Source organism: Teichococcus rhizosphaerae, from assembly GCF_002631185.1.
Classification (GTDB): Bacteria; Pseudomonadota; Alphaproteobacteria; order Acetobacterales; family Acetobacteraceae; genus Pseudoroseomonas; species Pseudoroseomonas rhizosphaerae.
Map to the genome: position 1 here is coordinate 166,909 of NZ_PDNU01000001.1, position 55,167 is coordinate 222,075.

Annotated in this window: 53 protein-coding genes and 1 tRNA gene (1 of these 54 only partly in view); 21 read left to right on the plus strand and 33 right to left on the minus strand. The window is 72.3% G+C overall.

Going from position 1 to position 55,167, the window contains the following annotated elements:
- Positions 1-149: 149 nt before the first annotated feature.
- Entirely contained in the window at positions 150-1,394 is a 1,245-nt protein-coding gene (locus tag CR162_RS00745) for a Zn-dependent hydrolase (RefSeq protein WP_099093623.1), read from the minus strand.
- 93 nt (positions 1,395-1,487) lie between these two features.
- Here CR162_RS00745 and CR162_RS00750 point away from each other — a divergent pair, with 93 nt between their 5' ends.
- The gene (locus CR162_RS00750) at positions 1,488-2,276 is read left to right on the plus strand and encodes an aldolase (RefSeq protein WP_099093624.1); all 789 of its coding nucleotides are present in this window, start codon (positions 1,488-1,490) and stop codon (positions 2,274-2,276) included.
- Positions 2,179-3,165, plus strand: coding sequence for a DMT family transporter (locus CR162_RS00755; RefSeq protein ID WP_099093625.1), 987 nt, complete (start codon positions 2,179-2,181; stop codon positions 3,163-3,165). Before CR162_RS00750 ends, CR162_RS00755 begins: the two co-directional genes overlap by 98 nt.
- 51 nt (positions 3,166-3,216) lie before the next feature.
- Here CR162_RS00755 and CR162_RS00760 read toward each other — a convergent pair whose 3' ends face one another.
- The 4 genes from CR162_RS00760 to CR162_RS00775 all read right to left on the minus strand — a co-directional run bounded on the left by CR162_RS00760 (position 3,217) and on the right by CR162_RS00775 (position 6,569).
- A complete protein-coding gene (locus CR162_RS00760) occupies positions 3,217-3,990 on the minus strand; it encodes a methyltransferase domain-containing protein (protein WP_099093626.1) in 774 nt (257 codons plus the stop codon).
- A complete protein-coding gene (locus CR162_RS00765) occupies positions 3,987-4,169 on the minus strand; it encodes a hypothetical protein (RefSeq protein ID WP_099093627.1) in 183 nt (60 codons plus the stop codon). The genes CR162_RS00760 and CR162_RS00765 overlap by 4 nt, the downstream gene beginning before the upstream one ends.
- Before the next feature lie 106 nt (positions 4,170-4,275).
- Complete coding sequence (locus CR162_RS00770) at positions 4,276-5,070, minus strand: 3-hydroxybutyrate dehydrogenase (protein ID WP_099093628.1); 795 nt, start codon at positions 5,068-5,070, stop codon at positions 4,276-4,278.
- Between the two features lie 71 nt (positions 5,071-5,141).
- Complete coding sequence (locus tag CR162_RS00775) at positions 5,142-6,569, minus strand: dihydrolipoyl dehydrogenase family protein (RefSeq protein ID WP_099093629.1); 1,428 nt, start codon at positions 6,567-6,569, stop codon at positions 5,142-5,144.
- 421 nt (positions 6,570-6,990) lie between these two features.
- On the opposite strand from CR162_RS00775, the gene rpmH reads away from it, so the two are divergent.
- The 10 genes from rpmH (at position 6,991) to CR162_RS00825 (ending at position 15,587) form a co-directional block, all read left to right on the plus strand.
- Positions 6,991-7,125 carry a 50S ribosomal protein L34 gene (rpmH, locus tag CR162_RS00780; protein WP_099093630.1) on the plus strand — a complete coding sequence of 45 codons (135 nt, stop codon included), beginning with the start codon at positions 6,991-6,993 and terminating at the stop codon, positions 7,123-7,125.
- Positions 7,126-7,154: 29 nt separating this feature from the next.
- Positions 7,155-7,496, plus strand: coding sequence for a ribonuclease P protein component (rnpA, locus tag CR162_RS00785; protein WP_099093631.1), 342 nt, complete (start codon positions 7,155-7,157; stop codon positions 7,494-7,496).
- Positions 7,493-7,825, plus strand: a complete 333-nt coding sequence (yidD, locus tag CR162_RS00790; RefSeq protein ID WP_099093632.1) for a membrane protein insertion efficiency factor YidD — start codon at positions 7,493-7,495, stop codon at positions 7,823-7,825. The genes rnpA and yidD overlap by 4 nt, the downstream gene beginning before the upstream one ends.
- A 13-nt stretch (positions 7,826-7,838) precedes the next feature.
- Complete coding sequence (yidC, locus tag CR162_RS00795; RefSeq protein WP_099093633.1) at positions 7,839-9,599, plus strand: membrane protein insertase YidC; 1,761 nt, start codon at positions 7,839-7,841, stop codon at positions 9,597-9,599.
- Positions 9,596-10,261 carry a ribosome biogenesis GTP-binding protein YihA/YsxC gene (gene yihA / locus CR162_RS00800; protein WP_099093634.1) on the plus strand — a complete coding sequence of 222 codons (666 nt, stop codon included), beginning with the start codon at positions 9,596-9,598 and terminating at the stop codon, positions 10,259-10,261. The genes yidC and yihA overlap by 4 nt, the downstream gene beginning before the upstream one ends.
- Positions 10,262-10,353: 92 nt before the next feature.
- Complete coding sequence (gene argB, locus CR162_RS00805) at positions 10,354-11,238, plus strand: acetylglutamate kinase (RefSeq protein WP_099093635.1); 885 nt, start codon at positions 10,354-10,356, stop codon at positions 11,236-11,238.
- A gap of 129 nt (positions 11,239-11,367) precedes the next feature.
- The gene (gene dapD / locus CR162_RS00810; RefSeq protein ID WP_099093636.1) at positions 11,368-12,195 is read left to right on the plus strand and encodes a 2,3,4,5-tetrahydropyridine-2,6-dicarboxylate N-succinyltransferase; all 828 of its coding nucleotides are present in this window, start codon (positions 11,368-11,370) and stop codon (positions 12,193-12,195) included.
- 8 nt (positions 12,196-12,203) lie between these two features.
- A complete protein-coding gene (dapE, locus tag CR162_RS00815) occupies positions 12,204-13,355 on the plus strand; it encodes a succinyl-diaminopimelate desuccinylase (RefSeq protein ID WP_099093637.1) in 1,152 nt (383 codons plus the stop codon).
- 23 nt (positions 13,356-13,378) lie between these two features.
- Positions 13,379-13,921 carry a hypothetical protein gene (locus tag CR162_RS00820; protein WP_099093638.1) on the plus strand — a complete coding sequence of 181 codons (543 nt, stop codon included), beginning with the start codon at positions 13,379-13,381 and terminating at the stop codon, positions 13,919-13,921.
- Between the two features lie 283 nt (positions 13,922-14,204).
- A complete protein-coding gene (locus CR162_RS00825; RefSeq protein ID WP_099093639.1) occupies positions 14,205-15,587 on the plus strand; it encodes a PleD family two-component system response regulator in 1,383 nt (460 codons plus the stop codon).
- A gap of 135 nt (positions 15,588-15,722) precedes the next feature.
- Here CR162_RS00825 and rpmG read toward each other — a convergent pair whose 3' ends face one another.
- The 10 genes from rpmG to ruvX form a co-directional block, all read right to left on the minus strand.
- Positions 15,723-15,890, minus strand: coding sequence for a 50S ribosomal protein L33 (rpmG, locus tag CR162_RS00830; RefSeq protein WP_076955738.1), 168 nt, complete (start codon positions 15,888-15,890; stop codon positions 15,723-15,725).
- A 150-nt stretch (positions 15,891-16,040) separates the two neighbouring features.
- Positions 16,041-17,561, minus strand: a complete 1,521-nt coding sequence (locus CR162_RS00835) for a S41 family peptidase (RefSeq protein WP_099093640.1) — start codon at positions 17,559-17,561, stop codon at positions 16,041-16,043.
- Positions 17,562-17,647: 86 nt separating this feature from the next.
- Complete coding sequence (gene rnr, locus CR162_RS00840; protein ID WP_099093641.1) at positions 17,648-19,873, minus strand: ribonuclease R; 2,226 nt, start codon at positions 19,871-19,873, stop codon at positions 17,648-17,650.
- A gap of 3 nt (positions 19,874-19,876) precedes the next feature.
- Complete coding sequence (topA, locus tag CR162_RS00845; protein ID WP_099093642.1) at positions 19,877-22,606, minus strand: type I DNA topoisomerase; 2,730 nt, start codon at positions 22,604-22,606, stop codon at positions 19,877-19,879.
- A gap of 59 nt (positions 22,607-22,665) precedes the next feature.
- Positions 22,666-23,778: a DNA-processing protein DprA gene (dprA, locus tag CR162_RS00850; RefSeq protein WP_099093643.1), complete on the minus strand. Its 1,113-nt coding sequence runs from the start codon at positions 23,776-23,778 to the stop codon at positions 22,666-22,668.
- A gap of 7 nt (positions 23,779-23,785) precedes the next feature.
- Positions 23,786-24,376 (minus strand): glycerol-3-phosphate 1-O-acyltransferase PlsY, encoded by a 591-nt coding sequence (gene plsY, locus CR162_RS00855; protein WP_099093644.1) that lies wholly within the window; start codon positions 24,374-24,376, stop codon positions 23,786-23,788.
- Entirely contained in the window at positions 24,373-25,659 is a 1,287-nt protein-coding gene (gene pyrC / locus CR162_RS00860) for a dihydroorotase (RefSeq protein WP_099093718.1), read from the minus strand. The genes plsY and pyrC overlap by 4 nt, the downstream gene beginning before the upstream one ends.
- Before the next feature lie 8 nt (positions 25,660-25,667).
- Positions 25,668-26,612 carry an aspartate carbamoyltransferase catalytic subunit gene (locus tag CR162_RS00865; protein ID WP_099093645.1) on the minus strand — a complete coding sequence of 315 codons (945 nt, stop codon included), beginning with the start codon at positions 26,610-26,612 and terminating at the stop codon, positions 25,668-25,670.
- Positions 26,613-26,772: 160 nt separating this feature from the next.
- A complete protein-coding gene (locus CR162_RS00870; protein ID WP_099093646.1) occupies positions 26,773-27,918 on the minus strand; it encodes a helix-turn-helix transcriptional regulator in 1,146 nt (381 codons plus the stop codon).
- A gap of 87 nt (positions 27,919-28,005) precedes the next feature.
- Positions 28,006-28,485, minus strand: a complete 480-nt coding sequence (gene ruvX, locus CR162_RS00875; protein ID WP_099093647.1) for a Holliday junction resolvase RuvX — start codon at positions 28,483-28,485, stop codon at positions 28,006-28,008.
- Positions 28,486-28,553: 68 nt separating this feature from the next.
- Between ruvX and gatC the strand changes: the two genes are divergently transcribed.
- The 7 genes from gatC to CR162_RS23025 all read left to right on the plus strand — a co-directional run bounded on the left by gatC (position 28,554) and on the right by CR162_RS23025 (position 34,489).
- Positions 28,554-28,841 (plus strand): Asp-tRNA(Asn)/Glu-tRNA(Gln) amidotransferase subunit GatC, encoded by a 288-nt coding sequence (gatC, locus tag CR162_RS00880; RefSeq protein WP_099093648.1) that lies wholly within the window; start codon positions 28,554-28,556, stop codon positions 28,839-28,841.
- A gap of 5 nt (positions 28,842-28,846) precedes the next feature.
- A complete protein-coding gene (gene gatA, locus CR162_RS00885) occupies positions 28,847-30,331 on the plus strand; it encodes an Asp-tRNA(Asn)/Glu-tRNA(Gln) amidotransferase subunit GatA (RefSeq protein ID WP_176559664.1) in 1,485 nt (494 codons plus the stop codon).
- The gene (gene gatB / locus CR162_RS00890) at positions 30,328-31,779 is read left to right on the plus strand and encodes an Asp-tRNA(Asn)/Glu-tRNA(Gln) amidotransferase subunit GatB (protein WP_099093650.1); all 1,452 of its coding nucleotides are present in this window, start codon (positions 30,328-30,330) and stop codon (positions 31,777-31,779) included. Before gatA ends, gatB begins: the two co-directional genes overlap by 4 nt.
- Before the next feature lie 65 nt (positions 31,780-31,844).
- Complete coding sequence (locus CR162_RS00895) at positions 31,845-32,474, plus strand: glutathione S-transferase family protein (protein WP_099093651.1); 630 nt, start codon at positions 31,845-31,847, stop codon at positions 32,472-32,474.
- Positions 32,475-32,607: 133 nt separating this feature from the next.
- Positions 32,608-32,700: transfer RNA gene (locus tag CR162_RS00900), tRNA-Ser, on the plus strand.
- Positions 32,701-32,941: 241 nt separating this feature from the next.
- The gene (gene nhaA, locus CR162_RS00905) at positions 32,942-34,129 is read left to right on the plus strand and encodes a Na+/H+ antiporter NhaA (RefSeq protein ID WP_099093652.1); all 1,188 of its coding nucleotides are present in this window, start codon (positions 32,942-32,944) and stop codon (positions 34,127-34,129) included.
- Between the two features lie 231 nt (positions 34,130-34,360).
- Positions 34,361-34,489, plus strand: a complete 129-nt coding sequence (locus CR162_RS23025; RefSeq protein ID WP_281254936.1) for a hypothetical protein — start codon at positions 34,361-34,363, stop codon at positions 34,487-34,489.
- 89 nt (positions 34,490-34,578) lie between these two features.
- Here CR162_RS23025 and CR162_RS00915 read toward each other — a convergent pair whose 3' ends face one another.
- From CR162_RS00915 to CR162_RS00945, 7 genes are all read right to left on the minus strand, one after another.
- A complete protein-coding gene (locus CR162_RS00915; protein ID WP_099093654.1) occupies positions 34,579-35,784 on the minus strand; it encodes a molybdopterin molybdotransferase MoeA in 1,206 nt (401 codons plus the stop codon).
- A complete protein-coding gene (gene moaC, locus CR162_RS00920; RefSeq protein WP_099093655.1) occupies positions 35,781-36,272 on the minus strand; it encodes a cyclic pyranopterin monophosphate synthase MoaC in 492 nt (163 codons plus the stop codon). Before moaC ends, CR162_RS00915 begins: the two co-directional genes overlap by 4 nt.
- A complete protein-coding gene (gene trpC, locus CR162_RS00925) occupies positions 36,269-37,078 on the minus strand; it encodes an indole-3-glycerol phosphate synthase TrpC (RefSeq protein WP_099093656.1) in 810 nt (269 codons plus the stop codon). The genes moaC and trpC overlap by 4 nt, the downstream gene beginning before the upstream one ends.
- A gap of 89 nt (positions 37,079-37,167) precedes the next feature.
- Entirely contained in the window at positions 37,168-38,202 is a 1,035-nt protein-coding gene (gene trpD, locus CR162_RS00930; protein WP_099093657.1) for an anthranilate phosphoribosyltransferase, read from the minus strand.
- A complete protein-coding gene (locus CR162_RS00935) occupies positions 38,199-38,804 on the minus strand; it encodes an anthranilate synthase component II (RefSeq protein WP_099093658.1) in 606 nt (201 codons plus the stop codon). Before CR162_RS00935 ends, trpD begins: the two co-directional genes overlap by 4 nt.
- Positions 38,805-38,843: 39 nt before the next feature.
- Positions 38,844-40,364, minus strand: coding sequence for an anthranilate synthase component I (gene trpE, locus CR162_RS00940; RefSeq protein WP_099093659.1), 1,521 nt, complete (start codon positions 40,362-40,364; stop codon positions 38,844-38,846).
- Complete coding sequence (locus CR162_RS00945) at positions 40,361-42,256, minus strand: peptidylprolyl isomerase (RefSeq protein WP_099093660.1); 1,896 nt, start codon at positions 42,254-42,256, stop codon at positions 40,361-40,363. The genes trpE and CR162_RS00945 overlap by 4 nt, the downstream gene beginning before the upstream one ends.
- 160 nt (positions 42,257-42,416) lie before the next feature.
- Here CR162_RS00945 and tpiA point away from each other — a divergent pair, with 160 nt between their 5' ends.
- Both tpiA and CR162_RS00955 read left to right on the plus strand, forming a co-directional pair.
- On the plus strand, positions 42,417-43,151 hold the full coding sequence (gene tpiA, locus CR162_RS00950; RefSeq protein ID WP_176559668.1) for a triose-phosphate isomerase: 735 nt from the start codon (positions 42,417-42,419) through the stop codon (positions 43,149-43,151).
- A 103-nt stretch (positions 43,152-43,254) separates the two neighbouring features.
- The gene (locus CR162_RS00955) at positions 43,255-44,649 is read left to right on the plus strand and encodes a dipeptidase (protein ID WP_099093719.1); all 1,395 of its coding nucleotides are present in this window, start codon (positions 43,255-43,257) and stop codon (positions 44,647-44,649) included.
- A 48-nt stretch (positions 44,650-44,697) separates the two neighbouring features.
- On the opposite strand, the gene CR162_RS00960 is transcribed toward CR162_RS00955, so the two are convergent.
- From CR162_RS00960 to hutH, 11 genes are all read right to left on the minus strand, one after another.
- Entirely contained in the window at positions 44,698-45,762 is a 1,065-nt protein-coding gene (locus tag CR162_RS00960; protein WP_099093662.1) for a threonine aldolase family protein, read from the minus strand.
- A gap of 37 nt (positions 45,763-45,799) precedes the next feature.
- Complete coding sequence (locus CR162_RS00965) at positions 45,800-45,979, minus strand: hypothetical protein (protein ID WP_141563051.1); 180 nt, start codon at positions 45,977-45,979, stop codon at positions 45,800-45,802.
- Positions 45,980-46,070: 91 nt separating this feature from the next.
- Positions 46,071-46,556, minus strand: a complete 486-nt coding sequence (locus CR162_RS00970; RefSeq protein ID WP_099093664.1) for a type II toxin-antitoxin system RatA family toxin — start codon at positions 46,554-46,556, stop codon at positions 46,071-46,073.
- A complete protein-coding gene (gene lipA, locus CR162_RS00975; RefSeq protein ID WP_099093665.1) occupies positions 46,556-47,602 on the minus strand; it encodes a lipoyl synthase in 1,047 nt (348 codons plus the stop codon). The genes CR162_RS00970 and lipA overlap by 1 nt, the downstream gene beginning before the upstream one ends.
- Before the next feature lie 113 nt (positions 47,603-47,715).
- The gene (gene lpdA, locus CR162_RS00980) at positions 47,716-49,113 is read right to left on the minus strand and encodes a dihydrolipoyl dehydrogenase (protein ID WP_099093666.1); all 1,398 of its coding nucleotides are present in this window, start codon (positions 49,111-49,113) and stop codon (positions 47,716-47,718) included.
- Between the two features lie 28 nt (positions 49,114-49,141).
- Positions 49,142-49,624: a GNAT family N-acetyltransferase gene (locus CR162_RS00985; protein WP_245870051.1), complete on the minus strand. Its 483-nt coding sequence runs from the start codon at positions 49,622-49,624 to the stop codon at positions 49,142-49,144.
- The gene (locus CR162_RS00990) at positions 49,621-50,994 is read right to left on the minus strand and encodes a pyruvate dehydrogenase complex dihydrolipoamide acetyltransferase (protein WP_099093667.1); all 1,374 of its coding nucleotides are present in this window, start codon (positions 50,992-50,994) and stop codon (positions 49,621-49,623) included. The genes CR162_RS00985 and CR162_RS00990 overlap by 4 nt, the downstream gene beginning before the upstream one ends.
- 14 nt (positions 50,995-51,008) lie before the next feature.
- Entirely contained in the window at positions 51,009-52,430 is a 1,422-nt protein-coding gene (locus CR162_RS00995; protein WP_099093668.1) for a pyruvate dehydrogenase complex E1 component subunit beta, read from the minus strand.
- A gap of 2 nt (positions 52,431-52,432) precedes the next feature.
- On the minus strand, positions 52,433-53,470 hold the full coding sequence (pdhA, locus tag CR162_RS01000) for a pyruvate dehydrogenase (acetyl-transferring) E1 component subunit alpha (protein WP_281254937.1): 1,038 nt from the start codon (positions 53,468-53,470) through the stop codon (positions 52,433-52,435).
- Positions 53,471-53,790: 320 nt separating this feature from the next.
- Complete coding sequence (hutI, locus tag CR162_RS01005; protein ID WP_099093669.1) at positions 53,791-55,002, minus strand: imidazolonepropionase; 1,212 nt, start codon at positions 55,000-55,002, stop codon at positions 53,791-53,793.
- Between the two features lie 36 nt (positions 55,003-55,038).
- Positions 55,039-55,167: the end of a histidine ammonia-lyase gene (gene hutH / locus CR162_RS01010; RefSeq protein WP_099093670.1), read on the minus strand. Its footprint extends 1,380 nt past the window's final position; the window shows 129 of its 1,509 coding nt (coding positions 1,381-1,509); its start codon lies beyond the right edge, outside the window — the gene reads right to left on this strand; it ends in the stop codon at positions 55,039-55,041.

The following is a 55,167-nucleotide window of genomic DNA, read 5'->3' on the forward strand; positions in this document are numbered from 1 at the left end:
TCCGGCCATCAGGGCGCGGCGTTGGAAAAGGCTCCGTTCTCCTATCAATTTGCCGTCAGGGATGGCAAGAGAAGCTTTACCTTCGCCCTTGGCCAGGGCTGGGCGGCGGCGCGGCCGGCGGCCCGGCCCCGCCCCCTGCCGTGCCCTGCTCAGAGCGCCCGGTTGGCGCGCGCCACCACCGCCTCGAACAGCACCTGGCAGCCAGCCTCGGCCTCCTCCGGCAGGATGCTCTCCGCCTCGTTGTGCGAAAGGCCGTCCTTGCAGGGGGTGAAGATCATCGCCGTCGGCACGCTGCGCGCCACATAGACGGCATCGTGCCCGGCGCCCGAGACGATCTCGCGCGTACTGTAGCCGAGCCGCGCGGCGCCCTGGCGGACGAGGTCCACGCAGCCGGCGTCGAAGGGCTGCATGGGGATGCGGAACAGCTCCTTCAGCTCCAGCGCGCAGCCATTGGCCTCGGCCAGCGCCTTCGCCTCGGCGGGGAAGCTCGCCGCCAGCCCCTCGATCTGCGCGTCATCGGGGTGGCGGAACTCGATGGAGAAGCGCACCTCGCCCGGCACCACGTTGCGGCTGTTGGGCAGGACGTGGAGCTGGCCCACCGTGCCGCGCCCGTCCTCGCCGCGCTCGCGCATCAGCGCGTCCACCCGCTCGATCACCCGCGCCGCCGCCACCAGCGCGTCGCGCCGGGCGGAGGGGGGCGTGGTGCCGGCATGGGCGTCCTGGCCGGTGATCACCGCGTCGTACCAGACCTGCGCCTGGGCGCCGGTGACGACGCCGATCTGCCTGCCTTCCCGCTCCAGGATGGGGCCCTGCTCGATGTGCAGCTCGAAATAGGCATCGGCCGGGAAGGGGCGGGCCGGGTGCTCGCCCTTGTAGCCGATGGAGTCGAGCGCCTCGCTCACCGAGACGCCGTCCACGTCCTGCAGCCCGTACACCTTCTCCAGCGAGTAGATGCCGGCCCAGGCGCCGCTGCCCATCAGCGAATGGCCGAAGCGGCTGCCTTCCTCGTCGGTCCAGTTGACCAGCTCGATCGGCGCCTCGGTGGTGATGTTGAGGTCGTGCAGGGTGCGCATCACCTCGAGGCCCGCGATGACGCCGAGCGCGCCGTCGAACTTGCCGCCCGAGGGCTGGCTGTCGAGGTGGCTGCCCATCAGCACCGGCTTGCGGGAAGGGTCGCGCCCCTCGCGGCGGGCGAACATGTTGCCGATGGCATCCACCCGCACCGTCAGGCCCAGCGCCTCGCACCATTCGGTGAAGCGCTGGCGGCCGGCCTTGTCCACCTCGGTCAGCGTGAGGCGCTTCACGCCCCCCTTCGGCGTGGCGCCGATCTCGGCCATGCCCATCAGGCTGTCCCAAAGGCGCCTGGCATCGATCCGCTGGTTGGTGCCCGACATCGGCTGATTCCCATCTGACAAACGGGGCGCATCTTGCCGCCTGCCGGGCACTCTGCAAGCCTGCGCAGCCGGCACCGGACAGAGAGACACCCCATGGCCCACGCCCTTGGCGCCCCAGGCGCCCCCGCCATCCTGCGCAATTCCGATCTCGACGCCGATGCGGTGCGCCAGGCGCGGGTCGATCTCGCCGCCTGCTTCCGCATGGCGGCGCGGCTCGGCCTGCACGAGGGGATCTGCAACCACCTCTCGGCCATGGTGCCGGGGCGGGAGGACCTGTTCCTGGTCAACCCCTATGGTCACGCCTTCTCGGAGATCACCGCCTCCGGCCTGCTGGTCTGCGACTTCCACGGCAACGTCGTGGCCGGGGAGGGCACGCCGGAGGCGACGGCCTTCTTCATCCACGCGCGGCTGCACATGAAGCACCCGCGTGCCCGCGCGGCCTTCCACACCCACATGCCCAACGCCACCGCCCTTTCCATGCTGGAAGGGCCGCCGCTGGTCTGGGCGGGGCAGACGGCGCTGAAGTTCTACGGCCGCACCGCCATCGACGAGGACTATAACGGCCTGGCGCTGGACGAGGCGGAAGGGGACCGCATCGCCGCCGCCATGGGCGAGGCCGACATCGTCTTCATGAAGAACCACGGCGTGATGGTGGTGGGCCCCTCCATCGCCGAGGCGTGGGACGACCTCTACTACCTGGAGCGCGCCTGCGAGGTGCAGCGCCTCGCGCTCTCCACGGGCCGCGTGCTGAAGCCGGTGCCGCACGAGCTGGCGCAGCGCACCTATGAGCAGATGCGCGAGGGCGACCGCGAAAGCGCCCGGCTGCATCTGGAGAGCGTCAAGCGCATCCTGGCGCGGGAGGAACCGGGCTATCTCGCCTGACAACAGCGGGGAGGCGGCCCGGCAGCGCCGCGCCGGCTTCCTCTGCCTCGGCGTCACGGCGCTGGGCTGGGGCTTGACCTGGCCGATCCTGAAGGCCGTCATCGAGGAACTGCCGCCGCTCGCCGCGCGCGGCCTGGGCGGCGCGCTGGCGGCGCTGGGGCTTGGCCTGCTGGCGCTGGCCCTGCGCTGGCCCCTGGCGGTGCCCCGCGGCGAGCGCTGGCCACTGATGGGCTTCGCGCTGCTCAATGTCGGTGCCTGGATGGGCTTCTCCACCCTGGGCCTGCTCTGGCTCGGCGCCGGCGAGGCGGCGCTGGTCGCCTACACCATGCCGGTCTGGGCGGCGATGCTGGCCTGGCCGCTGCTGGGCGAGCGGCCGACCGCGCGCCGTGTCCTGGCGCTGGTGCTGGGCCTGGCCGGCGTGGCGGTGCTGATGGGGGCCGGGGCGGGGCAGGCGGCGGCCGCGGACAAGACGCCCGGCCTGCTGCTGCTGCTGGCCGCGGCGCTGAGCTTCGCGCTGGGCGCCGTGATGAGCAAGAAGCGGCCGCTGGCCATGCACCCCGTGGCCGCCGTGGTCTGGCAGGTGGCGCTGGGCACGGTGCCGATCCTCGGCCTCTCCCTCCTGCTGGAAACGCCGGAATGGGGGCGGGTCGGGGTGCTGGGCTGGGGCGGCGTGCTCTACATGGCGGCGGTGCCGCTCTCGCTCTGCTACCTCACCTGGTTCGGCGCGCTGCGGCGGCTGCCCGCCAACACGGCGGCCATGGGCACGCTGGCGACGCCACTGATCGGGATGCTGGCCAGCACCGCCCTGCTGGGCGAGCCGCTGGGCTGGCGCCAGGCCGTGGCCGTGGCGCTGACCCTGGCGGGGGTGGTGCTGGCGCTGCGCGGATAGCTCGGAAAACCCTTCAGGAACGGCACGCATGTTGCTGTTCCTGAAGCTTTGTCAGAGAGAGGCGAGCAGAAAGAAGCGGCGGAAGGGCAGCAGCACGGTGCCATCCGCCTGGGTCGGGTGGTGGGGCCGCAGCGCCTCGCCATAGGCGGCCAGGAAACCCGGCCTCTCGGCTTCCTCCAGCGCATCCAGATAGGGGCGCAGGCTGCTGCCCATGGCCCACTGCACCACCGGGTCCGGCCCCTTCAGGACATGGACGTATTCGGTGAACCACATCTCCAGGCTCGCCACGCGCGGCCGCAGGAGGTTGTAGTATTCGCCGGCCCCCAGGATGGGCGGCGCCGAGGAGATGCCGCGCAGCCGCCCGGCCCAGGGCTCCTGGCGGGCGAGCCGGTCCTGCAGGGCGCGGAGCGGGGCGTCGTGCATGGCGGGCATCTGCACCGCCAGCGTGCCGCCCGGGGCCAGGGCGCCGAGCAGCCGGGGCAGCAGCGTGGCATGGTCCGGCAGCCAGTGCAGCGCGGCATTGGAGAACAGCACATCCACCGGCTCGGCGGGGGACCAGCCTGCGATGTCGGCCTGCTGCGTGGCGAAGCCGGCCTCGGCGGCGCGGGCCAGCATGGCGGCCGAGCCGTCCACGCCCGAGACGGCGGCGCCGGGAAAGCGGGCGGCCAGCAGAGGCAGGGCATTGCCCGCGCCGCAGCCGAGATCCACCACCTGCACGGCGCCGGGATGGTCGATCCGGGCGATCAGGTCGATGGCCGGCCGCAGGCGCTCGTCGGAGAAGCGGAGATACTGCGCGGGATCCCAGCCTTCGCGGGCGATACTCATGGCAGCGTCCTGTCGAAATGCCGCTTCACCAGCAGCAGGCCATAGCCGATGGCGCCCAGGAACAGCGCCAGGCCAATGTGTTGCGTGGTGATCAGCGGCATGTTGCTGCGCGCGATCAGCAGCCCCATCAGGGCGAGGATGCCCAGCCCGACCAGGCGCATCACGTCACTGAAGGCCATTCCCTAACTCCCCGATCTTCAAGGATATCCCAGCGGATGGTCCGGCGGCGCCCGGCATTCCGCGCCAGGATGGGCGAGGGATGCCGCGCCGCCGGGGCCGTTCGCTTCAGGCGGCGGCCCACCCGCCATCGATGGAAAGCGCCGCGCCGTTGATGCTGCCGCTGTCGGGCCCGCAGACATAGAGCGCCATGCGCGCCACCTCTTCCACCTCCACCCAGCGCTTGCTCGGCTGCTTGGCGAAGAGATGATCGGCCAGCGCCGCCTCCTCGCTGATGCCGTTCTTCTCGGCGATCGGGCGGACCTGCTTCTCGGCCAGCGGCGTGCGGACGAAGCCCGGGCAGATGGCGTTGCAGGTGACGCCGCTGCGGGCGATCTCCAGCGCCACGGTCTTGGTCATGCCCACCACCCCGTGCTTGGCCGCCACATAGGCCACCTTCTCGGGCGAGGCGACGAGGCCGTGGATGGAGGCGATGTTGACGATCCGCCCCCAGTTGCGCGCCTTCATTCCCGGCAGCAGCGCCTTGATGGTGTGGAAGTTGGCCGACAGGTTGATGGCGATGATGGCGTTCCACTTGTCGTCCGGGAACTCCTCCACCGGGCTGGTGAACTGGATGCCGGCATTGTTCACCAGGATGTCCACCTGGCCCAGCGCCTTCTCGGCCTCGGCGCACATGGCGCGGAGCTGGGCGGGGTCGGACAGGTCGGCGGCCGAGTGCTCGGGCTCCGGGCCGTTGCCGGCCTTGGCCACGGCGCGCCGGGCGGCGGCGATGTCCTCGGGGCTGCCGAAGCCGTTCAGCATGACGCGCGCGCCGGCTGCCGCCAGCATCGTGGCGATGCCGAGGCCGATGCCGCTGGTGGAGCCGGTGATCAGGGCGGTGCGCCCGGCGAGGGTCTGTTCCATGCGAGAGGCTTTCCTGTTCCTGTGGCGGGGGTGAACGGCGCGGGCGGCGCCCGGTGGCCAGCCTGGCCCGGTCAGCGCAGCCGCGTGACCAGGCCCGACCAGAAGCGGGCCAGGCTGCCAGCCGGTTGCGGCGTGGAGAAGGCAAGGGCGGCCTGCCGGGCGGCCTCCGCACGGGTGGCGGTGGGCAGCACGGCCTCGGCCAGGGCGGAAAGCGGCAGCTTCCGGCCCATCATCAGCCCGAGCGTGGCCGCGACCTCCGCCGCGCCATGCCCGACGATGCCGGCGCCGAGCAGGCGGCCCGCGCCATCCAGCACCAGCTTGACCTGGCCTTCCGTCTCGCCCTCGGCGATGGCGCGGAGATTGCCGGAGAAGGGCTGCCGGGCCACCCGCACCGCGTGCCCGGCGGCCCGCGCCTCGGCCTCGGTCATGCCGAGCTGCGCCAGCTCCGGGGTGGTGTGGACGATGCGGGGCAGGGCGTCATGCTCCAGCCGCGCGGGCAGGCGGTGCAGCATGCCGCGCGCCACCACCCGCGCATGCAGGGCGGCGGCATGGGCCTGGCCGCGCGGCCCGAGGCCCTCCGGGTCGGCCACGGCGCCGGCGGCCCAGACGCGGCGGTTGCCCGGGCTGCGCAGGTCCCGCCCCACCGCCACGCCGCGCGGCGTGGCCTCGATGCCGGCGGCGGCGAGGTCGAGCGCCGCCAGGCGCGGCGCGTGCCCCATGGCGAAGAACAGGTGCGAGCCCTGCACCAGCGCGCCGCTGTCCAGCCGCAGCGCGACGCCGTCCCCGGCGCGCTCGGCGTCCACCACCTGGGTGTTCTCCAGAACCTCGACCCCATCCCGCCGCAGCGCCTCGCGCACCGGCAGGCGCATTTCGGCGTCCTCGTCCGCCAGGATGTTGGGGCGCAGCTCGATCAGCGTCACGCGGCAGCCGAGGCGGGCATGGGCCTGCGCCATCTCCGCCCCTGTCGCGCCGCCGCCCAGCACCAGCAGGTGGCGCGGCGCCTCCTCCAGATCGAGCAGCGTCTCGCCGGTCAGCCAGGGCAGGTTCACCAGCCCCGGCAGGTCCGGCACCAGCGGCGCGCGGCCAGTGGCGATGACGGCGCGGCGGAAGCCATAGGTGCGGCCGGCGGCCTCGATCCGGTCGGGCGCCACGAAATGCGCGCTGGCCCGCACCACCGTCACGCCCTGGGCCCGCAGCCGCTCCTCCGAGAATTGCGGCGCGGCCTGGGCGATGGCCTGCCGCACATGCGCCCGCACCGCCGGCCAGTCGACCGCGACATCCCGTGCTTCCACGCCCAGCCGGGCACCCCCGCGCAGCGCGGCGGCGCGGCGCGCCGCGGCCAGCAGCGCCTGGGTGGGCACGCAGCCCGTGTTCAGGCACGCCCCGCCCATGCGGTCGCGCTCGAACAGCACCACGCTGCGGCCGAGCGAGGCAGCGATGGCGGCCACCGAAAGGCCGGCGGCGCCGGCGCCGATGATCGCCACGTCATGGTCGGGCATGTCTGTTCTTGCTCCTCAGGCTCGTCAGGTCAGGCTCGTCAGGGGGCGCCGCACCGGGGCTGCTGCGCGAATCCGGCGCGGCGCGCCAGGATGCGTGGCCCGCGGCGTACCGCAAGCGCCCCAGGCCTGGCGAGGGCGGCCCGGCGAAGGTGACGCGGAGCGGCGCGAAACCTCCGGGAAGTGCCGGGAAGCCCCTGGACGGGGGCGGGGGATTGGGTATCGAGGCCATGCGGCGCCACAGATGGGGCCCGCCCCGGCCGGCCGGAAGGGCCGCCAGGAACCGAGAGCGGTTGACGGGACGCGATGCGCCTCCCTATACGTCGCCACCTTCGCCGGCCGCCCCGCGGGACGTCCGGCCTGTGCCGCAGCGGTCCTGGGAAGGGCGGCGCGGATCTGACCCTGACCAGTGGAGTAGCGCGTCGTGAAGCGTACCTATCAGCCCTCGAAGCTCGTCCGGAAGCGCCGGCATGGTTTCCGCGCCCGCATGGAGACGGTGGGCGGCCGCAACGTGCTGGCCAACCGCCGCGCCAAGGGCCGCAAGAAGCTTTCTGCCTGAGCGGCGGCGCACCACGCGCAGCATAGCCCATGGCCTCGCCGCCCCGACTCAAGCGGCGGCGCGAATTCCTTCGCGTCGCCGGCAAGGGTAGCCGCGCCGCAAGGCCGAGCCTGGTGTTGCAGGCCCTGCCGGGAACGGCGGGGCCGCTGCGCGTTGGCTTCACCGCCACCAAGAAGCTGGGCAATGCCGTGGTGCGCAACCGCGCCAAGCGCCGCCTGCGGGAAGCCGCGCGGCTGATGCTGGGCCAGGACGCGCCGGAAGGGTGGAACCTCGTGCTGATCGGGCGCGAGGGCACGGCCGGCCGGCGCTTCGAGCTGCTGCTGGCCGATCTGCGCGGCGCCCTGCGCCAGGCCGGTGTGCTGAAGCCATGAACCGGCTGGCCGGCCACCGCCGCGCCAGCCCGGCCGCCTGGGTGCTGAAGGGCGCGGTGCGCACCTACCAGCTCACCCTGCGGGGCGTGATTGGCAGCCATTGCCGGTTCTACCCGCATTGCAGCGCCTATGCGATCGAGGCGCTGGACACGCACGGCGCGGCGCGCGGCAGCTGGCTTGCCGCGCGGCGCATCCTGCGCTGCCACCCCTGGCACCCGGGCGGCTACGACCCGGTTCCGGCGGCGGCCCTGGATGCAACCGAGCCGGCGCCGGACGCGGCGCCACCCCCATGCCCGCCGCCCCGCGCGGTGGCCCACACCAAGGCCTGACGGCACGGATCCGATGGACCAGAAGCGACTTTTCGCGGCGATTGCGATTTCGATCGGCATCCTGCTCGCCTTCGATCTCTGGAAGCGCGAGACAACGCCGCCTCCCGCCGACGCCCCGGCGGCGGTGACGCAGCAGGCGCCGGCCTCGTCCTCCGCCGTGCCCGTGGCGCCCAGCGCCCCTGGCAGCGTGGACGCGCGGGTGGCCGCCCAGGCCAACCGCCCGGCCCCCGAGCGGCTGAAGGTCGAGAGCCCGCGGCTTGCCGGCAGCTTGCTGCTGCGCGGCGCCCGGCTCGACGACCTGGTGCTGAAGGACTACCGCGAGACGGTGGCCCCTGGCTCGCCGCTGGTGCGCATGTTCGCGCCGCGCGAGGAGCTGCAGCCCTACTTTGCCCAGTGGGGCTGGTCGGCCGCCGATGGCCGCACCCGCGTGCCGGATGGCGAGACGGACTGGACCGCCAGCGGCGGCCCCCTCGGCCCCGACAGCCCGGTGACGCTTTCCTGGGACAACGGCCAGGGCCAGACCTTCCAGATCGTGCTGAGCCTGGACCGGAACTTCATGTTCCAGGCCGAGCAGCGCGTGGTGAACGGCGGCGCCGAGCCGGTCCAGGTGCTGCCCTGGGTGCGCGTGCGCCGCGAGACGACGCCGGCCACCGCCGGCTACTACATCCTGCATGAGGGCTTCGTGGGCGTGCTGAACGGCCGCCTGAACGAGCAGACCTACTCCTCCGCCAAGGACGACGCGACGCGCGGCGTGGCGCTGGAACAGGAGACGACCGGCGGCTGGGCCGGCTTCACCGACAAGTACTGGCTTTCCGCCATCGCGCCGGTGGACACGGCGCAGCCGATGCGCGCCACCTGGCGGCACGTGGCCGAGGCCGGGCAGGACCGCTGGCAGGTCGATTTCTCGACGCCCGCGCCGCTTTCGGTGGCGCCCGGCGCCACGGCGAGCCTCGGCAGCCGCGTCTTCGCCGGCGCCAAGGAAGTGCACCTGCTGGATGCCTACCAGGACAACCTGGGCATCACGAACTTCGACAAGGCGATCGACTTCGGCTGGTTCTACTTCATGACCAAGCCGTTCTTCTACGCGCTGGACTTCCTGTTCCGCCTGTTCGGCAATTTCGGCATCGCCATCCTGGTCTTCACCGTGGCGCTGAAGCTGCTCTTCTTCCCGCTGGCCAACAAGGCCTACAAGTCCATGGCGCGGATGAAGGTGCTCACGCCGAAGATGACGGAGATCCGCGAGCGCTATAAGGACGACCCGGCCAAGGCGCAGCAGGAGATGATGGCGCTGTACCGGACGGAGAAGGTGAACCCCGCCTCCGGCTGCCTGCCCATCCTGATCCAGATCCCGGTGTTCTTCGCGCTCTACAAGGTGCTGTTCGTCACCATCGAGATGCGGCACGCGCCGTTCTTCGGCTGGATCCGCGACCTTTCGGCGCCCGATCCCACCAACCTGTTCAACCTGTTCGGGCTGATCCCGTGGGACCCGCCGGCGATGCTGCACATGCCGGTCTGGGCGATCATCATGGGCATCACGATGTTCGTGCAGCAGAAGCTGAACCCGACGCCGCCGGACCCGATCCAGGCCAAGATCTTCACCTGGATGCCGGTGATCTTCACCTTCATGCTGGCGAGCTTCCCGGCCGGCCTGGTGATCTACTGGTCGTGGAACAACCTGCTCTCGGTGGCCCAGCAGTGGTACATCATGCGGCATGAGCGGGCGGCCCGGCGCCAGGAGAAGGCGCTCTCCAAGACCGCCAAGGCCAAGGGATGAGGCCCGGGCTCCTGGAGGCGCGCGACGAAGAGGAGCGCGCCGCCCTGATCGAGGAGGGGCGGCTGCTGTTCTGCCGCCCCTGCGCGTTCTTCTACGCCTCGCAGCGGCTCGACCAGCTTCCCGAGCCGCGCCTGCCGGAGGTGGCCTTCTGCGGCCGCTCCAACGTGGGCAAGTCCAGCCTGGTGAACGCGCTGACCGGGCAGAACAGCCTGGCGCGCGTGTCCGGCACGCCCGGCCGCACCAAGCAGCTCAACTTCTTCGACCTCGGCGGCCGCCTCGCGCTGGTGGACATGCCGGGCTATGGCTACGCCCAGGCCTCCAAGAGCGTGAAGGAGGACTGGCAGGGGCTGATGTTCGACTACCTGCGCGGCCGGCCCAACCTGCGCCGCGTGGTGCTGCTGCTCGATGCCCGCATCGAGACCAAGGCCTCCGACCGGGCGGCGATGGAGCTGCTGACCGAGGCGGCCGTCACCTTCCAGATCGTGCTGACCAAGGCGGACAGCGCCAAGCCCTACTGGCTGAAGCAGCGCCAGGAGGAGGCGGCGGCGCTGGTGAAGCAGCACACCGCCGCGCACCCGCTGGTCATCACCACCAGCAGCGAGACGGGGCTCGGCATTCCCGAGCTGCGCGCCGAGCTGGCGGCGCTGGCGGAGCCCGCCTGAGGACCGGGGAGCGGGGGCGGGCCGCCGCCCCTTGACCCTCCGGCCGTGCTTCCGTAAGGCGGGCCACCCACGGGACCGGACGAGCCAAGGCCATGACCGAAGAAGCGCGCAGCCAGATGGAACTCCTCGCGGAGGCGCTGCCGCTGCTGAAGCGATATGACGACCAGACCATCGTGGTGAAGTATGGCGGCCACGCCATGGGCGAGACCGCGGCGGCGGACCGCTTCGGCCGCGACATCGCGCTGCTGGAGCAGGTCGGCGTCAACCCGGTGGTGGTGCATGGCGGCGGGCCGCAGATCAACGCCATGCTGAAGCGGCTGAACGTGCAGTCCGAGTTCGTCAACGGCCTGCGCGTGACCGACGCCAATGTGGTGGACGTGGTCGAGATGGTGCTCTCGGGCACCGTCAACAAGCAGGTGGCGGACTGCATCACCCGCGCCGGCGCCATGGCCGTCGGCATCTCCGGCAAGGATGGCGGGCTGATCCGCGCCCGCAAGCTGACCCGCACCTACATCGACCCCGAGAGCAACATCGAGAAGGTGCTCGACCTCGGCTTCGTCGGCGAGCCCGAGCATGTGGACCCGCATGTGCTGGAGCTGCTGATCGGCGCGCAAATCGTGCCCGTGGTGGCACCAGTGGGCGTGGGGGCGGATGGCCAGACCTACAACATCAACGCGGACACGGCGGCCGGCGCCATCGCCGGGGCGCTGAATGCCTCCCGCCTGCTGATGCTGACCGACGTGGCCGGGGTGCTGGACGAGAACAAGAAGCTGATCCCCGAGATGACGGTGGCCGAGGCCCGCGCCGGCATCGCCGCCGGCTGGATCTCGGGCGGCATGATCCCGAAGATCGAGACCTGCATCTACGCCATCGAGAAGGGCGTGAAGGGCGCGGTGATCGTCGATGGCCGCGTGCCGCACGCGGTGCTGATCGAGCTGTTCACCGAGGGCGGCGCCGGCACCCTGATCCGCCCCTGATCGCTCCGCCGGGCCCGCGCCCGGCGCGGCGGCGGCGCCCTGCCCGCGCCGCCGTTGACAGGATGGGAAGGCCCCCCGATACCGGCCGTGACATTCTGCTGATGCGCCGACCGACCGGGGTGACCGACCATGGACCTTGCCGCCACCATTGCCGCGCTCTGGGAGCGCCGCGCCGAGCTTTCCCCCGCCACGAAGGGGGCGGAGCGCGAGGCGATCGAAGCCGCGCTGGCGCTGCTGGATTCCGGCCAGGCGCGCGTGGCCGAGCCGGACGGGCAGGGTGGCTGGCGCGTCAACCAGTGGCTGAAGCAGGCCGTGCTGCTCTCCTTCCGCCTGGAGGACAGCGCGCCGATGGGCGTCGGCATGACCGCCTATGACAAGGTGCCGCTGAAGTTCCAGGGCTGGGGAGACAACCAGTTCCGCGCCGCCGGCTTCCGTGCCGTGCCGGGCGCGGTGGTGCGCCGCTCCGCCTTCATCGGCAAGGGCGTGGTGCTGATGCCCTCCTTCGTCAATCTCGGCGCCTATGTGGACGAGAACACGATGGTGGACACCTGGGCCACCATCGGCTCCTGCGCCCAGATCGGCAAGAACTGCCACATCTCGGGCGGTGCCGGCATCGGCGGCGTGCTGGAGCCGCTGCAGGCCAACCCGGTGGTGATCGGCGACAACTGCTTCGTCGGCGCCCGCTCCGAGGTGGCCGAGGGCGTCATCGTGGGCGAGGGGAGCGTGCTCTCCATGGGCGTGTTCCTGGGCGCTTCCACCAGGATCGTCGACCGTGCCACGGGCGAGGTGTTCATGGGCCATGTGCCGCCCTATTCGGTGGTGGTGCCGGGCAGCCTGCCGGGCAAGCCGCTCCCCGACGGCACGCCGGGCCCCAGCCTCTACTGCGCCGTGATCGTCAAGCGCGTGGACGCGCAGACGCGCAGCAAGACCTCCATCAACGAGCTGCTGCGCGACTGAGCCGCCCCATGGACCCGCTCCCCCTCCTGCAGGACCTGATCTGCTGCCCCAGCGTCACGCCGGCGGAGGGTGGGGCGCTCAGGGTGCTGGAGGCGGTGCTCACGCCGCTGGGCTTCACCTGCACCCGGCTGCGCTTCGGCCCCAAGGAGGGGGAGGAGGGCGAGGCGGTGGAGAACCTCTTCGCCCGCCGCGGCACAGGCGCGCCGCATCTCTGCTTCGCCGGCCACACCGACGTGGTGCCGCCGGGCGACCCCGCGCTCTGGACCGCCGACCCCTTCGGCGCCGAGCTGCGCGGCGGGCTGGTGATGGGCCGGGGCGCCACCGACATGAAGGGCGGCATCGCCGCCTGGATCGCCGCCATCGCCAGCCTGCCGCGCGACCTGCCGGGCAGCCTGTCCCTGCTGATCACCGGGGACGAGGAGGGGCCCGCCACCTACGGCACGGTGAAGGTGCTGGAATGGATGGCGGCGCACGGCCACACGCCGGACATGTGCCTGGTGGGCGAGCCCACCAGCCGCGCCGTGCTGGGCGACACCATCAAGATCGGCCGGCGCGGCAGCATGAACGCCGCCATCACCGTGCAGGGCGTGCAGGGCCACAGCGCCTATCCGCAGCGCGCCGACAACCCGGTCCACCGCCTGGTGCGGGTGCTGCACCGGCTGACGGCGCGGCCGCTGGACGAGGGCAGCGCGTGGTTCGAGCCCTCCACCCTGCAGGTCACCAGCGTCGATGTCGGCAACCCAGCCACCAACGTCATCCCCGGCACGGCACAGGCGCGGCTGAACATCCGCTTCAACGACCATCACAGCAGCGCCTCGCTCACCGCCCTGCTGCACGCGGCCCTGCGTGCCGAGGAGGCGCGCTACCGCCTCGAGGTTTCCTGCTCCGGCGAGAGCTTCCTGACCAAGCCCGGCCCCTTCGTCGCCGCGCTGGCGGCCGCCGTGCGGCGGGAGGCCGGCGTGGAGCCGAAGCTCGACACGGGGGGCGGCACCTCGGATGCGCGCTTCGTCGCCCACTACTGCCCGGTGGCCGAGCTGGGCGCGGTCGGCACCACCATGCACAAGGCGGACGAATCGACGCCGGTCGAGGAGCTGCGCCGCCTGTCCCGCCTCTACGCGGCGGTGATCCGCGCCCAGCTCGGCCTGGAGCCTGCCGCCTGACGCCCGGCCAGCGCCTTGGCGAGATGCTGTGCGGCCTGCGCGGGGCGCTGGAACTGGCGCGTGGCCGCCCCGCGGGCCTGCGCTGGTTCCCCACCACGCCCGAGGGCGCCCTGCGCTCCTTCTGGGCGGCGGCGCTGTGTGTGCCGGTGTTCCTGCTGCTGCGGCTGCTGCTGGAGCCGCTGATGCTGCTGACCCCGCGCGGAGTGGCGGCGGAGGGCATCGGCTATGTCGCGGGCTGGGCCGCCTATGCGCTGGCCTCGCGGCACGTGGCGCGGCTGCTGGGGCGCGGCGGCGACTGGCCGCGCTTCATCGCGGCCTGGAACTGGGCCACGGCGCTGCAATACGGCGCGGTGCTGTTCCTCAGCCTGATTGCCCTGCCCTTGCCGGAGCCGGTGCAGGACCTGCTGAGCCTCGGCATCATCGGCTACACGCTATGGTTGGAGTGGTTCGTGGCGCGGCATGCGCTGCGCCTGCCCGTCCTGCCCGCCGCCTCGTTGGTTTTGCTCGATTTATTCCTGAGCCTCTTCCTGACCAGCGTGATCATGGGGCTTTCGCGCGGCGGATGAAGCCCAGTGGTTGTGCCAGCCCCTCGACAATGCTCGCAGCCGCGCCGGGCTGTGCTATACCGCCCCTGATGAGTCCCGATGGGCGGGAACCGGGCCGGCGGGCCTGTGTTCCGGAAGCGGGGCTTGATGGCGGCGGTGCCCTGGCCGGCAGGGCGGCGGCGCACGGATGGTTTGAGCAGAGGTGATGGGGCGGGCGCCGAGGCGGCGGGAAACGGAGCGGTAAACCCGCTACCGCTATCCTGCCGGCAGGCCCTCCTCATCGGCGCGCGGAGAAAGAGGCGGCATGAGTGCGCGTATCCTGGTCGTTGACGACATCGCCGCCAATCTCCGCCTGCTCGAGGCGCGGCTGAACGCGGAATATTACGAGGTGGCGCTGGCCGCCTCCGGGCCTGAGGCCCTGCGCCGCGCCGAGGACTGGCTGCCGGACGTCATCCTGCTCGACGTGATGATGCCGGGCATGGACGGCTACGAGGTCTGCCGCCGCCTCAAGGCCTGCGCCGTCACGGCGCACATCCCCGTGGTGATGGTGACGGCGCTGGTCGATCCGGCCGAGCGGGTGCGCGGGCTGGAGGCAGGGGCGGACGACTTCCTTTCGAAGCCCGTGGACCATGCCACGCTGTTCGCCCGGCTGCGCGCCCTGCTGCGGGTGAAGCAGGTGCTGGACGCCTTCCGACTGCGCGCCGAGACCGCGAACGACCTGGGCTTCGAGCCGCAGCCCCGGCCGTCGGACGACGTCGCCGGCGCCATGGTGCTGATGACCACGGAGGACATCAACGAGGCGGAACTGATCAGCGAGGTGCTCACCGCATCCGGCGTGACGCTGTGCCAGGCCGCGAACAGCGCGGAGGCGTGGTCGATGCTCGGCCAGGGCAGCTACGACCTGGCGCTGCTCAGCCTTTCGCTGGAGGGCGATTCGGGGCTGCGCCTGGCATCCCGCCTGCGCGCCCAGGCCTCGACGCGCGACCTGCCGGTGATGCTGATCGCCGATGCCGACCAGCGGGCGCAACTCCTGCGGGGCTTCGACCTCGGCGCCAACGACCATGTCTTCCGCCCCGTCGATCCGAACGAGCTGCGGGCGCGGGTGCGCAACCAGGTGCGCCGCAAGCGCTACCAGGAGCGGCTGCGCGCCGACCTCGACCGCTCCCTGGAACTGGCCGTGACCGACAGCCTGACGGGGCTGCGCAACCGCCGCTACATCACCCGCCACCTGGAAGGGCTGCTGCGGAGCGGGCAGGCGGCGCTGCTGCTGCTGGACGTGGACCGCTTCAAGGCGGTCAACGACACCCATGGCCACGCCGCGGGCGACATGGTGCTGAGGGTGGTGGCGCAGCGGATGAAGGAACACCTGCGCGCGGTCGATGTGCTGGCGCGCTTCGGCGGCGAGGAGTTCGTCGTGGCCATGGCCAACGCCACGGAGGAGGAGGCGATGCAGGTGGCCGAGCGGCTGCGCACCGCCGTGGCGGAGGAGGCCGTGCGGCTCGAAGGGGGGATGAGCCTGCGCATCACCGCCAGCATCGGCGTGGCGCTGGCCCGGCCGGGGGAGGGCCTGCAACAGCTGATGGCTGCCGCCGATGCCGCGCTCTACCGCGCCAAGGGCAATGGCCGCGACCGGGTGGAACTGGCCACCGGCGAGGACCGCCGCACCTGCGACATCGGCGCCGCCTGAACGGGGCTTCCCGGACCCGGCTCCGGCGCTATCTTCGCCCAATGGAAAAGGCCGCGTCCCGGGTGGGGAAGCGGCCTTTTTCCTGAACCCTCGGCGGCGTGGCCCCGGGCGGCTGTAGCCCGGGACGCTGCGGGATTACTTGATCTTGGACTCGCGGAACGCGACGTGCTTGCGGGCGACGGGGTCGTACTTCCGCATTTCCATCTTGCCCGTCGTGTTGCGGGTGTTCTTCTTGGTCACATAGAAGTAGCCGGTGTCAGCGGTGCTGACGAGCTTGATCAGGATGGTGTTCGACTTGGCCATGACGATCTTCCGTGGGCGCGGGGCGCACCGCTAGCAGGGGCGCCATCCGCCGGGCGGCACGTGGCCGCGCGCCCGGGTGCGACGCGAGAGGCCGCAACCTAGCCATCTGGCCGCTCCAGTCAAGAGGAAGGTGGGATTCGGCCCGCCTTCTCAGGGGGAAAGGGCGGTGCGGTAGGCTGCGGGGCTGTCGATCAGCGCGCGCGCGGCCTGCTGGTCCAGGTCCCGCTCCTCGGCCGGCGGGCAGGCGGCGCGCAGCGCCACCACCTCGCTGGCCGGCACGGGCGCGCGGGCGCGGCGGGCGCGGGACAGCACGGGCTGCATCGGCGAGACGCCCTGTCCGAGCTGCTGCAGCGCCTGCTGGGCGGCCTCCAGGCCAAGGCTGGTGCACAGCGCCGGGATCACCCCCAGCCCCTGCACCGGCCAGCCCAGCGGCGCCAGCACGCGCGACCACGAGATCAGCACCTCCGCCCCGTTCGGCAGCGGCACGACGATCTGGATCAGGCCCTTGCCCAGCGTGGCGCTGCCCACCACCACGGCGCGCCCGCGGTCGCCCAGCGCCGCGGCGACGATCTCGGCGGCCGAGGCGGTGCGGCCATCCACCAGCACCACCACCGGGCGCCCCCGCGCCAGGTCGGTGCCGCCCGCTTCCCAGATCCGCTGCGCCTCCGGGTGGCGGCCGGCGCTCTGCGCCACCATGCCGCCGCCGAGGAACGCATCGGCCACGCCCATGGCCTGGGCCAGGATGCCGCCCCGGTTGCCGCGCAGGTCCAGCACCACCCCGCGCGGCGGCACGGGCGCCGCGAAGGCGTTGTTCAGCGCCTCGGACAGCTGCTCGGTGGTGACGGCCGAGAAGACGCTGATCCGGGCCCACAATATGCCGTCCAGCACCTCGGCGCGGAGGCTGCGCAGCACCTCGCTCGGGCGGCGCAGCACCACGTTCAGCCGCTGGCCGCCGCGCCGCAGGCTGAGCCGAACCGGCGTGTCCGGCGGCCCTTCCAGAAGCTCCGCCGCCTGGGTGATGCGCCGGGCGGAAACGGGGATGCCGTCGATCGCCAGCAGCGTGTCCCCCTCCCGCAGGCCGGCCCGGCGCGCCTCGCCCTCCGCCTCCAGCGCGGCGACGACGACGCTGCCGCGCGGCCCGCTGGCCACCCGCAGCCCGAGGCCCGACTGCCCGACGCGGCGCTGCCGCGCGTTCCAGGCCTCCTCGGCGGTGATGTAGCGGCTATAGGGGTCGAGGTGGTTGAACACCTCGTCGAAGCCGGCCTGGATCACCCGCTCCATGCCGGCGCGGCGCAGCGGGGGCGAGCTCGCCCAGGCCTGGGCATAAAGCTGTGCCAGTGTATCGGCCAGCTGCTCCGCCGCGCCATGCGCGGCCGCGCCCGGCCTTGTCTGCGCCGAAAGCGCGGAACTCGGCAGCGGTGCCTCGGCCAGCAGGCCGGCGCCCAGGTGCAGCCGCAGCAGCCCGCCCTGCACGTCGGCGCTCAGGCTGGTGTCCACCGCTCCCAGCCCGCGCAGCGACCACAGCGCCAGCTCCTCCGGCGCCGCCACCTCCAGGTGGCGATCGATGATTGCCTCGAAGGCCTCGCGCAGCACCACGCGGGTCAGGCTGCGGGAAAAGCCGGTTTCGGCCTGCGCCAGGGCCGCGAGCGGCGCCAGGGGCGCGGCCAGCACCAGGGCGAGGGCCAGCAGCCGCGCCAGCAGGTGGGCGCGGGGGGCGGCGAACCGCCCGCCAGGCGGCAGGGGGAGGAGGGCCGCCGCTAGCGCGGCCTGGCTCCGCGCGCCGGCGCCGGCCTGCCGCCGCCCGGTGGGCCGCGGCGGATGCGGCCGCGGCGTGCCCCGGGGGCCGGCGCCGCGCCACCGAGCAGCTGGAACAGCAGGCCGCCGGTCAGCGGCATCGCCTCGGCGAGGCGCACCTCCACGGCTTGTCCCAGGCTGAAGCACAGGCGCGTGTGGCGGCCGGTCAGCCGGTGCGCGGCCTCCTCGTGGGTCCATTGATCGTCCGGCAGGGATGACGAGGGCACGAGTCCCCCCGCGCCATTCTCCTCGAGCGTGACGAACAGGCCGAAGCGTGTCACCCCCGAAATCCGCGCGGCGAACATGCCGCCCACGCGGGACGCCATGTGCAGCGCCAGGTAGCGCTCCACCGCCTCCCGCTCGGCCGCGGCGGCGCGCCGCTCGGTGCGGGTGATGTGCTCGGCCGTGTCCTCGAGCGCGGCGGCCTCCGCCTCCTCCAGCCCGTCCGCGCCGAGCCGCAGGCCGCTGACCAGGGCGCGGTGGACGACCAGATCGGCGTAGCGGCGGATCGGGCTGGTGAAATGGGCGTAGCGGGCGAGCGCCAGGCCGAAATGCCCCGCATTCTCGGGCGCATAGGCGGCCTGGGACTGGGCGCGCAGCACCATCTCGTGCACCAGCCGCGCCTCGGGCCGGTCCGCCACCTGCTCCAGCAGCCCGGCGAAGTGGCGCGGGTGGATCTGGTCGGAGGGAGGCAGCTCCAGCTCCATCGCGCCCAGGAACTGGCGAAGGGCCTCCAGCTTCTCGTCGGAGGGCCGCTCATGCACGCGGTAGAGCAGGGGCTGGCGGCGCCGCTCCAGCTCCTCCGCCGCACAGACATTGGCGGCCACCATGAACTCCTCGATCAGCCGGTGGGAATCGAGGCGCTGGCGCGGCACCACGCCGCGCACCGCGCCATCCTCCGCCAGCAGCACGCGGCGCTCGGGCAGGTCGAGGTCCAGCGTGCCGCGCCGGCCGCGCGCCGCCGCCAGGGCCGCATAGGCGCCGTAGAGGGCCTCGATCCCGGCCATGGGCAGGGTGGCGTCCAGCGCCACGCGGGCGGCCTCAACCTGCTCATAGGTGAGGCGGGCGGATGAACGCATCAGGCCGCGGCCGAAGCGGTGGCCGGTCTTGCCGCCCCGCGCGTCGAACCGCATCTCCACGAAGAGGCAGGCGCGCTCCTCCTCCGGGCGCAGGCTGCACAGCCCGTTGGACAGCGCCTCGGGCAGCATCGGCACCACGCGGTCGGGGAAATAGACGCTGTTGCCGCGCTCCCGGGCGGCGCGGTCCAGCGCGCTGCCAGGGCGGACGTAATGGGCGACATCGGCGATGGCCACGACCACGCGCCAGCCGCCATCCTCGGCGGCGGCCCAGACGGCGTCGTCGAAGTCCCGCGCATCCTCGCCGTCGATCGTCACCAGCGGCAGGGCGCGCAGGTCCTCGCGCCCCTCCGGGCCGATGGGGCGGGCGCGCTCCGCCTCGGCCAGCGCCTCGGGCGGGAAGTGCTCGGGGATGCGGTGGGCATGGATGCACAGCATGGACACGGCGCGCGGCGCGTCCATCGGCCCCAGCCGCTCGACCACCCGCGCCGGGCGCAGGCCGAGCGGGCCGCCCGGCATGGCCTCGGCCAGCACCAGCTCGCCCGGCTCGGCGCCGCCGCTGTTCTCCGGCGAAACGCTCCACTCGCTGCGCTGGCGCCGGTCGGTGGGCTGGATGCGCCCCTCCTGGTACACGCCCAGGATGCGCGCCGGCCCGCCGCCGATGCGCTTGAAGGTGCGCCCCTCATAGCGCCCGCCGCCCAGCGGCCGCACCCGCGCCAGGATGCGCTCGCCCGGCGCCAGGGCGGGCTGGCCGGGGCGCTCGGGGCGCATCAGCACCAGCGGCGGGCGGCCATGGCCTTCCCAGCGGATGGGGCGCGCCATCGGCTCGCCATCCGCGTCGGTGCCGAACACCTCCAGCGCCGCCATCTCGGGCAGGGTGCCGCCGCCGCGATGGGGCCGGGCGCCCGCCTCCGGCACCCAGCCTTCCTCCTCCAGCGCCTTCATCAGCGACCGCAGCGCCGGGCGCTGTTCCACGCCCAGCCCGAAATGCCGCGCGATCTCGCTCTTGCCGACACGCCCCGGCGCTTCCCGCAGGAAGCGCCGCAGCGCCTCGCGGGAAGGGAGGGCGGGGCCGGCGGGCGCGTGGTCCGGCGCGTCGGGATCGCCCGGCACCGCTCAGGCCTTCGCCTTGGCGGGGGCCTTCCTCGCGGGCGCCTTGGCAGGGGTGGCCTTGGGCTTGGCCGCGGCCTTGGCGGGAGCGGCCTTGGCGGGGGCGGCCTTGCGGGCGGGCGCCTTCTTCGGCTTCTCCTCGGCCACGGCCTCGGCCGCCGCCTTCTTCGGGGCGGCCTTCTTCGCGCCCTTCCTGGCGCCGAGCGGCGGCAGCTTCTTGCCCTTCTCGGCCAGCAGCGCCACCGCCTGGTCGAGGGTGATCTCCTCCATGGTCAGGTTGCGCGGCAGGCTCGCCACCATGCCGGCATGCTGCGCGAAGGGGCCGAAGCGGCCGCGCTTGATCTCCACCGGCTCGCCGTCCTTGGGGTGCGGCCCCATGGAGCGCACCTTGGCCTTGGCATCGGCCAGCAGCGACACGGCGCGGTTGATGCCGATGGTGAGCACGTCGTCGTCCCGGTCCACAGACTTGTAGATGCTGCCCATCTTCACATAGGGGCCGAAGCGGCCGATGGCGGCCGAGATCTCCTCGCCCGTCTCGGGGTGGATGCCGACGATGCGCGGCAGGTCCAGCAGCGCCAGGGCGCGCTCCAGCGTGACGCTTTCCGGGTCCATCCCGCGCGGCAGGCTGGCGCGCTTGGGCTTGGTGGGCTTGCCCTTGGCATCCGTGCCGCCCTCGCCAAGCTGGGCATAGACGCCATAAGGGCCGCGCCGCAGCGTCACCTGGGCGCCCGTCACGGGGTCGGTGCCCAGCTCCTTGATGCCGCCGGCCAGGGCCGCGTCGCCTTCCGGCTCGTTGCCGGGCACGGCCAGCGGCCGGGTGTGGCGGCATTCGGGATAGTTGGAGCAGCCGATGAAGGCGCCGTTGCGGCCGAGCCGCAGCCCGAGCCGGCCATTGCCGCAGGCCGGGCAGGCGCGCGGGTCGCCGCCATCGGCGGGCTGGGGGAAGAAGTGGGGGCCAAGCTCCTCGTCCAGCGCGTCGATCACGGCGCTGATGGTCAGGTCCTTGGTGGCGGCGATGGCGGCGTTGAAGTCGTCCCAGAAGGCGCGCATCACCGCGCGCCAGTCGGCACGGCCGCCGGAGATGTCGTCGAGCTTCTCCTCCATGCTCGCGGTGAAGTTGCTGTCCACGTAGCGCTCGAAGAAGTTCACCAGGAAGGCGGTGACCAGCCGGCCACGGTCCTCCGGCACGAAGCGCCGCTTGTCGATCTTCACATAGTCGCGGTCCTGCAGGGTCTGCAGGATGGAGGCGTAGGTGGAGGGGCGGCCGATGCCCAGCTCCTCCATCTTCTTGACCAGGCTCGCCTCGGAATAGCGCGGCGGCGGCTGGGTGAAGTGCTGGTCCGCGCTGGCGGCGGTGAGCTTCGCCGGGTCCTTCTCGCGCATCGGCGGCAGGGTGCGGGTGTCGTCCTCCTCGCCGGAGGCGGCCCCGGCGGGGGCGTCGTCCACATCCTCGCGGTAGAGCTTGAGGAAGCCGTCGAAGGCGATGACGCTGCCGGTGGCGCGCAGGCGGGTCTGGCCGGTGGGCTCGGCCAGGTCCACCGCCGTCTGGTCCAGCTCGGCCGACTGCATCTGGCTGGCGACGGCCCGCTTCCACACCAGTTCATAGAGCCGGCGCTGCTCGGGCGTCAGGAAGCGGGCCACCTGCTCCGGCGTGCGGCGCACATCGGTCGGGCGGATCGCCTCGTGCGCCTCCTGGGCGTTCTTGGCCTTGGAGGAATATTCGCGCGGCGCGGCGGGGATGTAGTCCGGGCCGAAGCTTTCCTTCACATGGTCGCGGATGGCGAACATCGCCTCGCGGGCCATCTGCACGCCGTCCGTCCGCATGTAGGTGATGAGGCCGACCGTCTCGCCCTGGATGTCCACGCCCTCATAGAGCTGCTGGGCCTGGCGCATGGTCTGCTGCGCGCCGAAGCCCAGCTTGCGCGAGGCTTCCTGCTGCAGGGTGGAGGTGGTGAAGGGCGGCGGCGGGTTGCGCCGGACGCGCTTCTTCTCGACGCTGGCGATGGTGAAGCCGCCGGCCTCGACCGCCGCCTTGGCGCGCATGGCGCTGGCCTCGTCCGGCAGGTCGAACTGTTCGAGCTTGCGGCCGCCCAGATGCGTCAGCCGGGCGGTGAAGGGCGCGGCGCTGGCGGTGAGGAAGCGGCCCTCCACCGTCCAGTACTCGCGCGCCCGGAACACCTCGATCTCGGCTTCCCGCTCGCAGATCAGCCGCAGCGCGACCGACTGCACGCGGCCCGCCGAGCGGCTGCCCGGCAGCTTGCGCCACAGCACGGGGGACAGGGTGAAGCCCACCAGGTAGTCCAGCGCGCGGCGGGCGAGGTAGGCCTCGATCAGCGGCGTGTCCAGGTCGCGCGGATGGGCCAGCGCGTGCTGCACGGCGCGCTTGGTGATCTCGTTGAAGGTGATGCGGTGCACCTTCACGCCGCGCAGCGCGCCCTTCTGCTCCAGCATCTCCCGGACGTGCCAGGAGATCGCCTCGCCCTCGCGGTCGGGGTCGGTGGCGAGGTAGAGGTTGCGGGCGCCCTTCACGGCCTTGGCGATGGCCGCCACCTGCTTCTCGCCCCGGTCCTCGGCGGACCAGTCCATGGCGAAGTCCTCGTCCGGGCGGACGCTGCCATCCTTGGGCGGCAGGTCGCGCACATGGCCGAAGCTCGCCAGCACCGTGAAGTCCTGGCCCAGATACTTGTTGATGGTCTTCGCCTTGGCCGGCGATTCGACGACGACGACGTCGGTCATGGCAGGTGTGCTGCGCTCTCTCTGGCCACCTGGGGCGGCGTTCGGGTCAGGCGTTGTCTCTACCGTAATCCGCTGCGGACCACACGGTTGCCGGGCAGGGCTTCTATACGTCCTTCCAGCTCCAGATCGAGCAGGATCGCTTGCACCGCGGCGGGGGAGAGGTGGCAGCGCCGCAGCAGCTCGTCAACCACGACTGGCGTGGGGCCAATCAGATCAAGGAGTTGCAGGGTGTCGGCGGGAAGGCTGCCCGGCTCCGGCGCGGGCCTCGCGCCCTGGGCGGGAGAGCGGGCGGGACGGAACGGCGGCGCGGCGCGGGGCGCGTCGGGCAGATTCTCCAGCACGTCCTCGGCGCGTTCGACGAGGTGCGCGCCCTGGCGCAGCAGGTCGTTGGAGCCGGCGCAGCGCGGGTCGAGCGGGCTGCCCGGCACGGCGAACACCTCGCGCCCCGCTTCCAGCGCCAGCCGCGCCGTCATCAGCGTGCCGGAGCGGTGCGCGGCCTCCACCACCACCGTGCCGAGGCTGAGCCCGGCGATGATGCGGTTGCGCCGCGGGAAGTGGCGCGCGATGGGCGCGGTGCCGAGCGGCGCCTCGGCCACCACGGCGCCACGCTCGGCCACCAGCCCCTGAAGCTCCAGGTGCTCGGGCGGGTAGGGCACGTCCAGCCCGCCGGGGATGACGGCCACCGTGGCGCCCGCCCGCAGCGCGCCCCGGTGCGCCGCGCCGTCGATGCCGCGCGCCATGCCGGAGGTGACGGCGAGGCCGGCGGCGGCCAGCGCCTCGGCCAGCTCCTCCGCCATGCGGCGGCCCAGGGCCGAGGCGTTGCGCGCGCCCACCACCGCCACCTGCGGTACGGCCAGCAGCGCGGGGTCGCCCACCACGGCGAGCGCCGGCGGCGCGTCGTGCAGCAGGGCCAGCAGGGCCGGGTAGTCCTCGTCGCACAGGAACAGGAAGCGGCCGCCCATCGCGTCCACCGCCTCCATCTCCCGCGCCACCGCCGATTCGGGCGCGGGGCGGTAGGGTACGCCGCCACGGGCCGGCAGGGCAGGCACCGCCGCCAGCGCCGCCGCTCCCGTGCCGTGCCGCTCCAGCAGCCGCTGGAAGGCCACGGGCCCGATGCCCTCGGTGCGGGCCAGGCGCAGCAGCGCCAGGGCCTCGGCTGCGGAGCGCCTCACGTCGTCTTCACGCCTTCTTCTGGCCGATGCGCGGCTCGGTGCCGGCCAGCAGGCGGCGGATGTTGTCCTGGTGCCGCCAGATGACGATGGCGGCCGTCACCAGCGCGAAGCCGGCGAGCTTCAGGTCGCCCGAGAGCAGCGCCACCAGCGGCGCGGCCGCGCAGGCGCCGAGCGCGGAGGCGGAGGAGATGCGCGTCACCTTGGCCAGAACCAGCCACAGCACGGCGCAGGCCAGCCCGACCCACCAGGCGGCGGCCAGCAGCACGCCCGCCCCGGTGGCCACGCCCTTGCCGCCCCGGAAGCCGAGCCAGACGGGAAAGATGTGCCCCAGCAGCGCGGCGAGGCCCGCCACCAGCCCGGCATCCCGGCTCCACAGCGCGCCCAGCGCCAGCACCGGCACCACACCCTTCAGCGCGTCCAGCAGCAGCGTCGCCGCCGCCACCTTCTTGTTGCCGGTGCGCAGCACGTTGGTGGCGCCGATATTGCCGCTGCCGACCTGGCGGATGTCGCCGAGCCCGGCGGCGCGGGTCAGCAGCAGGCCATAGGGGACGGAGCCGGACAGGTAGCCGATCAGCGCGGCGGCGAGCAGCAGGCTCATCCGAACACCCGCCGGCCGGCCTTCCAGGTGCCCAGCACCCGCCCTTCCAGCGCCCGCCCGTCGAAGGGGGAGTTCTGCGCCTTGCCGGGCAGCCGGCCGGCCTCGACCTTCCAGGCGCGCTCGGGGTCGAGCAGCAGCAGGTCGGCCGGGGCGCCGCGCTCCAGCCGCCCCACGGGCAGGCCGAGCAGGCCAGCGGGGCGGCTGGTCAGCAGGGCCAGGGCCTGGGGCAGCGCCAGGTCGCCGCCATGCACCCGCGCCAGGGTGATGCCGAGCAGCGTGGCCAGCCCCGTGCCGCCGGCCGAGGCCTGGGCGAAGGGCAGGCGCTTGTCGTCCGCGTCGGCCGGCTGGTGGTCGGAGGCGATGGCGTCGATCGTGCCATCGGCCAGCGCCGCTACCACGGCCAGCCGGTCCGCTTCCCGCCGCAGCGGGGGGGACAGCTTGGCATAGGTGCGGAAATCGCCGATCGCCGTCTCGTTCAGGTCGAAATAGGGCGGCGCCGTGTCGCAGGTGACGGCGAGGCCCTCCGCCTTGGCGCTCCGGATCAGGTCGAGCGCCGCGCCGGTCGAGACATGGGCGAAGTGGACATGCCCCCCGGTGATGCGGGCCAGCGCGATGTCGCGCGCCACCATGATGGCCTCGGCCGCCGGCGTGATGCCGGCGAGGCCGAGCCGGGTGGCCAGCTCGCCCTCCGTCGCCACGCCGCCGCGCGCCAGGGAGGGCTCCTCCGGGTGCTGCACCACGAAGCTGCCGAAGGCGCGGGAATAGGAGAGCGCGAGGCGCATGGTGCGCGCGCTCTCGATGGCATGGCGCCCGTCGCTGAAGGCCACGGCGCCCGCCTCGCGCAGCAGGCCGTATTCCGAGATCTCCTTGCCCGCGCAGCCCTTGGTGGCGGCGCCGTAGGGCAGGATGGACAGGCTGCCGGTGGCCTCGCCGCGGCGGAGGACGAATTGCAGCAGGGCGGCGTCGTCCAGCGCCGGCTGGGTGTCGGGCAGGGCGCAAAGGGTGGTGATGCCGCCCGCGGCGGCCGCATCGGCCGCGCTCTCGATGGTCTCGCGGTATTCGGCGCCGGGCTCGCCCAGCGCCGCGCGCATGTCGACCAGGCCCGGCGCCAGCACGGCGCCGCCGCAATCGACGATCTCGGCGCCTTCCGGGTTGCCCAGCGCGCCCCCGTGGTCGGCGATGACGCCGCGGCTGACCAGCAGGCTGCCCGGCGCGTCCAGCCCCGAGGCCGGGTCGATCAGGCGCGCGTTGATGAAGAGCGTGTCGGGGAGGGTGTCGTGCATGGGGGCGATCACAGCCGGGCGTTCCGGCGCATGTTGCGCGAAAGGATGTCCAGCACCGCCATGCGGACGGCGACCCCCATCTCCACCTGCTCGCCGATGACGCTGCGCGCCGGGTCGTCGGCGATGGCGCTGTCGATCTCGACGCCGCGGTTCATCGGGCCGGGGTGCATGACGATGGCATCCGGCTTGGCGAAGGCGAGCTTGGCGGCGTCCAGCCCGTAGAAGCGGAAGAACTCCCGCGCCGAGGGGACGAGGCCGCCGGCCATGCGCTCCTTCTGCAGGCGCAGCATCATCACCACGTCGGCATCCCGGAGGCCCGCCTTCATGTCGTGGAACACCTCGACGCCCATGCGCGCCGCCTCGGCCGGGATCAGCGTCGGCGGCCCCACCACCCGCACGCGGCAGTTCATGGCGGAAAGCAGGTGGATGTTGGAGCGCGCCACGCGGCTGTGCAGCACGTCGCCGCAGATGGCCACGGTGAGGTTCTCGAGCTGCCCCTTGCGGCGGCGGATGGTCAGCGCGTCCAGCAGCGCCTGGGTCGGGTGCTCGTGGGTGCCGTCGCCCGCGTTGATCACCGCCGCGTCCACCTTCTGGCTCAGCAGGGCGGGGGCGCCGGACTGGGCGTGGCGCACCACCAGCAGGTCGCAATGCATGGCGTTCAGGGTGGAGGCGGTGTCGAGCAGCGTCTCGCCCTTGTTCACGCTGGACTGGCTGACGGACATGTTGATCACGTCCGCGCCCAGCCGCTTGCCGGCCAGCTCGAAGCTGGTGCGGGTGCGGGTGCTGTCCTCGAAGAACAGGTTGATCAGCGTCCGGCCCTTCAGCAGGTCGCGCTGGGTCTTCCCGCTGCGGTTGAGCAGCGCGTAGGATTCCGCCAGATCCAGGAGGTCGGCGATGTAGGGCGGCTCCAGCCCTTGCAGGGCCAGGAGGTGCCGATGAGGATATGGCAGCATTCGGGACCAGTCCGGCTAGAGGCGGGGGACCATAGCCATACGGGCGCCGCGCCGGAAGGGCCGGCCTGCGGAGCCGTGCCGCTCAGCCGGCCTGCGGCCTCGTGCCGCTCGGTCGGCCTGCGGCCTTGTGCCGCTCGGTCGGCCTGCGGCCTCGTGCCGCTCAATCGGCCGGCGGGGGCTGCGGCAGGGAAAGCAGCAGCCGCAGCAATTCCCCCTGGCGCCGCGTGCCGGTCTTGGCCAGCAGGGCCTGCACCTGGCTGCGCACCGTGCTGAGCCGCACGTCGCGTGCCTGCGCCACCTCCTCCGGGCTCAGCCCCTGGGCGAGGCTGGCGGCGACCCCCGCCTCGGCCGGCGTCAGGCCGAACAGCGCCATGAGCTGGTCGGGCAGGGGAGGCGGCACCTCGCGCGGGTCGGACAGCAGCAGCAGCGCGAGCGGCGCCGTGCCGGGCGGGCTGCCGAGCGATTGCGGCTGGAAGGGCGCCACCATCAGCACCAGTGCCGGCAGGCCCTCGGCGCGGGGGCAGCGCAGCGTGTTGGCGCGGCGCGGCGTGCCCAGGGTGGTGGCCTGCGCCAGCAGCAGGGAGAAGCGCTCATCCGCCGGGCCGTAGGTCAGGCGCAGCCGGCCGCCCGGATGGCTGGTGGCGCAGGCGTTGCGCTCCTCCAGCAGCCGCCGCGCCACCCGGTTCATGAACAGGATGCGCCGGTCCGCGGTCAGGATGATGATGCCGTTCGCCATCCGGTCCAGCGCGTCGAAGCCCAGGCGCTGGGTCGTCTCGGCCTGTTGCAGCCGAAGCTGCACCTGGGTGGCGCGGCGCAGATGCGGCCACAGGCGCCGGATGTTGCGGGTCTCCTCCGGGGTGAAGGCGCCGCGCTCCCGCGCCCGTTGCAGGCCGAAGGGCAGAATCTGCCCGTTTCCCACCGGCGTGACCGCGCCCGCGACATAGAAGACGTTGTGCATCTTGGGGCGGAGCAGGTCGTTGTAGATCTCGGACTTCTCCACCTGCTTGTCGGGCAGCTGGTCCTGGCTGAGCAGGACCTGCCCCGGCGTGTTGCGGGCGAAGTCGAGATAGATGTCGCGCGAGAAGAAGTGCTCGGAATAGTCCTGGTTGACCTCCTCGGTGATGTTGTGGGTGGCCAGCAGCCGCGTGGTGCCCTGGGCGGGGCTGGCCAGCTGGAGCGCGGCCGTCGAGGCCCCCGCCAGCAGGACGACCCGCTCCAGCAACGCCTCCCAGCCGCCCTCGGCGGAGCCGTCGGTCGCCAGCCTGTAGAGATCGTCGATCAGCAGGTCGAGACGATCATCTGGCATGCCCGTCGCGGCCTCTGTGGAAATGTAACGATTGGGCACAATGCGTCGGGCCGTCCGGAAGATGCAAGATGAACGGATCGGCGGGCCTCATCCACGCACGCCACCGCCCCCCGTGGCATCCAGCGCCGCCTGCAGCATGTAGGCCGCCGCCGCCGCGTCCACCGCGCGGGCCCGCTTGCCGCGCGTCAGGTCCGCCTCCTCGATCATCATGCGGTTGACGGCGGAGGAGGAGAGCCGCTCGTCCCACAGCGCCGCCGGCAGGCCGGTGGCGGCGGACAGCGCGATGGCCCAGTCCTTGGCCGCCTGGGCCGCCGGGCCGAAGGAGCCGTCCATCCCGAGCGGCAGCCCCACCACCAGCCCGCCCGCGCCCTCCTTCCGCGCGATGGCGGCGATCTCGGCGGCGTTGGCCGCCAGCTTGGCGCGGGGCAGGCCCTTGTAGGGGCTGGCCAGCATCAGCAGGACGTCGGACAATGCCACGCCGATGACGCGCTTGCCGGGGTCGAGGCCGATCAGGCGCGCGTGGCGGGGCAGGCCGGCACGCAGTTCGCTCAGGTTGATGATGGGCATGGCGGTGTTTATGGTCCGCTCCCGTTTCCGTGCAAACCTAACCTGTTTAACTCTCCGGAAGAAAAAGAATGTCGCTCGACACCGCCACAGTCCGGCGCGTCGCCTCGCTCGCCCGCCTCAGGGTGGAGGAGGCCGACCTGCCGCGCCTTGAGGCCGAACTGAATGGAATCCTGGGCTGGATCGAGCAGTTGCAGGCGGTCGATACCCAAGGGGTGGAGCCGATGGCCGGCGGCGGCGCCGAGGCGCTGCGCATGCGCGAGGACCGCGTGACCGATGGCGGCATCCAGGAGAAGGTGCTGGCCAACGCGCCGGACCGGGCGGATGCCTTCTTCGCCGTGCCCAAGGTGGTGGAGTGAGCGGCATGACGCACCCGACCGAGCTGACGATCGCCGGCGCCCGCGCCGCGCTGGACCGGCGCGAGATCAGCGCCGTGGAACTGACCCGCGCGCATCTGGACGCCATCGCGGCGCTGAACCCGCGCCTCAACGCCTACATCACCCCGACGCCCGAGCTGGCGGAGCGGCAGGCGGCCGAGGCCGATGCCGCGCTGGCCAGGGGCGAGGGCCGGGCGCTGACCGGCATCCCGCTGGCCATCAAGGACCTGTTCTGCACCGCCGGCACCCGCACCACGGCGGCGAGCCGCATCCTTGGCAACTTCGTGCCGCCCTATGAGAGCACGGTGACGGCTAACCTGCTGCGCGACGGCGCGGTGTTCCTGGGCAAGGCGAACCTCGACGAGTTCGCCATGGGCTCCTCCAACACCTCCTCCGCCTTCGGCGCGGCGGAGAACCCGTGGAAGCGCCAGGGCGAGGAGGACACCTTCCTGGTGCCCGGCGGCTCCTCGGGCGGCTCGGCGGCGGCGGTGGCGGCGCGCCTCGCGCTCGGCGCCACGGCGACCGACACGGGCGGCTCGATCCGCCAGCCGGCGGCCTTCTGCGGCATCGCCGGCATCAAGCCGACCTATGGGCGCTGCTCGCGCTTCGGCATCGTGGCCTACGCCTCCTCGCTCGACCAGGCGGGGCCGGTGGCGCGCACCGTCGAGGATTGCGCCATCCTGCTCGGCTCCATGGCCGGCTTCGACCCGAGGGATTCCACCAGCGCCGACGTGGCGGTGCCGGACTTCGCCGCCGCCGTGGCGCGCGGCGTGAAGGGCCTGCGCATCGGCATCCCGCGCGAATACCGGATGGAGGGGCTTTCCCCCGAGATCGACGCGCTGTGGCAGCAGGGCATGGCGTGGCTGAAGGCGGAAGGCGCGACGCTGGTCGACATCAGCCTGCCGCACACGAAATACGCGCTGCCCACCTACTACATCGTGGCGCCGGCCGAGGCCTCCTCCAACCTCGCCCGCTATGACGGCGTGCGCTTCGGCCTGCGCGAGAATGGCGAGGACCTCAAGGACCTCTATGAGCGCACCCGCGCCGCCGGCTTCGGCGACGAGGTGAAGCGCCGCATCCTGATCGGCACCTATGTGCTGAGCGCCGGCTATTACGACGCCTACTACGTCAAGGCGCAGCAGGTGCGGGCGCTGATCAAGCGCGACTTCGACCGGGCCTGGGGAGAGGTGGACGCCATCCTGACCCCCGCCACGCCCAGCGCCGCCTTCGGGCGGGACGAGAAGCAGGACGACCCTGTGGCCATGTACCTGAACGACGTTTTCACCGTGACGGCGAACCTCGCCGGCATTCCCGGCATGTCGGTGCCGGCGGGCCTCGATGCCAAGGGCCTGCCGCTCGGCCTGCAGATCCTGGGCAAGCCCTTCGACGAGGAGACGGTGTTCGCCGTCGGCGGCGCCATCGAGCGCGCGGCCGGCTTCAACGCGCTTCCCACGCTGAGGGCCGCGGCATGAGCTACACCATCGAGGGCAGCACCGGCCCATGGGAAGTGGTGATCGGGCTTGAGGTGCATGCCCAGGTCACCTCTGAAGCAAAACTGTTCAGCGGCGCCGCCACCGCCTTCGGCGCCGAGCCCAACAGCCAGGTCAGCTTCATCGACGCGGGCTTCCCCGGCATGCTGCCGGTGATCAACCGCGAATGCGTGGCGCAGGCCGTGCGCACCGGCCTCGGGCTGAACGCGCAGGTCAACCTGTGGTCGCGCTTCGACCGCAAGAACTACTTCTACGCGGACCTGCCGCAGGGCTACCAGATCAGCCAGTACCAGTATCCGGTGATCGGCACGGGGCAGATCGAGATCGATCTGGCGGACGGCAGCACCAAGCAGATCGGCATCACGCGCCTGCACCTGGAGCAGGATGCCGGCAAGTCGCTGCACGACCAGCACCCGAGCAAGAGCTACATCGACCTCAACCGCTCGGGCGTGGCACTGATGGAGATCGTCTCCGAGCCGGACATGCGCTCGCCGGAGGAGGCGGGGGCCTATCTCACCAAGCTGCGGCAGATCCTGCGCTACCTCGGCACCTGCGACGGCAACATGGAGCAGGGCTCGCTCCGCGCCGATGTCAATGTTTCCGTCCGCAAGCCGGGCGAGGGGTTCCGCACGCGCTGCGAGGTCAAGAACGTCAATTCCATCCGCTTCGTCATGCAGGCGGTGGAGGCCGAGGCGCGCCGGCAGGTGGAGCTGTGGGAAGCGGGCGAGGAGGTGGTGCAGGAAACCCGCCTGTTCGACACCACCCGCGGCGTGACCCGCTCCATGCGCTCCAAGGAGGACGCGCATGACTACCGCTACTTCCCCGACCCGGACCTGCCGCCGCTGGTGCTGGACGCCGCCTGGGTGGAGGCGCTGAAGGCCGCCCTGCCGGAGCTGCCCGATGCCCGCCGCGCCCGCTATGTCGGCGATTTCGGCCTGACGCCCTATGACGCCCATGTCCTGACGCTGGAGAAGGAGACGGCCGCCTTCTACGAGGCCGTGGCGAAGGGCCGCGACCCCAAGATGGCCGCCAACTGGATCACCGGCGACTTCTTCGCGGGCCTCAACCGCACCGGCGCCAGCATCGGCAGCTCGCCGGTCAGCGCCGGGGATCTCGGCGCGCTGCTCGACCTGATCTCCGACAGCACGCTGTCCGGCAAGCTCGCCAAGGAGGTGCTGGAGGCGATGTTCGAGACGGGCAAGCCGCCCGCCGCCATCGTCGAGGAGCGCGGCCTGAAGCAGGTGACCGACACCGGCGCGATCGAGGCGGTGATCGACCAGGTGATGGCCGCCAATGCCGGCAAGGTGGAGGAATACCGCTCCGGCAAGGACAAGCTGTTCGGCTTCTTCGTCGGCCAGACGATGAAGGCCATGCAGGGCAAGGGCAACCCGGCGCTGGTCAACGAGCTGCTGAAGAAGAAGCTGGGCTGACGCGAGGCCCGGCGCGTGCTTCCCTCCCGGCCGGAAACACCGAGGCCGGGAGGGCCCGCCGAGACATGATCACCCTCTACACATGGAACACCCCCAACGGGCGCAAGATCAGCGTCGCGCTGGAGGAGATGGGGCTGCCCTACACCGTCAAGGTGGTGGACATCACCAAGGGCGAGCAATTCGACCCCGAGTTCCTGAAGTTCTCCCCCAACAACCGCATCCCCGCCATCATCGACGATGAGGGGCCGGACGGGCAGCCGATCACCGTCTTCGAATCGGGCGCCATTCTGCTCTACCTCGCCGAGAAGACCGGCCGCTTCCTGCCCGCCGACCCGCGGGGCCGGGTGCAGGTGTGGGAATGGCTGATGTGGCAGATGGGCGGCTTCGGCCCCATGCCCGGCCAGGTCCACCATTTCCTGACCCGCCCCGAGGGCCCGGCGCGCGACTACGGCCTGGAGCGGTACCGCAACGAGACGCGCCGGCTCTACGGCGTGCTGGACCGCCGCCTCGCGGGCCGCGACTTCGTGGCCACCGAGGGGGAGCCCAGCATCGCCGACTTCGCCATCCTCGGCTGGGCGTGGCGGCATGAGCGGCACCTGGGCAGCCTCGAGGAGTTCCCTGCCGTGGCGGCCTGGTATGCCCGCATGATGGCGCGGCCCGCGGTGGCGAAGGGCTTCTCCGTCCATCTCGGCTGAGACGGTGGGCTGGGGAGGGTGGCGGGCACCTATCCCCAGCTTTTTCACGCTGAGGCGAGAGTGGCCGTTTGACGCGGCCCGCCCGGACCGCTAGAAGCGGCCTCGCATACGCCGTGCAACTTCAACACCCTGCGGAGGGGTGGCCGAGTGGCCGAAGGCGGCGGTTTGCTAAACCGTTAGACGGGGATAACCCGTCTCGTGGGTTCGAATCCCATCCCCTCCGCCACCCTTCCCCGATTCCTCATCCGCCTCGTCTGGTCCGCACAACCCCGTCCCGCGCCTCCGGGGCCAGGAGCCGGCTTCCCGTGCCATCGTGGCAGCCCCGCGGAAAAGTCCGGGCGGAGAGGCGGTTGCGGCGGGCTTTTTCCGGTGCCATAGAAATCTCGGGTGTTCGCATCGGACAAGGGCGGGCAGGGATCAGCGCTGGTCGGGCCGCCAGCGTGCTTGCCTGTGTCCGGAGTACGCCCATGGCAGCGCCTTCCCATGCCCGGCCGAGTGCCCTTCGCCGCTTCCTCGAAAGTCAGGCTTCCGCCGGGCTGGTGCTGATGGGGGCGGCCGCCCTCGCGCTGGTCATCGCCAACTCGCCCCTCGGCCCGGGCTATGAGGCCCTGCTGCACACCTATGTCGGGCCGCTCTCCATCGGCCACTGGATCAATGACGGCCTGATGGCCGTGTTCTTCCTGCTCGTCGGCCTCGAGATCAAGCGCGAGGCGCTGGACGGGCAGCTCTCCACCTGGCCGCGCCGCATCCTGCCGGGCGTCGCCGCCGCCGGCGGCATGATCGTGCCCGCTATGGTGTATCTGGCGTTCAATCCCGGGCCGACGGCGCATGGCTGGGCCATCCCGGCCGCGACCGACATCGCCTTCGCGCTGGGCGTCATCTCGCTGCTGGGGCGGCGTGTTCCCGCCTCGCTTCGGGTCTTCCTGACGGCGCTGGCCATCATCGACGACCTCGGCGCCGTCATCATCATCGCCCTGTTCTACACCGCCCAGCTGTCGCTGCCCGACCTGGCCGGCGCCGCCGTGGTGGTCGGTGCCCTGATCGGCCTGAACCGCCTCGGCGTGCAGCGCCTGCGGCCCTATCTCCTTCTCGGTCTCGTGCTCTGGGTGCTGGTGCTGCGCTCGGGCGTCCATGCCACGCTGGCCGGGGTGATCCTCGCCTTCACCATTCCCCTGCAGACCACCCATGCGAAGCCGGACGCCGATCACAGCGGCCCCCTGCACCGGCTGGAGCATGCGCTCTACATCCCGGTCGGCTTCCTCATCGTGCCGATCTTCGGCCTGGCCAATGCCGGCGTGCCGTTCCTCGGCATGCCGGCGGAGGCGCTGGCGGCACCTGTCACGCTGGGCGTCGGGCTGGGCCTGCTGGTCGGCAAGGTGGTGGGCGTGTTCGGCTTCGCCATGCTGGTCATCCGCCTCGACCTCGCCGACATGCCGGCCTATGCGGGGCGGCTCCAGATGCTGGGGACGGCGCTGCTCTGCGGCATCGGCTTCACCATGAGCCTCTTCATCACCCTGCTCGCCTTCCCTGGCGACCCGTCCCTGCAGGCGGAGGCGAAGATCGGCATCCTGGCCGGCTCCCTCGTTTCCGGATTGCTGGGCTACACCCTGCTGCGCATCGCCCCGCAGGACTGGCCGGGCACGCCCTCCCGCTAGTCGGGAGGCTTCCTGGCGGCCCATGCGCCCCGCCCGGCTCTCGCCGGAGCTGGCGCATGGGTCCCGGCCCCTATCGCGCCCACCGCGCGGCTTCGCAACGAATTTAACAGGCCAGCCCCGGCCGCCGGCCTAGCATGGCCGGACACATCCGGCAGGGGCCCCATGCCACGACTCCGCTGCGTCCTTCTCCTGCTCCTGCTTGGCGGCTGCGCCACCTCCGGGGAGCTTGAAATGACGGAGGAGCCTTCCCGCGACGACGTCATGCTGGGCGGAGAGCCGGCGCCCTGGCGGTACCGCGCCTATCGCGGGAACGACGACGCGCAGCTCCTGCCTTATTTCCGGTACAGCCGGCCCTTCTAGGGCATTCTCCGTCCGCCGCGGGCATCCGAGGCGGCTTCCATCCACCCGGCTTCACGGAAGCCGCCCTGGCACAAGAGGCTCAGGCCGCTTCAGATCCCGAGATCGGCGAGATGAACCACCGGCACGGTGGCGCCGGCCTGCAGGGCAGGGGCGTGGGGCGGGCGTTGCAGCAGCGCGTCCGCGCCGGCCAGGACGCGCAGCATGGCGCTGTCCTGCCGCGTGGCGGGCACCACCACGCTGCGGCCCTCGGCATCGGTTTCCAGCCGGGCGCGCATGTATTCCTCGCGCCGGTCGTTCTCCGGCAGGTCGGCGCCGAGCCGCGCCATGCGCAGCGGCAGCGGCGCCGCCGGCAGGCCGGACAGCTTCATCAGCGCCGGCCACAGGAACAGCACGCCGCAAACCAGCGCCGAGACCGGGTTGCCCGGCAGGCCTAGCACCGGCGTCCCGTCGAGGCGGCCCCAGATCAGCGGCTTGCCCGGCCGCATGGCGATCTTCCAGAAATCCAGCGTGAAGCCGTGCGGCGCCAGGGCGGATTGCACCAGGTCGTGCTCGCCCACGCTGGCGCCGCCCGTGGTCACCAGCATCTCGCAGCGCCGCGCGGCCTCGGCGGCGGCGCCGATGGCCTCGTGGTTGTCGCCGGCGATGGGCAGCACCACCGGCACGCCGCCCGCCGCCCGCACCAGCGCCGCCAGCATGTGCGCGTTGGAGGAGACGATGCCGCCCGCCGGCAGCGGCTCGCCCGGCAGCACGATCTCGTCGCCCGTGGCGAGGATGGCGATGCGCGGCGCGCGGTGCACCGGGAGCCAGGCATGGTTGCCGGCGGCGGCGAGGCCGATGTCGCGCGCGGAAAGGCGGCGCCCCGCCTCCACCAGCGTGTCGCCCGCGCGGAAATCCATGCCGGCGCGGCGGATCCAGCGGTCGGGCCGCACCGTCTCGTTCACCCGCACGCCGTTCCCGCCGGCGGTCGCGTCCTCCTGTAGCAGGATGGCGTCCGCCCCCTCCGGCACCGGCGCGCCGGTGAAGATGCGCACCGCCTCGCCCGGTCCCACCTCGCCCCGGAAGGGGTGCCCCGCCGGCGCGGCGCCGGTCACGGCCAGCGTCGCCCCCTCCACCGCATCCGCCGCGCGCACCGCGTAGCCGTCCATGGCCGAGACATCGGCGGGCGGCTGGGTCAGGCGTGCCGTGACGGGGCGTGCCAGCACCCGGTTCCAGCCCTCGGCCAGCGGCACCGTCTCGGCGCCGCAGGGCGCGAGGCTGTCCAGGATGCGGCCACGCGCCTCCTCGACGGAGATCATCGGGGCGCTTCCCAGAGGCCGGACTTGCCGCCTTCCTTGCGGACCAGGTGGATGTTCTCGATGCGCATGCCGCGGTCGATCGCCTTGCACATGTCATAGACCGTCAGCGCGGCCACCGAGACGGCGGTGAGCGCCTCCATCTCCACGCCCGTGGGGCCGGTGGTTTTGACTCGCGCCTCGATCTCCACCGCGTCCGTTCCTGAGGGGACGAGGTCGAGCTTGACGGAGGACAGGGCGAGGGGGTGGCAGAGCGGGATCAGCTCGGCGGTGCGCTTGGCGGCCATGATGCCGGCGATGCGCGCCACCCCCAGCACGTCCCCCTTGCCGATGCCGCCCGCGCGGATCGTCTCCAGCGTGGCGGGCGCCATCGCCACCCGCCCGCGCGCGACGGCGAGGCGGGCGGTGTCCGGCTTGTCCGAGACGTCCACCATCACCGCCCGGCCCTCGGCGTCGAAATGCGTCAGGCCGCCTGTCCGCTCGCCGCTCATCCGGCCTGCACCATGGCGCGCGCCGCCTCGGTCACGTCCGGCTGGCGCAGCAGGTGCTCGCCCACCAGGATGCAGCGGGCCCCCACGGCGGCCATGCGGCGGACATCCTCGGGCGTGCGCAGCCCGCTCTCGGCCACGGGGATGCGGTCGGCCGGGATCTGCGGCACCAGCGCCTCGGCGGTGGCGAGGTCGGTCTGCAGCGTGCGCAGGTTGCGGTTGTTCACCCCGATCAGCCGGGTGTGCAGGCCCAGCGCCCGGTCCAGCTCGCGCTGGTCGTGCACCTCGGCCAGCACGGACATGTCGAGGCCGCGCGCCACCTCCTCCAGCTCCCGCGCCTGCGCGTCGGACAGCGCGGCCAGGATCAGCAGGATGCAGTCGGCGCCCATCGCCCGCGCCTCGAACACCTGGTAGGGGTCGATCATGAAGTCCTTGCGCAGCACCGGCAGGGCGCAGGAGCTGCGGGCGGTGACGAGGTCGGCCGGGCTGCCCTGGAACCAGGGCGCGTCGGTCAGCACGGACAGGCAGGCGGCGCCGGCCGCCTCATAGGCCTGGGCGAGCCCCGCGGGGTCGAACGGGTCGCGGATCAGCCCGCCCGAGGGCGAGGCCTTCTTGATCTCGGCGATCAGCCCGATGCGGCCCTCGGCCACGGCGTCGCAGAGCGCCCCCGTGAAGTCGCGCGGGCGGCCGACATCGCGGGCGCGCCTCTCCATCTCGCCGATGGGGGTGGCGGCGGCCCGCTCGCGCAGCTCGGCCTCCTTGTCGGCCAGGATGCGGAGAAGCGTGTCGGGCAGCGTGTCAGCGTTCATGGTCATCTCTTGCGCCCCGCCGCCCGGAAGGGGGAGGCGTACCGGGGCTCGGTGGGGAGGCGGGACGGTCGGGCGCGCGGCCGGGCCCTTCAGCCCGGCGGGGTCTCCGCGGCCGGAGCATGGGTGGCGCGCCGCAGCCGCTCCAGCGCCGCCAGCGCCGCGCCCTCGTCGATGGCGCGGGCGGCACGGGCGGCGGCGCCCCTCAGATCGTCCGTGTCACTGGCGACCACAAGGGCGGCGGCGGCGTTCAGCACCACGCAATCGCGATAGGGGCCATGCGCGCCCCGCAGCAGTTCCAGGAGGGCGGCGGCGTTCTCCGCCGGGTCGCCGCCCCGCAGCGCCTCGATCGGCGCGCCGGGCAGGCCGGCATCGGCGGGGGTGAGGGTGAACTCGCGGATGCGGCCGTCCCGCAGCTCCGCCACCTGGCTGGGGCCGGACAGCGCCAGCTCGTCCATGCCCTGGCCATGCACCAGCCAGGCGCGCTCGCTGCCGGTGCGGGCGAGCGTCTCGGCCATGGGGCGCAGCCACTGGGGCGCATAGGCGCCGGTCATCTGCCGCTTCACCCGCGCCGGGCTGGTCAGCGGCCCGAGCAGGTTGAAGATGGTGCGGGTGCCAAGCTCGACACGCGGGCCGGCGGCGTGGCGCAGCGCGGCGTGGTGGCGCGGCGCCATCAGGAACACCATGCCCGCTTCCCGCAGCACCGATTCCAGCGCCGGCAGCGGCACGTCGAGATTGATGCCGAGGGCCGAGAGCGCGTCGGACGCGCCGGACTTCGAGGACAGGGCGCGGTTGCCGTGCTTGGCCACCGGCACGCCGCAGCCGGCGACCACGAAGGCCGTGGCGGTGGAGATGTTCAGCGTGCCCATGCCGTCGCCGCCGGTGCCGACGATGTCGATGGCGCCCGCCGGCGCCTCGATGGCGTTCATGCGGGCGCGCATGGCGCGCACGGCGCCGGTCATCTCGGCCACCGTCTCGCCACGCACCCGCAGCGCCATCAGCATGGCGGCGATCTGCGCCGGCGTCGCCTCGCCCTCCATGATCAGGCCGAAGGCGTGCTCGGCCTCGCTTTCCGCCAGCGTCTCGCCATTGGCGAGGCGGGCCAGCACCGGCTTCAGCGTGTTCATGCGGCGGCCCGTTCCGGCGCCGGGAGGTTCACCCCCGCCATGGTCAGGAAGTTGCGCAGGATGTCGTGCCCATGCGCGCTGGCGATGCTCTCGGGGTGGAACTGCACGCCCCAGACGGGCAGGTCGCGATGCGCGAGGCCCATGATCAGCCCGTCCTCCGTCCAGGCCGTCACCTCCAGCTCGGGCGGCAGCCCCTCGCGCCGCACCACCAGCGAATGGTAGCGCGTGGCGGGGAAGGGGCTGGGCAGGCCGTGGAACAGGTCGGTGTCCCGGTGGTGCATTGGCCAGACCTTGCCGTGCACCGGCACGGGCGCGCGCTCGACGATGCCGCCGAAGGCATCGCCGATCGCCTGGTGGCCGAGGCACACCCCCATCAGCGGCACGCGCTTCGCGGCGGCGGCGCGGATCAGGGGGAGGCAGATGCCCGCCTCGCGCGGGGTGCAGGGGCCGGGCGAGAGCAGGATGGCCTGCGGCTCCAGCGCCAGCGCCTCCTCCGGCGTCAGCGCGTCGTTGCGCCGCACCTCCACCCGGGCGCCGAGGTCGCCCAGGAAGTGGTAGAGGTTGAAGGTGAAGCTGTCGTAGTTGTCGATCAACAGGATCATGGTGAGCGATCCTTCTCCCCCTGGGCGCCCCTGGTCAAGTTATCGCCGGCCGGCGGCGAAGCGGACGGCCTCCTCGGCGGCGCGGAACAGGCCGCGCGCCTTGGCCCGCGTTTCCTCGTATTCGGCCGCGGGGTCGGAATCGGCCACCACGCCGCAGCCGGCCTGGACATACATGGTGCCGTCCTTCACCAGCGCGGTGCGCAGCGCGATGCAGGTGTCCATGCCGCCATCGGCGCCGAAATAGCCGACGCCGCCGGCATAAAGGCCGCGCCGCGAGGGCTCCAGCTCCTCGATGATCTCCATGGCCCGCACCTTCGGCGCGCCCGAGAGCGTGCCGGCGGGGAAGCCGGCGGACAGCGCCTCCAGCGCGCCCACGCCCTCCCGCGCCCGGCCGCGCACCTCGCTGGCGATGTGCATCACCTGGCTGTAGCGCTCGATGTTGAAGCTCTGCGTCACGCGCACCGAGCCGATCTCGGCCACGCGGCCGACATCGTTGCGGCCGAGGTCGAGCAGCATCAGGTGCTCGGCGCGCTCCTTCTCGTCGGCCAGCAGCTCCTTTTCCAGCGCCAGGTCCTGCTCGGGCGTCGCGCCGCGCGGGCGGGTGCCGGCGAGCGGGCGCACCGTGACCTCGCCCTGGCGCAGCCGCACCAGGATCTCCGGGCTGGCGCCCACCGCCGCATAGCCGCCGAAGTCGAAGAAGAACAGGAAGGGCGCCGGGTTGATCCGCCGCAGCGCCCGGTAGAGGGCGAAGGGCGGCAGCGCGAAGGGCACGGAGAAGCGCTGGCTCGGCACCACCTGGAACACGTCGCCCGCGCGGATGTATTCCTTGGCCCGCTCCACGGCGGCGAGGAAGTCGGCGCGCGCGTAGTTGGAGGCGGGCTCCGGCAGGGCCGGCAGGTTGGCCGGCGGCGCCGGCCGGGGCAGGGGGCGGTCCAGCGCCGCCTCGGCCTCGTCCAGCCGCGCCAGGGCGGCATCCCAGGCCGCCTGCGGGTCGAGGCCGGGGAAGACGGGCGCGCAGAGGGTCAGCGTGTCCCGCACGTGATCGAACACCGCGATCAGGGTGGGGCGCATCATCACCGCCTCGGGGATGCCGAGCACGTCCGGCCGCAGCGCCGGCAGGCGCTCCATGTGCCGCACCATGTCGTAGCCGAGATAGCCGAACAGGCCGGCGGCGATGGGCGGCAGCCCGGCCGGCAGCGGCAGGCGCGCGGCCTCGATGGCGGCGGCGAGGCTTTCCATGGGCGGCGCCGCCTCCGCCGCGAAGGCGTGCGGGGCGGAGAGCGCGTGGCGGTTGATCTCTGCGCGGCCGTCGCGGCAGCGCCAGACGAGGTCCGGCGCCATGCCGATGGCGGAATAGCGCCCGCGCGCCGCGCCGCCCTCGACGCTCTCGAACAGGAAGGCGTTGGGCTGGCCCTGCACCAGCTTGAGATAGGCGCCGACCGGTGTGTCCAGGTCGGCCACCCGCTCGCGCCAGAGCACCTGCCCCTGGCCGGCGCCGAGGCCGGCGGCGAAGGCCTGGAAGTCGGGACCCTGGGTGAAGCCGGTGGAGGGAGCGTTCATCGGTTGGCGACCTGGCCCAGCATGTTCTCGTTGTAGGTGACCTCGCCGCGGGCGCGCAGCGCGTCCAGATACTGCGCCTCGAGATCGGCCAGCATGGCCTGCTCCACGGCGTCGCGCGTGCGGCCGAGGGCCAGCGGGTCGCTGTCCGGATCGAAGCGCAGCACCTCCAGCACCTGCGCCACCGCGAAGCCGTCGGCCGTCTCGGCCATGGTGGCGGCGTTCGGCGCGGCGGCGAAGAGCGGCTGCGCCAGCTCGGGCGGCAGGCCCTGCTGGGGCTGCGGCTGCCGGCCGAAGGGGCCGATGCGGCGGGAGGCGAGCCCCGCCTCGCGCGCCGCCTCGGCCAGCGGCTTGCCGCCCTGCACGGCGGCGAGCAGCCCGGCGGCGCGCTCCTCCACCGAGCGGCGGCGGGCATCGGCGGTCCAGGCTTCCAGCACCGGCTCGCGCACCGTCTCGAAGGGGCGCAGCGCGGCGGGCACCACCTCGCGCAGCTCGAAGGCGAAGAGGGCGGTCTGCCCCGCCTCGGCCAGGCGCGGCATCTGCCCCTGCTGCGCGGCGAAGACGGCGCGCAGCGCGATGTCCCGCGCCCCGCCATCCAGCGGCAGGGCCACGGGGCGGCCCTCGCGGTCGAGGCCCCGGGCATCCAGCGTCACCTCGGCCAGGGCGAGGCCGAAGCGCGGCGCGACCTCCGCCAGGCTGGCGCCGCCGGCCAGCGCGTCCTCCACCTCGTTGGCGCGCTCATAGGCGAGGTCGGCGGCGCGTTCCCGCTTCACCTCCGCCTCCACCTGGGCGCGCACCGCGTCGAAGCCGCGGCTCTCGCCCGGCGCGATGCCGGTGACGCGCAGCACATGCCAGCCGAAGGGGCTCTGCACCGGCGCGCTGACGCCACCCTCCGGCAGGGCGAAGGCGGCTTCCGCCAGCGCCTCCACCGGCAGGCCGGCGCGGTCCAGCGTGCCGAGCGGCAGGGCCTGCCCGCCAGCCTCCCGCGCCGCCGCCTCGATCGCGGCGAAGTCGGCGCCCTCGCGCCAGCGGGCGGCCAGGGCCTCGGCCTTCTCCCGGTCCTGCAGCAGGGCCTGCTCCAGGGTGCGGCGCTCCGGCGTCTCGAACTGGCTGCGGCGCGCCTCGAAGGCTGCGCGCAACTCCTCCTCGGTGGGTTGCACCTCGGCCGCCAGCGTCTCGGGCGACAGCACGGCGATCACGGCGTGGCGGTATTCGGGGGAGGAGAAGCGGTCCGGGTTGTTCTCGTGGTAGCGGCGGAGCTGCGCCTCCTCGGGCGCGGCCGGCTCCGGCGCGCCGGCCAGCGGCAGCAGCACCAGCTCCGCCACGCGCTGCTCGCGCTCCCAGGCCAGCAGCGGGCGGGTCAGCGCATCCGGCCCGGCGGCGCCGGCGCGCACGGCGCCGACCAGCTGCTGGCGCCGCAGGTCGTCGCGCAGCAGGTTGAGGAAGCCCGCTTCCGAGAGGCCGTTGTTGCGCAGGAAGCCGTCCAGCAGCGGCCGGCTGAAGCGGCCATCGGCGCCCTGGAAGGCGGGGATGGAGAACACATAGTCGCGCAGCGCCGCCTCCGGCGCGACGATGCCGAGGCGGTCCGCCTCCTGGCGCTGCACGCGCTCCATCACCAGCCCCTCCACCGCCTGGCGGGACAGGGCGGCGGCCATCTGCGGGGTGATGTCGAAGCTGCCGCCGAGCTGGCGCTGCACGCGCTGCATCTCGCGCCGCGCGGCCTCCTGCGCCTCGGGCAGCTCGATCGCTTCGCCCCCCACCCGGGCCACCGCCCGGTCGGTGCCGAAGTTCCGCACGATGTCCTCGATCCCCCAGATGGCGAAGGACAGGATGAGGAGGACGAAGAGGCCCTTGGCGAACCAGGTGCCGGCGAGGCGGCGCAGTGCAGTGAGCATCGTATTCCGCGGAAGGGGGTGAGGGCGGGGAAAGCGCGCGGACCATAGGGAAAAGGCGGGCGGTTGCCAAACGCCGGCACCGCCTGTAGCGCGGCGTGGCGACACTTTGTTCGCCACGAGACGGCCAGACAAACAAAAGGAGACGGGGATGACCCCAGGCGTGCGACCGCTGATCGCCGGAAACTGGAAGATGCACGGCACCCTGGCCGAGGCCACCGCCCTCGCCGCGGGCGTGGCCGCCGGGGCCGCCGGCAAGGCCGAGCTGCTGGTCTGCCCGCCCTTTCCGCATCTCGTGCCGGTGGGCGAGGCGCTCCGGGGCAAGGCCGTGGCGCTGGGCGCGCAGGACTGCCACGCCGCCGCCAAGGGCGCCCACACGGGCGACGTGGCGGCGCCGATGCTGAAGGACCTCGGCGCCGCCTATGTCATCCTCGGCCATTCCGAGCGCCGCGCTGACCATGGCGAGAGCGACGCGGCCGTGAAGGCCAAGGCCGGGGCGGCGCTGGCCGCGGGCCTCGTGCCGGTGGTGTGCGTGGGCGAGAGCGAGGCGCAGCGCGTCTCCGGCGAGGCCGAGGCGGTGGTGGCGGGGCAGCTCGCCGGCAGCCTGCCGGAGGGCTTCGCGGCCGCCGGCGGGGTGGTGGCGTATGAGCCGGTCTGGGCCATCGGCACCGGCCGCACCCCCACCGAGGCCGACATCGCCGCCATGCATGCCCGCATCCGCGCCGAGCTGGAAAAGGCCTTCGGGGAGGCGGGCAGGACGCTGCGCATCCTCTATGGCGGCTCGGTGAAGCCCGGCAACGCCAAGGGCATCCTGGCGCTGGCGCATGTGGACGGCGCGCTCGTCGGCGGCGCGAGCCTCAAGGCGGAGGACTTCCTGGGGATCGCGGCGGCGGTCTGACCTCAAGGTGAAGAAGGCCAGGGGAAGGAATTCCCCTGGACCCCATCTTTTTTCTGTCGGTTTGCCGATTGGCGGCGGCGCCGCGCGGCGCGAGACTGCGCCCATGTCACAGGACCAGACCGCGCGGGTGCTCGCCGCCCTCGATTCCGCCCGCACCGCCACCGAGGCCAGCCTGATCGACTGGCTGCGCATCCCGAGCGTCAGCGCCCAGCCCGCCCATGCCGCGGATTGCCGCCACGCCGCCGAATGGCTGGCGGGCGAGCTGGTGGCGCTCGGCTTCGAGGCCGGGCTGCGCGAAACGCCGGGCCACCCCGTCGTCATCGCCACCCATCCGGGCCCGTCCCCGGACGCGCCGCACATCCTGATCTACGGGCATTACGACGTGCAGCCGCCGGAGCCGCTGGCGCTGTGGGACAGCCCGCCCTTCGAGCCGCAGGTGGTGCCGGGGCCGCGCGGCCCGCGCCTCGTCGCGCGCGGGGCGGTGGACGACAAGGGGCAGGTGATGACCTGGCTCGCCGCGCTGCGGGCCTGGAACAAGGTGGCCGGCGGCCCGCCGGTGCGCGTGACGGTGCTGGTGGAGGGCGAGGAGGAGATCGGCAGCCCCAACCTCGAGGCCGTGCTGGCGGCGGACAAGGACATCCTCTCGGCCGACATGGTGCTGATCAGCGACACCAACATGTGGGACGCGGCGACGCCCTCGCTGACCGTCAGCCTGCGCGGGCTGGTCTATACCCAGATCGACCTGCGGCTGGGGGACCGCGACCTGCATTCCGGCCTGTTCGGCGGCTCGGCGGCCAATGTGCTGAACCTGCTGACGAAGATCCTGGGCGAGCTGAAGGATGCGGACGGCCGCGTCCAGATCCCCGGCTTCTACGACGGCGTGCAGGAGCCCACGGCCGAGCAGCGCGCCGCCTGGGAAGCGTTGGGCTTCGACGAGGCGGCCTTCCTCGGCGCGCAGGGGCTTTCCGTGCCGGGCGGCGAGCGCGGCCGCTCCGCGCCCGAACGGCTCTGGGCCCGCCCCACCGCCGACATCAACGGCATCTGGGGCGGCTACATGGGCGAGGGCTCCAAGACCGTCATCGCCTGCGAGGGCCATGCCAAGCTGTCCTGCCGCCTGGTGCCGGGGCAGGACCCGCAGAAGGTGATCGAGGGCATCCGGGAGTTCGTGCGCTCCCGCCTGCCGGCGGACGCGCAGTTCGAGTTGCAGGTCTTCGCCAGCGGTCCAGGGATCTCGATCCCGATGGATTCGCCCTTCGTGCAGGCGGCGCGGGCGGTGCTGGCGGAGGAGTTCGGCCGGCCGGCGGTGATGGCGGGCGGCGGCGGCTCGATCCCGGTGGTGTCCAGCTTCAAATCCATCCTGGGCCTGGACAGCCTGCTGATGGGCTTCGGCCTGGATGACGACCAGGTGCACAGCCCGAACGAGAAGTTCGAGCTTGCCTGCCTGCATGCCGGCGCCCGCAGCCATGCGCGGCTCCTGGGCCGGCTGGCGCAGCGTTAAGCTTCAGGAGGAGAGGGCACGGGGAGGCGCGGTGCCTCCCCATGCCGCTCAGGCGGCCAGGGCCTTGCGGGTGAGGGCGAGCGTCTCCTCGATCATCGGCGCCGTGATGCCGAGATGGGTGCAGGCGCGGATGCGCCCGCCCAGCATGGAAAGCTGGACGCCCTCCATCCGCAGGCGGCGCACCAGCGCGCCCGCTTCCAGCCCCGTGCCGGAGGGATCGAAGAAGACGAGGTTGGTGTCGGGCTCCTCGACCGTGATGCCCTCGATCTGCCGCAGGCCGCGGGCAAGGGCCCTGGCATTGGCATGGTCGTCGGCGAGGCGGTCCACATGGTGGTCCAGCGCGTGGATGCAGGCGGCGGCGCAGATGCCGGCCTGCCGCATGGAGCCGCCGAGGCGCTGCTTCCAGCGCCAGGCCTGGCCGATGAAGTCCGCCGGGCCCGCCAGCACGGCGCCAAGCGGCGCGCCCAGGCCCTTGGTGAAGTCCAGCCACACCGAGTCGAACCCGGCCACCATCTCGGCGGCGGGAATGCCGCTGGCCACCACCGCGTTCATCAGACGGGCGCCGTCCATGTGGGTGGCCCAGCCCTGCTCGCGCGCCACGGCCACCACCGCGTCCAGCTCCGCCTGCGGCCACACCGCGCCGCCGCCGATGTTGGCGGTCTGCTCCACCTCCAGCAGGCGCTGCGGCGGGCTGTAGCGGCCGCCGGGGCGGATGGCGGCACGCAGCGCCTCGGCGCTGAACATGCCGCGATCCCCCTTCAGCGGGTTGATCTGCACCCCGGCCAGCGCCGCGTGGGTGCCGCCCTCGCTGCTCAGGATGTGCGCCGTCTCATGCGCCAGAACCTCCTCGCCGGGGCGGCAATGGGTGAGGATGGCGATGACGTTGCACATGGTGCCGGAGGGCAGAAACATCGCCGCCTCCTTGCCCAGCAGCGCCGCCATGCGGTCGCACAGGGCATTCACCGTCGGGTCGTCGCCGAACTGCTCGTCGCCCAGCTCGGCCTGCATCATCGCCGCCTTCATGGCGGGGGTGGGGAGGGTCTGGGTGTCCGAATAGAGGTTGATGCGGACGGGCGGCGCCCCGGCGGGCGGGCGGGCGGGAGCATGCACCATGGAGCGGACCTTGTGGCTGTTGCGGAGGATCGGTGGTTCATGTCGCGGATCGCGGCGCGCGGGCGGCGCCGTCTGCCCGGAGCACCGGCAGGGCCGGCAGCGCGGCCGCCGCCCCCCGCGCCATGTCCGGCCAGCCCGTGAGCCAGCCGCGACCCTCATGCCGCCAGGCCAGCAGCCCGGTGGCGGCGCGGAGCGGGAGGGTGAGGATCTTCGGCATGGCACGCCCGAGCATGCCAGCGCATGCCGGCGCCGTCAGCCCCCCAACCCCCCGCCTCGGGCCGGGCAGCCAGGCTTCAGGCGACGGGTCTTCAGGCGGTAGGGCTTCCCGGCACGGGCTGGCCATCGGCGGCGCGGCCGCGGCCGTCGCGCCCATAGAGCGCCATGGCGCGGCGCTCGAAGGCACGCACCATCAGCCGCACCGCCTCATTGAACACGGTGCCGATGACGGCCTGCAACAGGCGGGACTTGAACTCGAAATCGACAAAGAAATCGACCTCGGTGCCGCCCTCGACCGGGGTGAACTTCCAGGTGTTGTTCAGGTAGCGGAAGGGGCCGTTCTCGTACTGCACCCGCACCGCGCTGGGCCGCTCCAGCGACACGCGGGAGCGGAAGGTTTCCCGGAACATCTTGAAGCCGATGGTCAGGTCGGCCAGCAGCTCCGTCTCGGTGTGGGAGACGACGCGCGCCCCCACGCACCAGGGAAGGAATTCCGGATAGCGGCGCACATCCGCCACCAGGTTGAACATCTGCTCGGGCGTATAGCGCAGGATGCGCTTCTCGGCATGGGTCGGCATCAGATGGCGGCGTCCGCGAGCTTCATGCCGGCCAGCCGCGCGTTGCGGGCGTCGCGCAGCGCCGCGAAATCCCGGTCGGCGTGGTAGGAGGAGCGGGTCAGCGGCGTGGCGGACACCAGCAGGAAGCCCTTGCTGCGCGCCATGCGGGCATAGTCCTCGAACTCGGCGGGCTCCACGAAGCGGTCCACCGCGGCGTGCTTGACGGTGGGCTGCAGGTACTGGCCGATGGTGAGGAAGTCGATATCGGCGCTGCGCATGTCGTCCATCACCTGCAGCACCTCGAGCCGCGTCTCGCCCAGCCCCACCATGACGCCGGACTTGGTGAAGATGGAGGGGTCCAGCTCCTTCACCCGGTCCAGCAGCCGCAGCGAGTGGAAGTAGCGGGCGCCGGGGCGGATGGTGGGGTAGAGCTTCGGCACCGTTTCCAGGTTGTGGTTGAACACGTCCGGCCGGGCCGCCACCACCACCTCCAGCGCGCCCTCCTTGCGCAGGAAGTCGGGCGTCAGGATCTCGATGGTGGTCTCGGGCGCCGCGGCGCGGATGGCGGCGATGGTGGCGGCGAAGTGCGCCGCGCCGCCATCGGCCAGGTCGTCGCGGTCCACGCTGGTGATCACCACGTGACGCAAGCCGAGCTTGGCCACCGCGTCGGCCACGCGGCGCGGCTCGTCGGCGTCCAGGTGCTTGGGCATGCCGGTGGTGATGTTGCAGAAGGCGCAGGCGCGGGTGCAGATCTCGCCCATGATCATCATGGTGGCGTGGCGCTGCGACCAGCACTCGCCGATATTGGGGCAGGCCGCCTCCTCGCACACCGTCACCAGCTTGTTGTCGCGCATCAGGTTGCGCGTTTCCTGGTAGATCGGGTGCGTCGGCGCCTTGACGCGGATCCAGTCCGGCTTGCGCTTGATCGGGTTGTCCGGCCGGTTCGCCTTTTCCGGGTGGCGCAGCGCGGCTGCCGGTCTGGGCGGCGGCGCGACGGGCTTCACGCCGCCATCGGCATTGGAAACCGCGCCGCCGGCCCGGTGGTCGATCAGAATACGGGTGGCCATTCGGGAACCCCGGCTGGATGGAGCGGGGCGGCCCCCGACCAGGCCGGGGGCCACCGCTTCCATGATCTATGATGGCTTGTTTTCCCCGCAAGCGCGGAGAAGTGCCGTTGCCCCTAGATGTGGATCACCCGGCCATAGGCATCAAGCACCGACTCATGCATGGCTTCCGAGACGGTGGGGTGGGGGAAGACGGTGTGCATCAGCTCCGCCTCGGTGGTCTCGAGCGTCCGCGCGATGGTGTAGCCCTGGATCATCTCGGTCACCTCCGGCCCCACCATGTGGGCGCCGAGCAGCGCGCCGGTCTTGGCGTCGAACACCGTCTTGACGAAGCCCTCCGGCTCGCCGAGCGCGATGGCCTTGCCGTTGCCGATGAAGGGGAAGCGCCCGACCCGCACCTCGTGCCCGGCCTCCTTGGCGCGGGCCTCCGTCAGCCCCACGGAGGCGACCTGCGGGCGGCAATAGGTGCAGCCGGGGATGTTGGAGACGTCCATGGCGTGCGGGTGCATCCCCGCCATGGCCTCCACCGCGATGATGCCCTCGTGGCTCGCCTTGTGCGCGAGCCAGGGCGCGCCGGTGAGGTCGCCGATGGCCCAGACGCCGGGCTCGCCGGTCTGGCCGTAGGGGTCGGTCACCACATGGGTGCGCTCGACCTTCACCCTGGTGCCCTCGAGGCCGATGTTCTCGACATTGCCGACGATGCCGACGGCCGAGATCAGCCGGTCCGCCTGGATCTCCTGCACCTTGTTGCCGGCCTCGACGACCACGGTGAGGCCGTCGCCCGACTTGCGCACGCCCTGCACGCGGGCACCGGTGAGGATCTTCATGCCCTGCTTGGCGAAGGATTTCTGGACGAAGGCGGACACCTCGGCATCCTCCACCGGCAGGATGCGGTCCATCACCTCGATCAGCGTGACCTCGGCGCCCATGTTCAGGAAGAAGGAGGCGAACTCGGAGCCGATGGCGCCCGAGCCGATCACCACCAGCTTCTTCGGCATGGTGTCCGGCACCAGGGCTTCCTTGTAGGACCAGATCAGCTTGCCGTCCGGCTCGATGCCGGGAATGACGCGGGCCCGCGCCCCGGTGGCGAGCAGGATGTTCCGGGCCTCAAGCTCCGCCGCCGGCTTGCCGTCCTTGCCCGTGACGGCGACCTTGCCGGGGCCGGCCAGCTTGCCGCTGCCGTCGAACACCGTGACCTTGTTCTTCTTCAGCAGCCCCTTCACGCCGGAGGAGAGCTGGCCCGAGACCTGCCGCGAGCGCTTCACCACCTTGGCGAAGTCGTAGCGCGGGTTGTCGGCCGCGAAGCCGTACTGGTCGAGGCTGTGCAGCAGGTGGTTGATCTCGGAGGCGCGCAGCAGCGCCTTGGTGGGGATGCAGCCCCAGTTGAGGCAGATGCCGCCCAGGTGCTCGCGCTCCACCAGCGCCACCTTCATCTTGAGCTGCGCGCCGCGAATGGCGGCGACATAGCCGCCCGGGCCGCCGCCCACCACCACCAGGTCGAACTGTTCGGCCATGTTTCTCCGGTCCCTTCGGGCGGGGCCTTCAGCCGGCGAGCGCCTTCAGCGCGTCGCCGGAGAGGCGTTGATCGGTCCATTCCTCGCGCCCGACCGCGCCGATCCGCCGGTAGAAGGCGATGGCGGGCTCGTTCCAGTCGAGCACGTTCCATTCCATCCAGGCATGGCCCTCGGCCACCGCCCGCCGCGCCAGGGCGCGGAAGAAGGCGAGGCCGATGCCGTGGCGCCGGTGCTCCGGCGCCACGAACACGTCCTCCACCCAGATGCCCGCGCGGCCGGCGAAGGTGCTGAAGGTCTCGTACCAGAGGCAGACGCCCACCGCCTCGCCGTCGATCTCGGCGATCAGCCCCTGGATGCGGCGGGTCGCCAGCGCGCCGTAATAGTCCTGCGCGCTGGCGACGACCTCGTGCTCCAGCTTCTCGTAGGCGGCGAGGCCGCGCACCATGGCGAGCACCGCCTCGGCGTCGCGCGGCCTCGCCTCGCGCAGCGTGAAGCCGGGGCTTCCGCTCACAGCATCAGGCTCAGCGGGTCCTCGACCACCTTCTTGAAGGCGGCCATCCACTCGGCGGCCAGTGCGCCATCCACCACGCGGTGATCGACCGAGAGGGTGCAGGTCATGACCGTGGCGATGGCGAGCGCTCCGTCCCGCACCACCGGCCGCTGCTGCCCGGCGCCGACGGCGAGGATGCCGCCCTGCGGCGGGTTGATGATGGCCGAGAAGCTGGTCACGCCATACATCCCCATGTTGGAGATGCTGAAGCTGCCGCCCTGGAACTCCTCCAGCTTGAGCTTGCCGGACTTGGCGCGGGCGGCGAGGTCCTTCATCTCGTTGCTGATGGCGGCGAGGCCCTTCTGGTCGGCCTTCCGGACGATCGGCGTGATCAGCCCGTCCGGGATAGACACGGCCACCGAGATGTCCACGTCGTGGTACTGGATGATCGCGTCGTCGGTCCAGGAGGCGTTGACGTTCGGGAACTGGCGCAGCACCCGCGCGGCGGCCTTGATGATCAGGTCGTTGACCGAGAGCTTGAAGGCGCCGGGGCCTTCCTTCGGCGCGCGGCCGTTGAGGTCCGCCCGCAGCTTCAGCAGCGCATCCAGCTCGATGTCCATCGAGACATAGAAGTGCGGCACCGTCGCCTTGCTCTCCGACAGGCGCTTGGCGATGACCTTGCGCATGGAGGAGTTCGGCACGGCGGTGTGCGGCGCCGTGATGGCGGGGGCAGGGGCAGGGGCCTTTGGGGTGGCGGCCACGGCGGGCGCGGCCTCGGCCTTGGGGGCGGCGGCTCCGGCGGCGGCGGGGGCCTGGCCCGGCTTGCCGGCGGCCGCCTCGATGTCGGCCTTCACGATGCGGCCGTTCGGGCCGGAACCCTGGATGCCGGCGAGATCGACCCCCGCCTGCTGCGCCATGCGGCGCGCGAGCGGCGAGGCGAAGACGCGGTCCTCCTGGCCGGACGCGGCCTGGGCGGGCTTCTCCGCCGGCGCGGCCTTCGGCCCAGGCGCGGCCTTCGGCTCGGGTGCGGCGGCCGGCTTGCCCTGCGGCGTGGCCTCCTGCTTCGCCTGCGCGGCGGAGGCGTCGTCGGGGCGGTTCGGCGCCACCTGCTCGGGTGCCTTGGCGCCGGCATCGGCCGGCACCTCCTCGCCCTCCTCGATCAGGATACCGATGGGGGCGTTCACCTTCACCCCCTCGGTCCCCTCCGGCACCAGGATCTTGCCGAGGATGCCCTCATCGACGGCCTCGAACTCCATGGTGGCCTTGTCGGTCTCGATCTCGGCGATCACGTCGCCGGCCTTGACCGCCTCGCCTTCCTTTTTCAGCCACCGCGCCAGGTTCCCCTCGGTCATGGTGGGGGAGAGGGCGGGCATCAGGATGTTGGTCGCCATGGTCCCGCTTCCCCTTACTTCCGATAGGTGACTTGCTTGGCGGCGTTGATCACGTGCTCGACCGTGGGCAATGCCAGCTTCTCCAGGTTCGCCGCATAGGGCATAGGCACGTCGAGGCCGGCGACCCGCACCGGCGGCGCGTCCAGGTGGTCGAAGGCGTGCTCGATCACCTGCATGGCCACCTCGCAGCCGATGCCGCTGAAAGCCCAGCCTTCCTCGACCGTGACGAGGCGGTTGGTCTTCTTCACGGAGGCCACGATGGTGTCGATGTCCAGCGGGCGGATCGAGCGGAGGTTGATGACCTCGGCCTCGATGCCCTGCTCGGCCAGCTTCTCGGCCGCCTGCATCGCCAGCCCGACCTCGATCGAATAGGCGACGATGGTGACGTCCTTGCCCTTCCGCTCGATCTTCGCCTTGCCGATCGGCAGGATGAAGTCCTCGTCCACCGGGCATTCGAAGGTCTGCCCGTAGAGGATCTCGTTCTCGAGGAACACCACCGGGTTCGGGTCGCGGATCGCGGCGCGGAGCAGGCCCTTGGCATCCGCCGCCGACCAGGGCGCCACGACCTTGAGGCCCGGGACATGCGCGTACCAGGAGGCGTAGTCCTGGCTGTGCTGCGCCGCCACCCGCGCCGCCGCGCCGTTCGGCCCGCGGAACACGATCGGGCAGCCGAGCTGGCCGCCGGACATGTACAGCGTCTTGGCGGCGCTGTTCACGATCTGGTCGATGGCCTGCATCGAGAAGTTGAAGGTCATGAACTCGACGATCGGCTTCAGCCCGGTGAAGGCCGCGCCCACCGCCATGCCGGTGAAGCCGTGCTCGGTGATCGGCATGTCGATCACGCGCTTCGGCCCGAACTCGTCGAGCAGGCCCTGGCTGATCTTGTAGGCGCCCTGGTACTGGGCGACCTCCTCTCCCATCAGGAACACCTTGTCGTCGCGCCGCATCTCGGCCGCCATGGCGTCGCGCAGCGCCTCGCGGACCGTGATCGGCCTGGTCTCGCCCCAGTCCTTCTCGCCCTCCTGCGCGGGGGCCTTGGGCTGCGCGTCCGTCTCGGGCCGCTGCTCGGTGCCCTTGGCGGCGACGGCGGCGTGGTCCTCGGCCTCCTTCGCCACCTCGGCGGTCTCGCCGCCGGCCTGGGTGGCGTTGGAGACGGGCTGCTGCGGGCCGGAGGCGGAGGTGCCGGCGCCGCCATCGCCCCCGTCGATCTCGGCGATGGGGGAGTTCACCGCGACATTCTCGGTGCCCTCGGGGACCAGGATCCTGGTCAGCTCGCCCTCATCGACCGCCTCCACCTCCATGGTGGCCTTGTCGGTCTCGATCTCGGCGATGATGTCGCCGGCGGCGACGGTGTCGCCTTCCTTCTTCAGCCACCGTGCCAGCTTCCCCTCCGTCATGGTGGGGGAAAGGGCGGGCATCAGGATCGTCGCACCCATGGTCAGCGGGCCTCCAGCAGCACGTCGGTCCACAGCTCGCTCTCGTCGGGCTCGGGCGAGGTCTGGGCGAATTCGGCGGAATCGGCGACGATGCGCTTCACCTCGTCGTCGATCGTCTTCAGCTCGGCTTCCGGCAGGCCGCCATCCAGCAGCTTCTTGCGGGCGGTCTCGATGCAGTCATGCTGCTCGCGCATCTTCTGCACCTCCTCCCGCGTGCGGTACTTCGCCGGATCGGACATGGAGTGGCCGCGGTAGCGGTAGGTCTTCATCTCCAGGATGTAGGGGCCGCGGCCCTCGCGGCAGTGCGCCACGGCGCGCTCGCCGGCGGCCTTCACCGCCTCCACGTCCATGCCGTCCACCTGCTCGCCGGGGATGCCCCAGGGGCTGCCATCCTTCGAGCGGTCCTTGGAGGCCGAGGCGCGGTCGGCGCTGGTGCCCATGCCGTACTTGTTGTTCTCGATGATGAACACGACCGGCAGCTTGAACAGGGCGGCGAGGTTGTAGCTCTCGAACACCTGGCCCTGGTTGGCCGCGCCGTCGCCGTAATAGGTCAGGCAGACATTGCCGTTGTCGCGGTACATGTTGGCGAAGGCGAGGCCGGCGCCGAGCGAGACCTGCGCGCCCACGATGCCATGGCCGCCATAGAAGCCCTTCTCGCGGCTGAACATGTGCATCGAGCCGCCCTTGCCCTTGGAGTAGCCTCCAGAGCGCCCGGTCAGCTCCGCCATCACGCCGCGCGCCTCCATGCCGGTGGCCAGCATGTGGCCATGGTCGCGGTAGGAGGTGATGACCTGGTCACCGGGCTGCAGGCACATCTGCATGCCCACCACCACCGCCTCCTGGCCGATATAGAGGTGGCAGAAGCCGCCGATGAGCCCCATGCCGTAGAGCTGGCCGGCCTTCTCCTCGAAGCGCCGGATCAGCAGCATGTCGCGATAGGCCTGGAGCAGCTGCTCCCGGGAAAGCCCGTCCCGCCCCGTGGGAGGGGACTTTGCCTTGCCGCGACGCTTGGTGGTGCCCGCTTCGGCGCCTTGGACCATCCGGCTGCTCCATTCTGCCCGCCACCGCTCGGAATTGGCGGAGACGCAAGGCCGAGATACGTGGCGAATGGTCCGACTGCAAGCGCCAGGCGATAGCCAAGCCCTTGATGCTGCGGTGCAATATATCGATTAACCTAAATTCGGTTAAACGTCATCTCGTTTCACAGGCGGCGCAATGCCGCTGCGGCAGGACCAGGGCCTCCGACAGAAGGTTGCGCCCGATAACCCCCTGAAGAAAGTAACGGAAAGCACTTCTCCGGTTTCACGACACCCCGCTACGCCGGCGGCATGCTTCCGCTTTCAGGGGGGGCGGGAAAAAGTCAGCGTGCGCGGCCCGCCACCACGCGGCCCATGCAGGGGTTGCCGCCGATCCAGTAGCAAAGCTCGGCCGGGCGGCCGATGCGGAACAGCGCCAGGTCCGCCCGCAGGCCCGGGCGCAGGACGCCACGGTCATGCAGTCCGAGCGCCGCGGCGGCATGGCGGGTGACGCCGAGCAGCGCCTCCGCCACGGTCAGCCGGTAAAGGGTGCAGCCCAGGTTCAGCATCAGCAGCAGCGAGCGGGCGGGGGAGGAGCCCGGGTTCATGTCGGTGGAGAGCGCCATGCGCAGCCCCGCCGCGCGCATCGCCGCGATGTCCGGGTGCCTGGCCTCGCGGATGAAGTAGGTCGCGCCCGGCAGCAGCACCGCGACGCTGCCGGCCTCCGCCAGGGCGCGCAGCCCCTCGGCGCCGGCATATTCCAGATGGTCGGCCGACAGGGCGCCGAAGCGCGCGGCCAGCGCCGCCCCGCCAAGGTCGGAAAGCTGGTCCGCGTGCAGCTTCACCGGCAGGCCGGCGGCGCGGGCGGCGGCAAAGACGCGCTCCGTCTGCGCGGGGGAGAAGGCGATGCGCTCGCAGAAGGCGTCCACCGCATCCGCCAGCCCGGCGGCGGCGGCCATGGGGATGGCCTCGCGCGCGACGAAATCGGTGTAGCCTTCGGCGCCGCCCGGATGGTCTGGCGGCACCGCATGGGCGGCGAGCAGGGAGGTCACCACCTCCACCGGCAGCTCGGCGCCGAGGCGGCGGGCCACGCGCAGCATCTTCATCTCGGATTCGAGGTCCAGCCCGTAGCCGGACTTGATCTCGACGGTGGTGACGCCCTCCGCCATCAGCCCGCGCAGCCGGGGCAGGGCGGCCTCCAGCAGCGCGTTCTCGCTGGCCGCCCGGGTCGCGCGCACGCTGGAGAAGATGCCGCCACCCGCGCGGGCGATCTCCTCATAGGTGGCGCCTTCCAGCCGCTGCTCGAACTCGCCTGCGCGGTTGCCGCCAAAGACGAGATGGGTGTGGCAGTCGATCAGGCCGGGGAAGATCCAGGCGCCCTCGCAATCGGTCACCGCCGCCGCATGCGCGGGCAGCTCGGCGCGCCTTCCCACCCAGGCGATGCTCCCGCCGCGCGTGGCGACGGCCCCGTCCTCGACGATGCCGAGCGGCGCTTCGGCCGGCCCGTCCATGGTGGCGAGGTTGGCGTTGAGCCAGACATGGTCGAAGCCGCTCATCGGTGTGTCCTGCGCTGATGCGGGCGGGCTGCTGTTTCAGTTGGCGAGGGTGGCGAACGCCCCGTGTTCCACCAGCCGCTTCGCCGCGGCGATGTCGGGCGCCATGTGCCGGTCCTCGTCCCAGGGCGCCGCCACCGCGCGGATCTCCGCCAGGGCCTTTTCCAG

What these genes read in the sequence shown, in the direction of transcription:
- CR162_RS00745 (WP_099093623.1), bottom strand. Translation starts at nt 1,394, where the DNA reads ATGTCGGGCACCAACCAGCGGATCGATGCCAGGCGCCTTTGGGACAGC.
- CR162_RS00750 (WP_099093624.1), top strand. Translation starts at nt 1,488, where the DNA reads ATGGCCCACGCCCTTGGCGCCCCAGGCGCCCCCGCCATCCTGCGCAAT.
- CR162_RS00755 (WP_099093625.1), top strand. Translation starts at nt 2,179, where the DNA reads ATGAGCAGATGCGCGAGGGCGACCGCGAAAGCGCCCGGCTGCATCTGG.
- CR162_RS00760 (WP_099093626.1), bottom strand. Translation starts at nt 3,990, where the DNA reads ATGAGTATCGCCCGCGAAGGCTGGGATCCCGCGCAGTATCTCCGCTTC.
- CR162_RS00765 (WP_099093627.1), bottom strand. Translation starts at nt 4,169, where the DNA reads ATGGCCTTCAGTGACGTGATGCGCCTGGTCGGGCTGGGCATCCTCGCC.
- CR162_RS00770 (WP_099093628.1), bottom strand. Translation starts at nt 5,070, where the DNA reads ATGGAACAGACCCTCGCCGGGCGCACCGCCCTGATCACCGGCTCCACC.
- CR162_RS00775 (WP_099093629.1), bottom strand. Translation starts at nt 6,569, where the DNA reads ATGCCCGACCATGACGTGGCGATCATCGGCGCCGGCGCCGCCGGCCTT.
- rnpA (WP_099093631.1), top strand. Translation starts at nt 7,155, where the DNA reads ATGGCCTCGCCGCCCCGACTCAAGCGGCGGCGCGAATTCCTTCGCGTC.
- yidD (WP_099093632.1), top strand. Translation starts at nt 7,493, where the DNA reads ATGAACCGGCTGGCCGGCCACCGCCGCGCCAGCCCGGCCGCCTGGGTG.
- yidC (WP_099093633.1), top strand. Translation starts at nt 7,839, where the DNA reads ATGGACCAGAAGCGACTTTTCGCGGCGATTGCGATTTCGATCGGCATC.
- yihA (WP_099093634.1), top strand. Translation starts at nt 9,596, where the DNA reads ATGAGGCCCGGGCTCCTGGAGGCGCGCGACGAAGAGGAGCGCGCCGCC.
- argB (WP_099093635.1), top strand. Translation starts at nt 10,354, where the DNA reads ATGACCGAAGAAGCGCGCAGCCAGATGGAACTCCTCGCGGAGGCGCTG.
- dapD (WP_099093636.1), top strand. Translation starts at nt 11,368, where the DNA reads ATGGACCTTGCCGCCACCATTGCCGCGCTCTGGGAGCGCCGCGCCGAG.
- dapE (WP_099093637.1), top strand. Translation starts at nt 12,204, where the DNA reads ATGGACCCGCTCCCCCTCCTGCAGGACCTGATCTGCTGCCCCAGCGTC.
- CR162_RS00820 (WP_099093638.1), top strand. Translation starts at nt 13,379, where the DNA reads ATGCTGTGCGGCCTGCGCGGGGCGCTGGAACTGGCGCGTGGCCGCCCC.
- CR162_RS00825 (WP_099093639.1), top strand. Translation starts at nt 14,205, where the DNA reads ATGAGTGCGCGTATCCTGGTCGTTGACGACATCGCCGCCAATCTCCGC.
- rpmG (WP_076955738.1), bottom strand. Translation starts at nt 15,890, where the DNA reads ATGGCCAAGTCGAACACCATCCTGATCAAGCTCGTCAGCACCGCTGAC.
- topA (WP_099093642.1), bottom strand. Translation starts at nt 22,606, where the DNA reads ATGACCGACGTCGTCGTCGTCGAATCGCCGGCCAAGGCGAAGACCATC.
- plsY (WP_099093644.1), bottom strand. Translation starts at nt 24,376, where the DNA reads ATGAGCCTGCTGCTCGCCGCCGCGCTGATCGGCTACCTGTCCGGCTCC.
- pyrC (WP_099093718.1), bottom strand. Translation starts at nt 25,659, where the DNA reads ATGCACGACACCCTCCCCGACACGCTCTTCATCAACGCGCGCCTGATC.
- CR162_RS00865 (WP_099093645.1), bottom strand. Translation starts at nt 26,612, where the DNA reads ATGCTGCCATATCCTCATCGGCACCTCCTGGCCCTGCAAGGGCTGGAG.
- CR162_RS00870 (WP_099093646.1), bottom strand. Translation starts at nt 27,918, where the DNA reads ATGCCAGATGATCGTCTCGACCTGCTGATCGACGATCTCTACAGGCTG.
- ruvX (WP_099093647.1), bottom strand. Translation starts at nt 28,485, where the DNA reads ATGCCCATCATCAACCTGAGCGAACTGCGTGCCGGCCTGCCCCGCCAC.
- gatC (WP_099093648.1), top strand. Translation starts at nt 28,554, where the DNA reads ATGTCGCTCGACACCGCCACAGTCCGGCGCGTCGCCTCGCTCGCCCGC.
- gatA (WP_176559664.1), top strand. Translation starts at nt 28,847, where the DNA reads ATGACGCACCCGACCGAGCTGACGATCGCCGGCGCCCGCGCCGCGCTG.
- gatB (WP_099093650.1), top strand. Translation starts at nt 30,328, where the DNA reads ATGAGCTACACCATCGAGGGCAGCACCGGCCCATGGGAAGTGGTGATC.
- CR162_RS00895 (WP_099093651.1), top strand. Translation starts at nt 31,845, where the DNA reads ATGATCACCCTCTACACATGGAACACCCCCAACGGGCGCAAGATCAGC.
- nhaA (WP_099093652.1), top strand. Translation starts at nt 32,942, where the DNA reads ATGGCAGCGCCTTCCCATGCCCGGCCGAGTGCCCTTCGCCGCTTCCTC.
- CR162_RS23025 (WP_281254936.1), top strand. Translation starts at nt 34,361, where the DNA reads ATGACGGAGGAGCCTTCCCGCGACGACGTCATGCTGGGCGGAGAGCCG.
- CR162_RS00915 (WP_099093654.1), bottom strand. Translation starts at nt 35,784, where the DNA reads ATGATCTCCGTCGAGGAGGCGCGTGGCCGCATCCTGGACAGCCTCGCG.
- moaC (WP_099093655.1), bottom strand. Translation starts at nt 36,272, where the DNA reads ATGAGCGGCGAGCGGACAGGCGGCCTGACGCATTTCGACGCCGAGGGC.
- trpC (WP_099093656.1), bottom strand. Translation starts at nt 37,078, where the DNA reads ATGAACGCTGACACGCTGCCCGACACGCTTCTCCGCATCCTGGCCGAC.
- trpD (WP_099093657.1), bottom strand. Translation starts at nt 38,202, where the DNA reads ATGAACACGCTGAAGCCGGTGCTGGCCCGCCTCGCCAATGGCGAGACG.
- CR162_RS00935 (WP_099093658.1), bottom strand. Translation starts at nt 38,804, where the DNA reads ATGATCCTGTTGATCGACAACTACGACAGCTTCACCTTCAACCTCTAC.
- trpE (WP_099093659.1), bottom strand. Translation starts at nt 40,364, where the DNA reads ATGAACGCTCCCTCCACCGGCTTCACCCAGGGTCCCGACTTCCAGGCC.
- CR162_RS00945 (WP_099093660.1), bottom strand. Translation starts at nt 42,256, where the DNA reads ATGCTCACTGCACTGCGCCGCCTCGCCGGCACCTGGTTCGCCAAGGGC.
- CR162_RS00955 (WP_099093719.1), top strand. Translation starts at nt 43,255, where the DNA reads ATGTCACAGGACCAGACCGCGCGGGTGCTCGCCGCCCTCGATTCCGCC.
- CR162_RS00960 (WP_099093662.1), bottom strand. Translation starts at nt 45,762, where the DNA reads ATGGTGCATGCTCCCGCCCGCCCGCCCGCCGGGGCGCCGCCCGTCCGC.
- CR162_RS00965 (WP_141563051.1), bottom strand. Translation starts at nt 45,979, where the DNA reads ATGCCGAAGATCCTCACCCTCCCGCTCCGCGCCGCCACCGGGCTGCTG.
- CR162_RS00970 (WP_099093664.1), bottom strand. Translation starts at nt 46,556, where the DNA reads ATGCCGACCCATGCCGAGAAGCGCATCCTGCGCTATACGCCCGAGCAG.
- lipA (WP_099093665.1), bottom strand. Translation starts at nt 47,602, where the DNA reads ATGGCCACCCGTATTCTGATCGACCACCGGGCCGGCGGCGCGGTTTCC.
- lpdA (WP_099093666.1), bottom strand. Translation starts at nt 49,113, where the DNA reads ATGGCCGAACAGTTCGACCTGGTGGTGGTGGGCGGCGGCCCGGGCGGC.
- CR162_RS00990 (WP_099093667.1), bottom strand. Translation starts at nt 50,994, where the DNA reads ATGGCGACCAACATCCTGATGCCCGCCCTCTCCCCCACCATGACCGAG.
- CR162_RS00995 (WP_099093668.1), bottom strand. Translation starts at nt 52,430, where the DNA reads ATGGGTGCGACGATCCTGATGCCCGCCCTTTCCCCCACCATGACGGAG.
- pdhA (WP_281254937.1), bottom strand. Translation starts at nt 53,470, where the DNA reads ATGGTCCAAGGCGCCGAAGCGGGCACCACCAAGCGTCGCGGCAAGGCA.
- hutI (WP_099093669.1), bottom strand. Translation starts at nt 55,002, where the DNA reads ATGAGCGGCTTCGACCATGTCTGGCTCAACGCCAACCTCGCCACCATG.